A 57,671-nucleotide genomic window follows, 5' to 3' on the forward strand; every position below is an offset into this window, starting at 1 on the left:
TCAACAAAGCGACTGCTGTTGCAGCCAAACCGATTCCGACACGTATCGGGTACTACCTCGGCCGGACACTCAACCCCTTCAAGTAGCGAGTCTCGATCCATACAGTCTTTGCTGAACAGAGGAACAATGGCATGATCACCGACGACCACACCGGTTTCACCCGTACCGAGACGTCATTCCACTCGAACGGAGTTCGTTGCGCCACTACGGTTTTCCGGCCACGCAGCCCGGCCTCCGACCGTCTGCCGGTGATTGTCATGGCCCACGGGTTCGGTAGTCCCCGAGCCATGCGCCTGTACGCCTACGCGGAGCGTTTCGTCGCGGCCGGTTACGTGGTGTGCGTCTTCGACTACCGGTTCTTCGGGGACAGCGAGGGCGAACCGCGCCAGTTGTTGGACGTGAACGAACAGCTCACCGACTGGCGAAACGCAGTCGACTTCGCTCGCGCATTAGACGGAGTCGACGACAATCGGGTCGTCGGCTGGGGGACGTCGTTCGCCGGTGGCCACGTACTGACGTTGGCGGGCAACGGGGTTCGATTCGCAGCCGTCATCGCCCAGGTACCTCACATCGACGGCATTGCTGCCGTTCGCGCAACCGGATTGCGACAGGCTGTGCGGCTGGCACCGGCCGCCATGTCCGACGCTGTGCGCGCTGCCCTCGGCCGATCGCCGCGCTACGTCGACAGCGTCGGACTACCCGGCCAACGAGCCGTGATGGTCTCGCCCGACGCGATGAAGGGGCGTGACCGTCTCGTCCTCGAGTCCGGACTGTCCGACGGCGACTACCCCGAAACCGTCGCTGCACGAATCCTTCTGAAAATCTGGCGCTACTCCCCCGGGAGAACGATGTCACGTATCGACTGCCCCACTTTGGTGCAGATTGCGTCCGAAGACACAGTGACCCCGGCGTCCGTCGCACAACGCGCCGCGGCGAAAGTTCGCGGTGCGACGGTTCGAACCTACGTAGGCGGTCATTTCGACCCGTACGTGGAGCCGCTGTTCTCCTCGGTGATCGGAGATCAGCTGGCCTTCCTCGTCGATACTGTGCCCGTGCAGCTCCGGGCTGTCCCCTCCGCCTGACCGCACGTTCGGTGCACCCCACAGTTCTCGGATTGGATCACCATGCCCGACGGCGCGAGCAGCTCCGAACTCTGGCTGTTGCGAACATATTTCGGTGAGGACGACGACGCAATCTGGACGTCCTTGACGGAGTCGGCGCGCAGCACACGATCTGCCGTCCCGGGTGCCGAGCTGGTCGTGTCGTCGGACCGAACACAGTGCCAGCAGCGTATTCGACGGGTCGTCGCACGACTGGCGACGCGCGCCGAGGCGAACGACGGACTGTATGTTGCGCTTGCCGACAAGCAAACGTTCGCGCGCCCGGATCGATCGCTGCTCACCATCGACTGTTCGGCGGTTCCGCGCAACGCCGAACGCATACCCTCGACTCGAATGACTCCGGACAGTGCCTTCCGGTTGGGCATCGACGGGCATGTACCGAAGCTCGAAGCGGCCCGGTTGTCGAAACCGAAACAGGCGACTACGTTTCACCACTCCGAGCCACTCGCCGCCGACCTCGCCGACCGTGTCGGGGAGGCAGTCCGAGCCAGTCTGCGCTGGCGATCGGACATGACACGAGACGGTTTCGGTGGGTAGACATCGGGACTCACCGGCAAGACGTGCGCCCACCGAGCGACCGGCCGGCATGCGGGCGAACGACGAGACACCCGACCCGCTGCTGCGGACGGGGGTTGTCGTTCAGACTCTGCTGTTCGGGCTGCTCGGCATCGGCACCACGTTCACGCAGGACGGCCCCACCGAAGGACTCGGCACCGTACTGACCTACGCCGTGTGCATCAGCACGATTCCCGTCGCCCGGATCATGAGCAAAGCCGAATTCGGGATGGACTGGTGGTCTCGCCGCGCACCCGTCAACAACTGGTTCGTCGTGTATTGCGAACTCGGTGTCACCGTGGTGACGGCAACCTACGCTGATCCTCTAGCAGCGCTTCAGGGTGCGATGCTTCTCGCACTGGTCGGTGCGTACGCCGCGCACTTCGCTCGACCGAAAGTGATCTGGTTCCACGTCGGGTGGAGCACGGTGTACATGCTCGTACTCGGATCTTCAGCGCTGGCGAAGACCCCTACCGACGCCGTATCGGTCGTCCTCCGAGTCGTCGTGGCCATCACGGTGATCAACGGCGCTGTCACGCTGCTGTCGGCGTTCTCACGAGCAGTACTCCACTCCTCTCGGGTTCATCTGTCCGACGCGATGACCGACCCACTGACCGGAGTGCTGAACCGGCGAGGCCTGGAAGCCAGAGCAGTCGGTGCCGGCAACGACCCCGTTCGTCCGGCCTTGTTGCTGATCGATATCGACCACTTCAAAGCCGTCAACGACCACCACGGCCACTCCGCGGGCGATGTCGCGTTGAGGCTGACGGCAATGCGATTGACCATGAGCGCCGGCCGACACGCGACGGTCTCACGACTGGGCGGCGACGAATTCGTCGTCCTCGTCCCGGATCCGACGCCGACGCTCGGCGAATTCGCCGAGCGCCTTCGACAGGCCGTCCATAACGTCGCAGACGACATCCCGATCACCGTCAGCGTCGGTGCCGCACTGCCACAGGTGGATCCACGCTCCACCCGCACCGTGTTCGACCGAACACTCGCCGCCGCCGACGAGGCTTTGTATCGCGCGAAACGCAACGGCCGCAATTGCGTCGCTCTTGCGCGTCCGCCCGGCGACATCGTTCACTGACGACGGCGCACTGCCTCTTGGTTTTGCCGGGTTTCGCGACGACGAAGGCGGGAACTCGGTTGTATGCCGCCCAACTCACTCTGGCTCGACCGACCCGACCGCACGCCCTACCGCGCGATCGATTTCAGACAGAAGTACGACACCGTGGTCATCGGGGCCGGACTCACAGGTTTGGTCACCGCCCTGCTGTTCGCACGAGCCGGAGAACGCGTCGCGGTGCTCGAAGCCCGCACGATCGGTGCCGTCGCGACGGGAAACACGACAGCCAAGATCAGTGTTCTGCAGGGCACGAAGCTGTCGTCGATAGCGTCGAAACATTCGCACCAGCAGGTGCGGCGTTACGTGCAGGGCAACACTGCTGGGCAGCAATGGCTGCTCGAATACTGCGCGGAGCGGGGTATAGCGGTCCAACGCGAGACGGCGTACACGTACGCCACGACCAGCTCCGGTCTCACCGCCGTTCGCGATGAATTGCGCGTCGCTCTCGGTGCCGGACTGAACGCCTCCTACGGCACCGACACCGAACTTCCCTTCGATGTCGCCGGTGCCGTGTCTGTTCCGGACCAAGCTCAATTCGATCCGATGGACGCCCTCATTGCCCTGGCCGAGGACGCCTCGAGCGCGGGTGCGGACATCACCGAAGGCACCCGAGCACTCGGTGTGAGACGAAGGCTTCGTCACGTCGACGTCAAGACTGATCAGGGTCCACTCCGCGGGTCGCGGGTCGTCTTGGCCACTGGCACACCCATTCTCGATCGCGGTGCATTCTTCGCTCGAATGGAACCGATGCGGTCGTATGCCGCCGCGTACGAGATCGACGGCGACGTTCCACGCGGAATGTACCTCTCGGCCGACTCCCCCAGCCGATCGATCCGGTACGCGCCCACCCCGGCCGGCGATCTACTCCTCATCGGTGGAAACGATCACGTCGTCGGGCGCGAGTCTTCTCCGCAGGCACAGGTGAACGACCTCGACGAATGGACCGCAGAGAACTTCCCCGGAGCCCGACGACGATACAGATGGTCCGCGCAGGACTACGGGTCGATCGACGCGCTGCCGTACGCCGGACCACTGCTGCCCGGCGACGATCGCATCTGGGTCGCCACCGGGTACGACAAATGGGGAATGACGAACGCCGCGGCGTCCGCGCTCGTTCTTGCACAGCGGGCGTTCGGCGGTCGAACCGACTGGGCCGGCGCGTACGACAGCTGGAATCTGCGCCAACTCACCGGCATCGTCGACGCGATCCGTATCAATGCCAACGTGGGACTGAACATGACGAAAGGATGGGCGAAGCCGATCACCGGGGGCTCGAAAACCCCACTGGTCGAGGGTCAGGGCCACGTCGAGCCCGGCATCGCACCGAAGGCTGTCTGCACCGTCGACGGCGTCACCCACCGCGTGTCTGCGGTGTGCCCGCACCTCGGCGGCATCGTGGCGTGGAACGATGCCGAAAAGTCTTGGGACTGCCCGCTGCACGGTTCGCGTTTCGCTGCCGACGGCTCCGTGTTGGAGGGTCCCGTCACGTCGGGTCTGAATCCGTTGTCCTGACCCTTTCATATGTCGACAGGCGGCGTCTCGCTACCGCACTATCGGCATGACCTGACGCACCTTCGGATCCCGTAGGTACAGCGCACCCCATGCAAGAATCCCGACGTAGACCGCGAACAGGACCGTGCTGAAGAGCGGCTTGTCGACCCGCCAGTTGGTGAGAACGGCACCACCGAGATAGCCGGTCAGGAGAACGGCACCCAGAAATGCGGTGCGCGGCACCACGTACAGCACCAAGCACACCAGTAGCACGACGCCGATGACGGGCGTCATCTCGTCGCGCAGCCCCAATTCCACCGTCGCGTCTTTCACCTGCTGCACATTCAGCAATTTGCCGACGATATCGAAGATCAGAAACAGCGCCAGCAGGCCGGTGAGGACCCAGCCGACGCGCGCAGCGGTACGTGACGTGGTTGCAGGAGTGGTCGTCGTGGTCATGATGTTCTCCGATGTTCGAGATGCACGATGTCGCCGGTATCGACTGCCGTCGGTACGGAAACTCACCGCGGCCCCGGATTCGGTGTCGATCGAACCACCGTCACGAGTCCACTCGAACCCGGTGACAGTAAAGTCGAAGAATGTCAGTGCGAGCAGGTGTTGTGGTCACGGGAACCGAGGTTCTTTCGGGTCGGGTGTCCGACAGGAACGGCCCATGGGTCGCCCAACGTCTCTTGGAACTGGGCGTCGACGTCGCCCACATCACCGTGTGCGGGGACAGGCCCGATGATCTCACCGCACAACTTCGCTTCCTCGCCGATCAGCGTATGGACCTCATCGTCACCACTGGCGGGTTGGGGCCGACCGCCGACGATCTCACGGTCGCGACCGTTGCCGCGCTGTACGGTCGAGAACTTCGGCTCGACGTCGAACTCGAGGAGCGCATCAACACAATCGTTCAGCGTTGGCGGAGTCGCCTGAGTTCCTCGCCCGATTCGGAGCCCCTTCTCGCGGGCATCCGCAAACAAGCCATGGTTCCGGAAGGCGCGCAGTCCATTTCGCCGACCGGCACTGCTCCCGGCGTCGCGATACCAGCGAGTGACTCCGGGATGCTGCCTGCGGTTCTGATTCTGCCGGGCCCACCGCGCGAACTACAGGCCATGTGGCCCGAAGCTGTCCAGACAGCGCCGGTCTCGCGAGTGTTGGCCAGGAGTACCGCGGTTCGCCAGGACACCATCCGCGCGTACGGTCTGTCGGAGGCCGACCTCGCGGCGACCTTACGAACAGCGGAGCGCGAGGTAGCGGGATTCGGCGACCTCGAGATCACCACCTGCCTGCGTCTCGGTGAACTCGAAATGGTGACGCGCTATCCAGAATCAGCGGCGGCCGCATACTCCGACGTCGCAGCACTTGTCGAGAAACACTATCGCTCACAGGTCTTTTCGACCGACGGATCCACTATCGACGACATCGTGGCGCGTCGCTTGACGGGCCGTCGCATCGCAACGGCAGAATCGTGCACGGGCGGCATGATCGCCGCGCGTCTCACCGACCGTGCCGGGTCGTCGGCATATGTGATCGGCGCGGTGGTGTCGTACGCAAACGAAGCGAAGACCGAGCTTCTCGGTGTTCCAGCCGAGGTCATCGAGCAGCACGGAGCCGTGAGCGAACCGGTGGCTGCACTGATGGCGGAGGGCGCGTTGAACCGGGTGAGCGTCGACATCGCTGTCTCGACCAGTGGCATCGCGGGCCCCGGCGGTGGCACCGAACTCAAGCCCGTCGGCACCGTATGCTTCGCGATTGCCGTCCGCGATCAGCCGACCGTCACCCGGACACTTCGACTGCCCGGTGACAGGGCAAGTGTGCGTTCGCTTTCCACCACCGCAGCGATGCACATGCTCGCCGACGCCCTGGAGCCGACGGCCTGATTCTTGTGGTCAACGACCGACGATGGACTCCTCGATCGTCTTCGCCACCAGTGCCGCATCGTCGATCATCGGCACATGGCCGACGTTTGCCAGCGGGACGAAATGCGCCCCGGGTAGCCTCTGACGGGCCGCAGGGACGAAATGTTCGGGCGGGAAGATGCGGTCTCCACTCGACCACGCCACGGTGACGGGGCATGGCATTTCGGTGAACGGTGCCACGCTCTCGCGGGTGTTCAACAGGTCGTGAGCCGCATCGCATCCGACGAGGTCTTCGAATGATGCGGCAGCCTGCTGGTGCGTCATCTGCTTGCCGCGCAACGCAATATCACGCATGGCGAGCTGGCGAACGAACCCGAACCTCATCAGCGGCGGCATCAGTGAGCTGGTGGCGTCGGCCAGCTTCTTGGTTCGGATCAACGTCGCCCGACTTTTACCCGGATCGGCGTCGGGCTCCCAGAAACCGGCGGGCGAGAGCGCGCACACCGAACGGGCCCGGCCTCTGCGAGCGAGCTCGATACCCATCCACCCTCCCATCGAATTGCCCGCGATGTGCACGGTGTCGAGACCACGATCATCGAGCAGCTGCTCTGTCACATCGGTCAGAGCACCGATGCTCGCGTGATCGAGACGACGTCCACCGCGATGACCCGCTGCGGTCGGGACGAGGAGGTCGTAGTTCCTCGCGAGCAGTGGTGCGACGGTGTCCCACGCTCGAGCCGACATCGTCACTCCGTGCAGCAACAGAAGTGGAGGTTTGGTGCTCATCGTTCTTCTCATTTCCTGAGGTGGCACGTCTGTCGGCGCAGTCGTCCGAACACCGGTGAACTGCCTGAGCCCGACAGGCTACGTCACCCGGGTACCGGATTCCGTGCACTCGAAGCGATCGCGGCACGGGAGAACCGCCCAGACGGTGCAATCACCGATAACCGGCTCACCAGCTGACGGTTCCGTGGCGGTCGATGAACCGCCCGGATCCGTGGCCGGGCCCTTCGGTGGCGAGCTGCACGATGGCGTCGGTCCCCTCGGTGACGGTCTGCGGCCCGCTGTTTCCGTTGAATTCGGTTGCGGTGTAGCCCGGATCGGCGGCATTGATGCGAATGTCGCTCAGGCCCTTGGCATACTGCGTCGTCAACATCGTGACAGCCGACTTCGAAGCGGTGTAGGCCGGAGCAATCACGCTGGATTCGACGCGAGACGAATCGTGTGTCGCCGCGAACGAACCCATTCCACTGCTGACGTTGACGATGACGGGATCGGTGGAGCGGCGCAGTAGTGGAAGGAATGCTGTTGTGGTGCGGACGATTCCGAGGACGTTGACATCGAGTACCGACTGCACATCCTCGGCGGTCAGTTCTTCGACGGCGCTGTGCGGTCCGGGAATGCCCGCGTTGTTGATCAGTACGTCGACAACCCCCTCCTGCCGTTCCACGTCCGCCGCTGCCGATGCGACGGATTCGGCATCGGTGACGTCGATCCGAACGAACCGAGCACCCAACGCTGCTGCGGCATTCCTACCCCGCTCGGCGTCACGTGCTCCGAGGATCACGGTGTGGCCCTGATCGATCAGTCGGCGCGCGGTTTCGTAACCGAGGCCCTTGTTTGCTCCGGTGATGAATGTGATGGTCATGCCCCCAGTGTTCAGGTCGACCGGCGCGTGTTCCAGGCACGCCTGGACGGTAGGACAATCGGTACCACCCTCACACCCGCTCGAAGAGTGACAATGGAGTCGTGACCTCGACAACGGACGGACTCGGCGCGACGATCAGATCGTGGCGTGATCGACTCTCACCCGATGCTGTCGGACTGACGACCGGACGATCTCGACGGGCCACGGGGCTCCGACGCGAAGACCTCGCCGATCTCGCGGGCATTTCCGTGGACTACGTCGTGCGGCTCGAACAGGGACGAGCGACGACACCGTCGGTGCAGGTGGTGTCGTCCTTGGCGCGGGCTCTTCAGCTGACTCTTCCCGAGCGAGACCATCTCTACCGCTTGGCCGGCCACATTCCGCCGGTCGACGGGACTATCTCCGACCACATCCCGCCTGGGGTCAGGCGGGTTGTCGGCCGACTCTACGAGGGTGCGGTTGCCGTCTTCGCCGCCGATTGGCAACTGCTCTGGTGGAACCGGAGTTGGGCTGCGCTGGTCGGTGATCCGTCGACCGTCTCGTACTCCAAGAGAAACTTCGCTCGTGACTGTTTCCCCGTCGGCACGGATGCACCCGGAATGTCCGCATGGCCGGTGACGCCGTCCGGCGGCGACGGGTCGGTCCGCGCGGCAGTCGTTTCAGACCTTCGGCGGGCCACCGGGCGGTTTCCCCGAGACTCGAGACTGAGAGGTCTGATCGAAGAATTACGCACCGGCAGTACAGAATTCGAGTCTCTGTGGTCGGTCGGTGCTGTCGGTTCACATCGCGAGGATCACAAAGTGGTCCACCATCCGACCGTCGGACCGATCACCGTCGACTGCGACGTACTCACCGACGGAGACGCGGAGCTGAAAATCGTCATCATGACAGCCGCCCCCGGATCGGAAGACGAAACGAAACTCCGGTTGGCCGCCGTTTCCGGGTCCGTCGACCAGCTGCGGTTGCCAGTGCAGTAGCGGCCAGTCGAGTGCGTCAGCGACTGCTCTGCTATCCGACGATGCCGCGGAGGAACTCGATCCTGAGCCGGTTGTACTCCTCGGTCCACTGCGAGCCCGTGGTCATGAACGCATGCGGGAGGGCCGCCTCGTTCTTGCTGTACAGATTCAAGCGATTGGCAACGCCCATTCTGTCCAGCTTCGCGCTCAGTTCGGCCGCCTGATCGGGGAACGTGCCGGTGTTTCCGTCGGCGATGAAGCTCGGCGGGAAGTCGGAGGTGGCGTTCTTCGTGACGTTTGCGCGCGCCAGCCAATCGGCATCGGTGGTGTCGAGGTAGCTGCGCGCACCTATGTCATACAGAAAGCCGTTCGACGGACTCGGAGATTGCGGCGAGCCGGCCCGCCCCACATCGAGGACTGCACTGTCGAACACCAAGGCCTTCAGAGCGCTTCGATCCATCGTGGGTTCGATGCCCAGCGCACGTGCGTAGTCGGGGTTGGTCCGAACATTGGCGTAGCTACCCACGATCTGACCACCCGCGCTGCTTCCGGCGAGCACGACGCGGCTCATGTCCAAGCCGTATCGGTCGGCGTTCGTTTCCAAGAACTGTAGAGCCTCACCCAGCTGGATCGTCTGTGTGGGAAAACGGTATTCCGGTGCGAAGGCATAATTCACCGACACCAGGTTGAAACCGGCAACGAGTACGGGGCCCGCCCCCGACGCGAAGTACGGGTTGTCCGTCCCGAGTTCGGAATCACCGTCTGCCTTGTCCCCCGCTATCCATCCCCCGCCGTGCACCATGACGTACGTGGGACGGCTGACCGACGGATCGTTGTCGGCGATGTAGATGTCGAGAAACGAATTGGGAAGCGTCGAGCCGTATTCGATGTCACTGGTGCGACCTGCCCCGTTCGCTACCGACGTCGCTGTCGGCCCGGCAGGAGCGAAAGAATTGCTGTCCCCCAGGGCCTGCAGCGCTCGAACCAGCGGTGCCGGACTGGCGGCCGTAATGATCGTCACTGCGGAAACCACCAACGCAATCGAGGCCGCGAGGCCGGCCGGTACGGCGAGAATCACCCGGCGAGTGCTACCCGAGGAGCCCGCCCACGCCGATCCGAGCAGAAAGAACCCGAGCGCAGTCCCCGCAGTTGCGCTCACGACCCACAGCGCGTGAAAGGGCGTCACCAACCAGGCGACCTGAGCGACCACGGTCACTGCACCGAGCGAAGTTCCTACGGCTACATGCTTTCTGGCATCGGACGCGACGAGACAGGTGGCCACGACGGCCACGACGACGACCCAGAATCCCACCGCGAACTGCTGACGGATCAGAAGACACTGGAGCCACGCGAGTGCAACACCGATACCACCGGTCATCACGAGTGCCGTTGTCGACGTTCTCGTTCGGCGGCCTTCGCCGATTTCGCTCACCTTCGCTACGCCGTGGACGTGTGACGTTGCCTGTGCAACTCACGGACAGCGTCGCTGAACTCGGCGACCGGCCCGTCGACCACTGCTCCCGGCACGACCTGTGTGATGGTGAGCGGCGTGATCGCGAGCGGCGCAGCACCGAATTCTTCCAGCCACGTGAGCAATTGGGCTGTCGAGGTGGCGTAGACGATACGTCCGAGCCCAACGATTCCGTGGCTCGCCGCGCACATCGCACAGTGCTCACCGGAGGTGTATACCGTCGACGATCGTCGCTCACTGGGGTTCAGATTGGTCGCAGCCCACCGTGACAGAGCGATCTCGGGGTGCTGGGTGGGATCGTGTCGATCGCCGACGCGATTGCGGTCCTCCGCAAGCGCTTCACCGCTACCCGACACCAGCACCGAACCGAACGGATCGTTGCCCGTACGCACTGCGGCCGCCGCCAGATCCACAGCACGCGCCAGAAATGCACGGTCGTCGGCGGAAATACTCATGCCGCACCACATGGTGCGTCGACGATAGAAGTGTCCACACCTCGACCGTACCGGTACGAAGCACAGCGAACTCCACATCGATCCCGCGCGCTCCCGCCGAAACGCAGGTAGCCGACACCGTCACCCGACTTGTCAGACTCCCGACAACGAGCGCACAATTCTTCACCATGGCACTGATCTCGAAGGGCTTCGTGGGCCGACGGCGCGGCGACGACGGGCGCACTCCCCCCGGTCAGTATCTGACCAAGGACTTTCCCGTCCTCGCGATCGGGCCTGCGCCCGTGGTCGCGACCGACGCCTGGTCGTTCTCGGTCACCACCGAACGGGGCGACACCCGCAGTTGGACCTGGGACGAATTCGCGGCACTTCCACACGAGACTCCGACCGTCGACATTCACTGCGTCACCAAGTGGTCGAAGCTCGACACCACATGGAAGGGCGTGAGCCTGGACGTTCTGCTGGACGGTCTCGACACCGATGCCGGGTACGTCGTGGTGCACGGCTTCGACGGTTACACCACCAATCTCCCCCTCGAAGACCTCCGGGACGGGAAGGCCTGGCTGGTCACCGAGTTCGACGGCGCTCCCCTGACTCGCGAACACGGCGGTCCCGCAAGGCTTCTCGTTCCGCATCTGTATTTCTGGAAATCGGCGAAGTGGATCTCGCGCATCGAGCTCACCCTGGAGAACGAACAAGGTTTCTGGGAGCGCGGTGGGTACCACGACTACGGCGACCCGTGGCGCGAGCAGCGCTACCAGGGCGACTGACGTGGCTGTGACGGCCGGAGCGAAACCCTGGCTCGTCGCCACGGTGGCGGCCGTGCGGCGTGAGACACCCACTGCGTCCACCCTTGTTCTCGACGTCGACGGTTGGCCCGGCCATCTCGCCGGGCAGCACGTGGACGTCAAGCTCACTGCCGAGGACGGCTACAGCGCACAGCGCAGCTACTCCTTGGCCTCGGCACCCGACGGCACGTCGCGCGTCGAGATATCGGTCCAGAACGTCGCGGACGGCGAGGTGTCGCCCTACTTGGTCGAGTCGGTCGAGGTCGGCGATCGCATCGAAATTCGAGGGCCGGTGGGCCGATGGTTCGTCTGGCGGCCGTCCCAACCGTCGGAGACCCCGTCTCCCCCGGTTCTGTTGGTGGGTGGCGGTTCCGGCATCGTCCCGCTCCGCGCCATGGTTCGCGCACAGGCGTCCGCGACGGGCGGACGGGTGCCCTTCCGGGTGCTGTACTCCGTGCGCGAACCCGCGGAGGTCTATTTCGCGGACGAGTGGGCTCACCCTCCGGCGGGAGTGGACGTCACGATGATCCACACGCGGCGTGCTCCTGCCGGCAGCACACGGCCACTCGGTCGAATCACGTTGGAAGACATCGACGCTCACGGGTGGCCGGCGGAATTCGAGCCGAGATGTTACATCTGCGGGCCCACGAATTTCGTCGACACGGTCGCGGACATGTTGGTGGCGCGGGGACATTCGCCGGCGAACATCCGTACGGAGCGTTTCGGACCGAGCTGAGATTGGCCCTCGACTCAGCGCCGCTCCCGCGGTAAAGATGAACCATCCACATTTCGACGTTCTCAATGGGGTTCTTATCCATCCCCACTGGAGCCGGCTTCCCATACTGTCGGCACCATGACCATCGATCGAGTACCTGTACCCGGCGGAGATCTCGTCGTCGAAATACACACCGGCACCAGTGAGCCCGTCCTCGTGGTGCACGGCGTGTCCAGCCAACGCATGCTGTGGGGCTGGTTGCGGGCGGAGTCGCCGCACCTGACACTGGTCGCACCGGATCTGCGCGGCAGGGGTGACAGCGTCGAGGTCACGGGGCCGTCGTCGCTCGCTCGGCACGCAGACGACCTGGACGCCGTCATGGATGCCCTTGGACTCGACGCTGCGCACGTGTGCGGAATGTCCATGGGTGGATTCGTGGCAGTCGAGTTCGCGGCCCGGTATCCATCTCGAGTGAAGAGTCTCGTTCTCGTCGACGGAGGCGTTCCGGTGGCACCGCCCGACGGTCTCACCCGCGAGACCGTCGGAGCTGTGTTCGCGGACAGAATTGCTCGAACTCAGAAGCATTTCGACGCCGTCGACGAATACGTCGACTTCTTGGTGTCGACGTCGCTGCCGCTTCTCGACCCGGCGGATCCACTCCTGCGGACGTACGCCGAACACGATCTGGTCGACGGGTCGGTGCGGCTGTCGACCGAGGCAGTCGTCTCCGACGCCGAGGATGTGTTCTTCGGCGACTCACGGTTCCGAGAACTGACGATGCCGATTCGATTCCTGCACGCGCAGTGGAGCGTTGGGGAGAACTCGGCACCGATGTACTCGCCCGAAGACATCGATGCGCTCGACCTGACCTCGATCACCCCGATGATGGAACTGGACCATGCCGGCACGATCATGACCTCGGCCGGTGCCGCCGCCGTGGGAGCACGAATCGACGAGGCGCTGCGAAACGGGTGATGAAGCAGCACAAGGACCGGAATGGAGCGGTCGGGGGACTTCGGCTGTTCATTTCGTCAGCTGTGTCGTGCGTCTCGTTCAGCCAGACTTAGCCGACAGTGAGCGTCGCCTCACCCTCGTCGAGCATGGTCAGGAGAAACAAATGAGCAGTGCCGGTGCAGTCCGGGAGGACAGCGGTGTGCGGCTGCGGTTCATCGACACTGCGGACCAACAGATGCCCGTTGCCATCCTGGAGTGGCAGCGTCGCGCTCCACTTCTCGCCGATCTGGTCGCATTGTTCGCCGATCTCGGGCTGCGTGTGGCGAACCACGAGTTGTTGCCCTCGGGCGACGACAGCGACGCCTTCGTTCACAGATTCGGTTTCAGTACCGATGAAATCGATTGGTCCGCAGCAACTCCGAACCTGCTGCGGGCTGCATTCGAGGCCGCCGCATCGGGCGATCTCGAGGTCGATGGCTTCACTCGCCTCATCGCATCGGCGTCCATCCCGTTCACCGACGCCGTTCTCGTTCGCGCCGCAGCCCGCTATCTCAGCCAGGTAGGGCTGGAGCTGTCCGAACCCACTGTGGTCTCGATACTGCTGCGGCACAGCGACTTCGTCCGAGGATTCTGCGCACTCTTCCATGCACGATTCGATCCCGACGTGACCGACCGCGACAGGCTGTCGGCTGCCGCCGAGGGCATTCTCGACACCGCTGTCGAGCGCACCTCGGCACTCGACGAGGATCGCTTGTTACGAGGACTGCGTTCTTTCCTCTCGGCAGTGTTGCGCACCAATTGGTTTCAGCACGACCGCACGGTAGGCGCCCCACCCGCAGCGTTCAAGATCGACCCGGCACGATTGTCCCTCTCTGCGGCCGTCACCCCGTACCGCGAAATCTTCGTGCACTCGCCGATCGTCGAGGGGAGTCACGTTCGGAGCGGTGCGATATCTCGCGGGGGCCTGCGTCATTCGGACCGGCACGACGATTTCCGCACCGAAGTACTCGATCTGATGAAGACGCAACACGTCAAGAATTCACCGATCGTGCCGATGGGTGCCAAAGGCGCTTTCGTGGTTCGAACGGAGACGACTCCCGAAGGTGTCCGCAACGCCTACACCGATTTCATCGAGGCACTGCTCGATGTCACCGACAACGTCGTCGACGGCGGGGTGGTGGTGCATCCGACGCGCACGGTGATCCGCGACGGCGACGACCCGTATCTCGTCGTCGCCGCCGACAAGGGGACTGCGCGATTCTCCGATCTCGCCAACAGCATTGCAGTCCGCCGAGGCTTCTGGCTCGGGGATGCGTTAGCCTCGGGAGGCTCGGCGGGCTACGACCACAAGACCATGGGAATCACCGCACGCGGCGGGTGGCTGTCGGTACGACGCCACTTCGCCGAGAAGGGTATCGACGTCGATACCGATGCGTTCACGGTGGTCGGTATCGGAGACATGTCGGGTGATGTGTTCGGCAATGGCATGCTCCTGAGCCACGCCATCCGACTCGTCGGCGCGTTCGATCACCGGCACATCTTGCTCGATCCGAACCCGGACCCCGAGGTCTCGTACCGCGAACGGGAACGGCTGGCAGCGATCGCTGGAAGCAGCTGGGCAGATTACGACACCAGGGCACTGTCGCCGGGCGGTGCGGTGTGGCCCCGTTCGGTCAAGTCCATCGAACTGTCACCGCAGATGCAGGCACGACTCGGAATCGATGTCGGCTCCCTCTCCCCCAACGCACTCGTCGAGGCGCTGCTCACTGCCCCGGTGGATCTACTGTGGAACGGAGGGATCGGCACCTACGTCAAGGCCTCGACCGAGGGGCACTCCGACTCCGCCGATCCGGCCAACGATTCCGTTCGCGTCGACGCGTCCGAACTGCAGGCCCGGGTGGTGGGCGAGGGTGGCAATCTCGGCCTCACGCAGCGTGCTCGAATCGAATTCGCCCTTGCCGGGGGTTGCGTCAACGCCGACTTCATCGACAACGCCACGGGCGTCGCAACCTCCGATCGAGAGGTGAATCTGAAAATCGCGGTGGATGCGGCCGTCGCGGACGGCGAGCTGTCCGTCACCGAGCGCAACAGAGCGCTGTCCCAGGTTCAGGACGAGGTTGCCGAGTCGGTGCTTGCAGAGGCTGCATCGCAGACCCTGGCGATCAGCCTCGCCGAGGCCCACGCGCCGTTCCTGCTGGGCCGGCACGAACGGTTGATCGACAACCTCGAACGCGACGCGGGAATCAGTCGAGTCGCTGCGGTTCTTCCCTCGCCTGCCGAGTTGCGGGCTCGACATCGCTTGGGGCAGGGACTGGTTCGGCCCGAGATCGCGGTGCTGTTGGCGCAGTCGAAGAACCTGGTGGCTACCGAATTGCTCGCCTCTCCCCTACTGGACGACCCGGTGTTCGACGGGGTACTCGCCGGCTATTTTCCAGAATCGATCCGTGTCCTGGTTCCCCACCACATTCGCAGGCATCCACTGGCCCGGGAGATCGTGGCGGTCGTCGTGACCGGACACATGATCGACCGCGTCGGGCCCGGCATGATTCACCGGCTGGAGGAAAGGCTGGGCGTGAGCACTGCCGATATCGCGGTCGCGTATGCCGTCGTGCGCCAGGTTTTCGACATCGACCACCTGTGGGACGTCGTTGCCGATCTACCTGGAATCCCGCAGAGCACCAGGCTGGTTTTGCAGTTCGGTGTTCAGGATCTGATCGAGCGGACCACGTCGTGGTTGTTGCGGAACCGCGACGAACAAGCGACGCCTCTGGAGACGATCGAACACTTCACGCGGCCGGTACGTGAACTCCGAGCATCGTTGCCGGAGTTGACCGGCGATCTCGTCGTCGATCAGAACACACTTCTACTCCTCTCCGAGGCATTCGCATTGGAGACGACAACCCGGTCGCTCAACCGATCGATAGCGCACGTGGCGCAGACGTATCTCGAATTCGGCCGCGTCGTGGGTCTCGACCGGTTGGTGGAACGCTCCTCTGTCGCCTCCGGCGGAGCCGACTACTGGGACGCCATGGCAAGCGCGATTCTGGTCGATGCGATTCGTGAGCACTGGCACAACATGACCGAACAGGTCCTGTCCGAGGCGGTACACACCGAATCTGCTACCGACGCCGTTGCAGCGTGGCAGTCTGTGCACACCAATTCCGTCGAACGATTGGCCCAGATGGTCGGTGAACTCCACAGCGTGGAAGGGCTGAGCAATTCGCAAGTGTGCGTGGTGAGCGCAGAGCTGTCGCTCGCCCTGTCTCGGTGCCGATGATTCGCAGGAGCGAAGCCTGCGGAGTGACTATTTCATGCAGGAGCGAAGCCTGCGGAGTGACCATTTCAGCACTACCTCTACCTGTTCGATCGAAACGAAGGAGCCGTCCCCATGCGCTTGATAGTCGGTTATCTCGCCACCCCCAGCGGTAAGGACGGTCTTACCCTCGGGGTGCAGCTCGCCCGCAGCCTGGGTGCTCAACTCGACATCTGCATGGTTCTACCGCCGGACCGCACCGTTGCGTCCAGAGTCCCCGCCGAAACCGGTTACGAGGACGTCCTGGTCACACGAGCGCAAGGCTGGCTCGACGAGGCGAAATCGTTGGTGCCGTCCGACATCGAGGTCGCCGTGCACGCGAGTTTCAACGACTCGTTCGCCCAGGGACTGCTGGACGAGGTGGCTCGGCTGGGGGCCTCGGCCATCGTCGTGGGTGCGTCCGGAGACGGCCTGCTCGGACGGCATTCCGTCGGCTCGGTCTCGACCGAACTGCTGCATTCGGCACACGTGCCGCTTGCACTCGCGCCGCGCGGCACCCGGCACTCGTCCGCTCGGGAGATTCGTCAGGTGACCTGCGCACTCGGAACCAGGACGGGAGCGGATGTATTGCTGCGGACGGCGGTACGCACCTGCGAGAGAATGCACACTCCACTGCGGCTCGTGTCCCTGGTTGCGCTCGACCCCCGCAACGATCTTCGCGATGCCCGGGACAGCTACGACAGCGCGCGTGACCGTGCCGTCGCGCACGCACGTGCCCTCGTGGACGAAGCGAAATCCACGTTGCCGGACGACTTTCCGATATCGGTGACCATCGCGGACGGATCGTCCGTCGAGTCTGCGGTGCGGACGCTCGACTGGCAGGACGGCGACCTCGTCATGGTCGGCTCCAGCCGCCTTGCCCAACCGCGCCGACTCTTTCTCGGTTCGACGGCCGCGAAGATGCTTCGCGTCCTGCCCGTTCCCATGGTGGTCGTCCCCAAGCAGGAGTTCGAATCATGAATCCGTCGACGGAAGGCTCGAATATGGGCAAGAACGCAAGCGGGCCCTCGCCCACTGCCGGTGAAGTCAGCGCCAAGGGGCTGGCGACAGGCACAGTCGGCACCTTCTCGGGTGCGATACTCGGAATCTCCTCTGTCGCACCGGGTTACACTCTGACGGCAAGTATCGGTCTGATCGTCGCTGCCGTAGGCCTGAAGATGCCGGCAATCCTGATCGCGGGCTTCGTTCCGATGTTTCTCACCGCTTATGCCTACCGCGAGCTGAACTCCGAGTCTCCCGATTGCGGCGCGTCGTTCACGTGGTCGACCAAAGCATTCGGACCTTACGTCGGATGGATGTGCGGTTGGGGCATGGTGATTGCGACGATCATCGTGTTGTCCAACCTTGCGGCCATCGCGGTGCAGTTCTTCTATCTGTTCATAGCGAAGTTGTTCGACACACCGTCGATCGCCGATCTACCGGGCAACAAGTTCGTCAATGTCGGTACGACGCTGGTGTTCATCGCAGCGGCCACCTGGATCGCCAGCAGAGGCATCACCACGAGCGAAAAGCTGCAGATCGTCACGGTCGGCTTTCAGATGGTGCTTCTCGTCGTCTTCGCCGTCGTTGCGCTGATTCATGTCGGAGCAGGAGACGCCCCGGGCGAGGTCACTTTCGACTTGGACTGGTTCAACCCGTTCACCGGCGTGGCCGTCGGTGCGTTCGTCATCGGACTCACGGGATCCATCTTCGCTTTCTGGGGTTGGGATACGTGCCTGACGCTCGGCGAGGAATCCAAGAACCCCAAGACGACGCCCGGCCGCGCCGGGTTGCTCTGCGTGGCAACCATTCTGCTCACCTACCTACTCGTCGCGGTGGCCGCCATGATGTACGCAGGGGTAGGCGAGGACGGCCTGGGCCTGGGTAACCCGGACAACGCCGAGAACGTCTTCGGCTCTCTGGCCGACCCGGTGCTCGGCAAATGGGGCGGGCTGCTGCTGTTCCTGGCCGTGCTGGTGTCCTCACTGGCGAGTTTGCAGACCACGTTCCTTCCGGCTGCGCGAACGATGCTGGCGATGGGTTCCTACGGTGCCTTCCCCAAGAAGTTCGCCGAAGTGTCACCTCGCTTCCTGGTGCCTTCCTACGCAACCGTCGTCGCAGGGGCCATCACCGCAGGGTTCTACACAGTGGTCACATTCCTGTCCGAGCGCACTCTGATCGACACCATCGCGGCCCTGGGCATCATGATCTGCTGGTATTACGGCATCACGGCTTTTGCCTGCATCTGGTATTTCCGCGGCAGGCTGTTCGACAGCGTCCGTAACACCGTCTTCCGCTTCCTGTTTCCACTTCTCGGTGGCCTCATGCTGCTCGCCGTTTTCGTCATATCACTCGGCGAGAGCATGAATCCCGACAACGCCAGCGGAGCCTCGATTGGCGGCATCGGACTCGTGTTCTTCCTCGGCTTCGGCATCCTCGTCCTCGGTGCTGTGCTGATGGTCGTCATGAGGTTTCGCCATCCCGCATTCTTCGAGGGCAAAACCCTCGACCGCAACACCTCCGCGTTGCGAGACGAAAGCGATCTGGCGGGCAGATAACCGAGGCCCGAGAAGCTCGTGACTGCTTCGTGACGTACCGCAGCCTGCCGTGAGTGTTCGCACGACGACGTCGACGCCGAGGACGGCGGGATTGCTCGGCAGCTGCGGTTCCGCGTCCCGCCGGCACAGCGGTGGCGCTGCTCGATGACGAATGCGGCACGAAGTTCCCGACGGGACAACTTATCTGACCGACCATCCGATTGGCCCCTACCGCCGAGCTGGATGGCCGAGGACTTCGACCTCTTCGGTATCGAATCGTTCGGTAGTGGCCGAAGCTCTGTAGCGACGAAACTGGCTCCGGCACAGCGGCGGACATGACCACTTGCCCCCACCGACTCACCTGACCGCGGCCACATCAGGACGTAGACTCCCCTTCATGACGCGTCCTGAACCATTCGTTTCGACGACTATTGCTGCGGCGCTGGATGACCTGAGAACACGACTTCGCGCAACACGGTGGTCGGACAGTCCTGCCGATGCTGGGTGGTCACTCGGTGTCGACGTCGGTTACCTTCGTGAACTCGTCGAATACTGGTCCGACGAATTCGACTGGGGAGCGCAGGAGTCTGCCCTGTCGAAGCATCCTCGATTCCGGGTCGACGTCGGCGATCTGGGCATCCACTTCGTGCACGCGCGGGCAGTGGCACCTGTGGGCCCGGTTCTTCCCGTGGTTCTCAGCCATGGATGGCCGGACTCGTTCTGGCGCTACTCGAAAGTGGTGTCGCTGCTGACCGATCCGGGCGCACACGGTGCCGACCCCGCCGATGCATTCGACGTCATCGTGCCCGACATGCCGGGCTACGGCTATTCGGATACACCGGCAGGCACCCCTTTGAATTCGATTGCGGTCGCTGCTCTTTGGGCCGAGCTGATGCACATTCTGGGGTACACCCGTTATGGGGCTGCCGGAGGCGACATCGGCAGCGCCGTGAGCCGGTACCTCGCACTCGATCACCCCGACTCTGTCGTGGCCGTCCATCGTATGGATGCGGGACTGCCCGTGTTCATCGGCGACCGCGCCGAACTGTCACCGCAGGAGCAGGACTTTCTCGACAGGTCCGCCGCGTGGGGCAGTACAGAGGGTGCATACGCTGCGATGCAACGCACGAAACCGCAGACCGCTGCCGTCGGGTTGACCGACTCCCCGGCCGGGTTGGCCGCATGGATCGTCGAGAAGCTGCGAGGGTGGACCGACGGCAACGGTGACATCGAGCGTAATTTCACCAAGGACGAGATCCTCACGAACGTCACCCTCTACTGGCTCACCGAGACCATCGGCTCGTCGATGCGTATGTACAACGCCAACGCGTCCATTCCCTCGGAGCAGCACGCCCGCCGCGTCGAGGTGCCGTCAGGGTTCTCGTTCTTTTCGGGTGACCTCTTCACGAATCCGCCCCGCGCGTGGCTCGACCGCGTCGCGAATGTCGTTCGTGTAAAAGAACTTCCGCGCGGTGGGCACTTCGCGCCGTTCGTGGAGCCCGAGCTGTACGCGCAAGAATTGCGCGACTTCTTCCGACCGTATCGTGCAGCCCCTGCCTAAAGCGCCCCTGCAAGATGAAGCGCCAGTTCAGGATTGGAGTCGGCGGGCCAGATATGATCCCGTTCTGCTGTTCGGGGACACCGCCACTTCGGCGGGAGTGCCGGTGGCGACCACGGTGCCCCCGTTGTCGCCGCCGCCGGGACCGAGGTCGATGACCCAGTCTGCGGAGGCTACGGCATCCAGGTCGTGTTCGACCATCACCACGGTGTTGCCCGCGTCGACGAGCAGGTGCAATTGACGCATGAGCAGGGCGACATCGGAGGGGTGCAGCCCTGCTGTCGGTTCGTCCAGTAGGTAGAGGGCAGTGCCGCGGCGAGTGCGCTGCAATTCGGTGGCAATTTTGATGCGCTGCGCTTCTCCGCCGCTCAACTCGGTCGCGGGTTGACCGAGCCGAAGGTAGCCCAGCCCGATATCGCGCAAGGTCTCCAGACTGCGGGATGCTCCCGTGACATCGGCGAAGAACATCGCAGCCTCGTCCACCGACATGCCCAATACCTGGGCAATTGTATTGTCGCGCCAGGTGATTTCGAGAGTTTCCGGGGTGAACCGGGCACCGTGGCAGGTGGGGCACGGGCCATAGGTGCCGGGAAGGAACAACAGCTCCACCTCGACGAAACCGTCGCCCTGGCACGTGGGGCATCGTCCGTCGGCGACGTTGAAGGAGAACCGTCCGGGTGCCCATCCTCGAGCCTTGGCCTCATCGGTGGCGGCAAACAGTTTGCGGACGATGTCGAACATTCCGACGTAGGTGGCCAGTGTCGATCGTGGAGTGCGGCCGATGGGACGCTGATCCACCCGGACCAGTCGGGTGAACGTCTCGATTCCGGAGACCTCGGCCACGTCGACTTCGATCTGCGCGTCATCGTCCTCGTCTGCCGCGGTCTCGAGGCGGTGGCGCGCCACCTCGAACAAGACCTGGCTGACGAGCGTCGACTTCCCCGAACCCGACACACCCGTCACCGCCGTCAGCACCCCGTGTGGGAACTTCGCCGTCAACTCGCGCAGATTGTGCCGGGTTACTCCGGTCAGAGTCAGCCATCCGTCGGTGGGCCGCGGCTCACGCTGCAGAGATTCCCCTCGCCCGAAGAGATGCTTGCTGGTTACCGACTCCTCGATCTCTTTCAAGCCGTCGACGGGGCCGCTGTACAGAACCCGGCCGCCGCCCTCGCCCGCCGCGGGCCCGATATCGACCACCCAGTCGGCACGGCGGACCACATCCATGTCATGTTCGACGACGAAAAGAGAGTTGCCCGACGCCTTCAGCTGGTCCAGAACGTCGAGCAGTGGCTCGGCATCCGCGGGATGCAGCCCCGCGGAGGGTTCGTCCAACACGTACACCACCCCGAAGAGACCGGAACGGAGCTGAGTGGCGATCCGCAACCGCTGCGTCTCGCCAGGCGACAGAGTCGTCGAGTTTCGCCCGAGCGCCAGATAGCCCAAACCCAACTCGAGCAACACGTCGATTCTGGCCAGCAGGTCGGCGGTGATGCGCACCGCCACTTCAGCGGCCTCCCCCGACTGTTCGGATACCGGGCGCAGTACTGCGGCAAGTTCTGTCAGCGATAGCGCATTGATCTCGGCGATCGAGTGGCCGGCGATGGTGACGTCCAGCGCATCTTCGCGCAGTCCACTGCCGGAGCACTTCGGGCAGCGGACGGTTTCGGTGAACTGCAGCGCGCGGTCCCGCATGCGCTCGCTGTTCGAGTCCGCCAGAACGTGCATCACGTGACTCCGGGCGCTCCAGAACTTGCCCTCGTAACTGTGGTCGACGCGGCCTTCTTCGGGCTCGATGAACACCTTGGGGTGCTCCTCGGTGAACAGAAGCCAGTCTCGGTCCTTCTTCTTCAGCGTGCGCCACGGCGCGTCGATGTCGATACCCATGCCGCTGACGATGCTGCGCAGATTCGCGCCCTGCCAGGCGCCCGGCCACGCCGCGATCGCTCCCTCCCGAATGCTCAAAGAGGGGTCGGGAACGAGCAGTTCCGTTGTCACATCGTGGAAGTCGCCCAACCCACCGCATCGTGGGCAGGCACCGGCGACGGTATTCGGTGAGAACGCTTCGGCCGCGAGCAGCGGAACACCGTCAGGATAGGTACCGGCCCGCGAATACAGCATGCGCAGCAGGTTGGACATCGTGGTGATGGTGCCGACGCTCGAGCGTGAACTGGGCGAACCCCGGCGTTGCTGCAACGCAACGGCCGGTGGAAGGCCGGTGATGGAGGCGACATGGGGTGCGCCCACCTGCTGAAGCAGTCGCCGCGCGTAGGGGGCAACAGACTCGAAGTAGCGTCGCTGCGCTTCGGCGTACAACGTGCTGAAAGCCAGTGACGACTTCCCGGACCCCGAGACCCCTGTGAACGCGACGAAGGCATTGCGGGGTATGTCGACATCGACCGCTGCCAGGTTGTGCTCGGTAGCACCGCGCACTCGGACATACCCGTCCCACGTTGAGTCCGTCACCGACCGAGCCTAACTGGTCCCTATCGGATCAGAACGATATTCTTGACGTTAGTTCCGCAGTGCAATTGTTTTGCAAATCAATGGCAAGGGACTGTGTTTTCATTTCACTTGTGACCGCACACAGTGCCTGTATAGAACTGCTCGGCACACCGACAGTTCGCGGCACACGCGTTGTCGACCCGCGAGCCATCGGCGGGACGCGCTGCGTCGAAGCCCTCGCCTACTTGACGGTGCGCGAGGCACCACGTAATGCCCACGGCAGCAGCCGAAGTCCAGCACATTCTGGCCAAGCTCCGACCTGAGCAGGGACTGTGCCCCGGATCGAACTCGACCCGACACTCCGGAGACTCATGTCGTGCCGGATCCGTCGAGTTCCAGGGCCAGTTCCATGCATCGCAGTCGTGCAGGGGAAAAGTCGTAGGGCATCATCCGGACGGTCTCGGCAAGGCTTGTCGACCCGCACGCCGAACCGGCGTCGGCGGGCGGGGGGTGCAACTCGTCCCACGCGTCGAATCGGCCGTCGTCTGCTTGCGCCAGGCCGGAGCTGTCGATGACCGTGCGAAGTGCGGTCTCGAAGGCGTGCCGTTCCGCAGCCACCTCTGCCACGCGAGGGTCGTCGACGGCTACCGTGTCGTCGAGCGCCTCTTCGGCGGCGTCGACTCGGTCAGAAGCCTCCCGCAGGTCCGGGCGGGCGGCCAGGGCGATGAACCGCGACGCCTGGACGGACGCGCCGAGGTCGCCGAAGATCCGCTCGGTCACGAGCAGGGTGTCCAGGTCGTCCTGGCGCAGGGCCCCCTCGCGCAGGCCTGCGAGGCGGTCGCCCACGACATCGGAGAGCAGGCCCAACCTGCTCCCCCGAGCTCGCATGCGCTGCACAGCTTTCCGTTGCTGCTCGAGTTCGGCCTGCCTGGCAACGAGGGACCCTTCGAGCCGATCAAGGATGCGCGCGACGTCGCTGTCGGCGGTACCGGGCGCATCCGCCAAGGCGTCGCGGATATCGTCGAGAGCAATGCCGGCCTCGGCCATCCGGCGGATCCACAACAGCCGGATCATCTCGTCGTAGCCATAGCGGCGGCGGTCGTCGCTCCCCCGCTCGGGCTCCGGGATCAGGCCGATCTGGTGGTAGTGACGGATCGCTCGCGGCGTGGTGCCGACGAAGGCGGCGGCTGCCCCGATCGTGACTTGGCGCGGCGGGATGAAGGACGAGAACATGTGCGAGCCTTCCTCATTGGGCGGAATACGCTCACTGCACCACATGACCCTACGGAAGGTGCAACTCCCTACCTGATTTCGCGCGTCGGGCAACACCGCACCGAAGTCTGAAATCGCCCTCCACCGTTGCCAGAACAGCAAACTTTCTTGCGTATCTGTCCATCGTCGTCGATCCTGTGAAGGACACCGAACGAGATGGAGATGCCTGACAATGACTTCGACCACAAACAACGACTCGGATCACACAGGCGATGTTGTCGTCACGGAGGGCAGACATGAGCCCTTCTCGGCCGCTATGGAAGCTCTTGTGGCCGAGCGCGTTCTCGGAGATCGCCGCCACGGCGTTTCCATCTGACGACAGAAGGCAGCTCTGCTCGCCGGCGCGACTACCGGCCGACGCTTGCGCCGAGCAACCACTCGTCCGGGGCGAACAATTCGCAATGGACACGCGACTTGTCGACCCCACAGTCGACGAGTTGCGATGTGACGGCCCGCACGAAACCGCCACCGCCGCAGACGAAGAACGTCGCACCCTGAGGAATTTCGACAAGAGTGAGATCCAACCGCCCATGGTGTGCATCGGCCACATCGCCGGGCTCCTCGTACCAGAGTTCGAGGACGGCGTTCGGCAAGGCGTCGACCAGTTGTCGCTGACGGGCCCGAAGCGGATGGTCGGCGGGGCTACGGTCTGCGTGGACAACCAACACCTCGGATTGCGTACCCGACAGAGCGAGATGTTCGAGAATCCCGTTCATCGGCGTGATGCCGATGCCGGCCGAGATCAATACGGCGGACCCCGCAGAGATGTCGGCTGTCGGCAGATCACCGAACGGGATGCTGATGTCGATGAGGTCTCCCGGGCGTAGCGTGCTCGAGATCCAGTTCGACACTTCGCCTGCCGGGCAGCCACCGCTGGCGACGACAGGCTTGACGGCGAACGTCAATTCGCCTGTGTCACTGCCGGAGATGAGGCTGTACTGGCGGATCTGTCGCGCGCCGTCGGGCAGAGTCACTCCGACCGAGACGTACCCACCCGGGTGCTCCTTGCGAAGCTCGGGCCAGTCGCCGGTCACACCGATCACCACTACCCCGGACGGATCTTCGGTGCGCGTAGTGACGATTCCGCGGTGAAAGACCTGTCCCGCAACCACTCCCGCGCTCTCGTAAAGGCGGTTCTCGAGATCGACGAGAGTGTCGGCCATCATCCAATACACCCGGTCCCAGGCTTCGGCGACTTCGGTCGACACTGTCTCGGCACCGAGTACGTCGACGATCGCAGCGAAGAGGTGCTCGTACACGATCGAGTACTGGTCGGCGGTAATTCCGAGAGATGCGTGCTTGTGTCCGATCCGGGACAGCATTTCGTCCGGGTGTGGCAGCGTCGGGTCCACCAGATGAGTGGCGTACGTTGCGATCGACGCGGCCAGAGCTCGTTGCTGCGCTCCCTGTGCCTGATTCCCGCGGTTGAACAGATTTCGCAGCAGCTCCGGTCGTGCGGCGAACATGCGCGCATAGAAGTTTGTTGTGATGGCGTCGATATTGGCACCCACCAACGGCAACGTCGCTCTGACGACGTCGACGTGATCGGGTTGGAGCTCGTGATCGACAGTGAGGGGACCGAACGTGGACATAGATATTCCTTCCAATGGACCGCCGACGTCGAAATGGCAGGTCAGGGTGAGGGAAAAGCGACCATTGCGAGTGGAATGGTCGGGGACGCGGCTAGATCGTCGATCGTGTAGCGGTCGAGTTCGCCATAGAACGCTTCTTTGGCGACGGCCAGGGCATGCCGCAATCGGCAGGCGGCAAGAAGTGGGCAGGGCCGGTCCCCTACGCACTCGACAACTTCGCGATCGCCTTCGAGCTGACGGATCAGGTGGCCCACCGATATCGATCGGCCCGTGTCGGTGAGGAAGAGCCCGCCGGTGCGGCCGCGCTGCGCACGGACGCAGCCCAATCCGACCAAGCGTGTAATCGCTTTCGCTACATGGTGTTCGGACGCGTTGACTCGAACTGCAATGGCTCCAGTGGTCATCCGAGGACCGTCCGGGCCGGCGGCTGCCAGCAACATCATCGCCCGTAGGGCCAGATCGCTGAAGCGAGTCAGTTGCATGTCTACGACGGTACTCAATCCCGCACGCCCGCTGCGGGTTTTGGAGCGTGGGTTCAAACACCACGATCCGTGCGGTTTTTACACCTGGACATTCCTCACAACTCCGAGGCCAATTCTTCGATAATTCGCGCTGCCGGGTCAGCGGAAGCGCTGCGGTGCCCGGCACCGGCCCACAGGTTGATGCCGTGAGGCTCGGCACTCGGCCTTCGCACTGCCCGCCGTCATCGGGGCAGGCGTGACCGTACTGGCACCAGCAAGTCGATCGGTCGGACGTGGCTCAGCTACAGCGGCGGCGCTTATTGGAGCGGATCCGCTCGCCGGCCGAAGAAGAAGTATGCGATCGGACCGAAGAAGTTGACGCATATGACCGCGGCCCACAGCCGCTTGCTGCCACTAACCTGCCCGCTACTACGTCGCGCAAGATCGAGCCAAGCGGCCAAAGCCATTGCCACCTGAACAGTGCCGAGAACGACGATGCCGCGGCGGCGGCGTTCGCTTATGCCTTCCTCGGCTTCGGCTTCGACTTTCTCACATCGTGCATCGTTCTCCTGCGCACCTGCAGACAGCCACGATGGATCGCGTGGTGCGTTCACAGCCGCACTCGGACAGGTTCGTGGACAACCTGTTCCAGGTCTTGCGCACTGCATTCGAGCAGCTGATGAGCGAGATCCGACAGTGCTCGTGCGACGGCAAGCTCGTCGCCTATCTCGGGGACCATCGGGTCCTCGGGGCTCTTTCGCGCCAGCCATACACCGGTGAGCTTCGTGTCGTCGCGAGTATGCAACCGCGCCAGGGCACGTGTCTTGTCGTCGTGTTCGTCGATGGTGATTTCGACCGACCAAGTGTGTTCTTCCATGACATGGGCCTTTCTCGACGGGGCTTCATAGGTGCTCTGTTTCGTCACGGGCCCGGTCATCGTCCGTCGCGGCAGATCATGACGGGACAGTGCGCGTGGTGAACAAGATTGGCACCGGTAGACCCCAGCACCAGCGAGGCGATCGATCCGCGTCCGTGGCTGCCCACGATGGCGAGCTGCGACTGCGCGGAGAGATCCACGAGTGTGTGCGAAGCATTCCCCTGGCGCAGTTCGCGATTGATCTGCACATCCGGGTATTTCTCGGCCCATCCGGCCAAGCTCTCGGACAGGAGTGCTGCCTCCTCCCGTTCATAGGCCGGCCAGTCGACGAAATACGGAAGTGCGACTCCGCCGGCTTTGGAAGCAGGGCTCCAGGAGTGAACGGCAACGAGCGCAACACCCAACGCCGACGCCACCTCGAATGCGTGTCCGACGGCGGACTCACTCGCAGCGCTACCGTCGACTCCGACGACGACAGGCGCGTCGAACGTCGAGCGGCCCTCCCGCCATACGACGACCGGGCAGTCCGCATTGTGAGCGACTGCTTTTGCCGTACTTCCCAGCAAGAACGAACTGACGGCACCGGAGCCCGAATTTCCCACCACCACCAGTCGCGCCGTATGTGAGCACTCTCTCAGCAATGCGGCGGCAGACATGACGACGACTTCGGTACTCACAGCAAGGTCGGGATGGATACCGACCAAAGACTCGGACAGGTCGTCGACGATCTTCCGGGCGTTCTCCTTCTGCTGATTCCACACCTCGACGGGCACGGCAATGGCCTCCTCGGCCATGTAGAACGTGGGCTCTCGGACCGCGCTCACGATGTGCAGCGGGGAATGCAATCGGGCCGCCATCTCCGCCGCCCACCGTGCTGCAGCGTCACTGCTCTCCGAACCGTCCACTCCGACGACGACTCGCTGACGATTGGCCAGAACCATGGTGTCCACTCCGATCTGCGATGGGCGAATGTCCGACAGGATTTTCGGCCACTCCGTGCGGACTCATCGGTACGCAGTCCCATTGCATCCCAGGTGGATCGGGCAACCCAGGGTATTACGTCCCCGATTGTCAGGACCTTCGATCGACCCGGCGAGCGGTGCGGACCGTCGTGCCGAATTCGAGGACTTCGGCACCGTGCGACAGGTCCGAAGCCTCTGGTCCGGTTCGACCCGACCCCAGAGGATCGATGCATGACCACTGCGATCGACCATCGAAAGAATCTCACGGTTGTCGGCGTCGACGGCTCCGTGTCGGCTCGGAACGCTGTCCGTTGGGTTGCCACCGACGTAGTCGGCCGAGACACCACACTGTTGCTTGTCTATGCCGGTGTCGATCTGGACATCACGCGCACCGGAGCACCGGACGCGAACAGTGGCACCGCGTCGGGTGCGCGTGCTCGTGCGCGGTCCGCGCTGGCCGCCGCCCGCGTCATCGCGTTGTCGATACTGGGCGACGACGCCGATGTGGAGACCGTGCTGGATCCCGGCCCACCCAACGAGGTATTGAACGGGTACTCGGACACAGCTCGGATGCTCGTGCTGGGTTCTCGTCGAAAGGGATCCGTAGCGCGTGCAGTACTGGGCTCGGTCAGTACCGATGTCGCCACTCACGCACGATGTCCCATTGCTGTTGTCCCGCAGAGTTTCACAGGAACAGCAGCAGAGTCCGCCACCGGCCCCACGGTGGTGGGCGTCGACTGTTCGTCCAACGACGATGCAGTACTCGACGTTGCCTTCGATCAGGCATCACGACTCGGCGTCCCCTTGCTTGCCGTGCATGCGTACGAGTCCTTGCAACCGCGAACCGGGTTCGCCCGCTCCATCGACCTGGGGCCCCGCATGCGTGGCGATTCTGCTCCACAGCGGTGGATCGATCACCTCGTTGCCTCGTGGTCCGAGAAGTATCCCGACGTCGAAGTCACGGCTCACGCTGCACACGACCGACCGTCACATGCGCTCCTCGAGTACGCATCCCAATCCCACGCGCAACTCATCGTGCTCGGGGCCAGGAGCCGTGGTGCGATCTCACCGCTGTTCGGCGGATCGACCAGCCGTGCGGTACTCCATCGAGCCGATATACCGGTCGTCATCGTCCCTGCATGCAAAGGCAAACTGCAGTAACGGCCCTGTGGCAGCACGCCGAAATACCGGCTCTGCCCGAGGAGCAACGCGCGGACGTGTTGACCTTCACCGAGAACGCGACTACGACACAAAGGCTTTCGCCATCTACGACCGAGGAAGTTCATGGATCGGTGCCAAACACGGCGATCGAGGACCTCGGCCCCTCCGAGTGGGGACGTTCGACGACAGCACCGGGTACCGCGTGATCGATAGGGTCGCTTACCGAACCGGAACGAAACGGAGAAGGCATGAAAACATCGAAGGTCCAGGCAATCGTCGACCGCACCCTGCCCGACTGCTCTCCGTATCCTCAGACCACCAACAACACGGCGTGCGCCGCCATCGAACAGTTCGACGAGGGGTCGCCGAACTTGGTGGTCCGTGTGGAGGAGGTGGGAGCACGACACTGGTGGATGGCCTTGCTGGCAACGCTGGCAAGTCAATCGGGAAACGCCTACATGCGCTTTGTCGGTGTCGTCGACGAGAAATCCGTGTATTTCAGCGACACGTTCCCAGTGCCCCGAATCTGGGGATCCATTCCGCCACAGGAACAGTGGCACCGGGCATGACTCGGTGCCTTCACAAACTCTGCCGAGAGATCGAGGACGCGGCTTGCGGCTGCACGAGAACACGATCGATCCCTGGTCGCTTTCGTACGAGCGCACCTCACCTCCGCCCGCGCGCGGGCTCAGTCGAGCTACGTGCTGAGCTACGAAACGTCGAGCATCGACGCCTCTGCGCTCGAAACCGACGAGCGGAAAGGTCCGCTGCAGTTCACCCCATCGTCACCACGAACGTCATGACGACGGCGAAGACGACGGTCGGCAAAGCCATGGCCGCAAGAAACCCGAGACCGAAGCGATGCCCACCTGAAGTGAAGGCCAGCACGCTCTTGACCAGCAGATTCGATCCGAGCGCAGCGGCGATTGCCTGCAGCGCGCTGTCGACCGTGATGGTGCCTTTCGCAGCCAGGCTCGCCGCCCCGAGAGCACCGGCGTGAGCATCGGCGAGACCCGCCGCAGCTGCGGCGAGCACCGCTCCCCGCGAACCCAGAACGTCAGCACCCCATCGGCCGACGAAGAGGGCGAAGACGAGAACAGCAGCCAACACGAGTGCCGGCCGCAACGAAAACGGCCGCGCCGCGGTATTCGGCTCGACGCCTACGCTTATCACCTCAGCGTCTCGTGGAGCCACTGAGGCACCGCGGTAGACGATGGCAGCGACTACAACGAGCACCATGGCACCCGCAACCACCGGGGGCCACAGTCGTCGAAGAACGTCTGGCTCGACGAAACCGATGACGACGAGCAACTGTATGAAGGTGGCAAGGCTGGCAACGAGCGCCCCGGCGAGCGGTGCCCGCATCTCATCGGCCGTCCGGCTCAGCCGGCCCATCGACGGAGTTGTCGCACTTGCGGATACGAATCCGCCGGCCAGACCCGTGACGAGCAGACCGCGCTGTGGCCCAAGCGTCCGGACGCCGATGTATCCGATCCACCCGATACCGGTGAGCAGAACGACGAGGAGCCATACCTTGGCCGGGTTGAGCACGCCGTAGGGTCCGATTTCGCGATCAGGTAACAACGGCAGGATGACAAATGCCGCCACGAGGGATTTGATGGCGTCTTCGAGTTCGATCTCGCTGACCATCTGACGGGCGAAGCGATGAATGCGAGACTTCGACATCAGCAGTCCGGCCACGATCACGGCAAGGGCGACGGCTACCGACGGGTCGGTATAGGCGAGTGCGCCGAGCAGATAGGCCACCAACGCGGCTATCTCGGTAGTGGTCCCCGCGTCCTGCTCGCTGGTGCGGAGATAGGCAAGCGCCATGAGCAGCCCAACGACGACGATGCCGGCTGAGACTGCCCAGATGTCGAAGCCGGCGGCGACGGCTCCGGTAAGAGACAACAGCGCGAACGAACGCGACCCCGCCGGGAGCGTGCGGATATGGCTGCGTTCACGCTCGAACCCGAGCAGCAGTCCGATGGCGAGCGCCACCAGGAAGGGCTCAACGTCCATCCAGCTCACGACAGTTTCACCGATCGTGCACTACTGGAACGGATTTGCCGCACCGCCCACCTTCTACCCTCGAGTCGTCGACGGATCCCGCGGTCGGATCGAATTCGCATCCACGGCCGGTCACGACGTCAGCTCTCAGCGCCGCAGTAGGCCACGATCCCATTGTCCGCAACTACACGGTGGAAGACAGGGCGGAAGGTCCCTCACGCGTATGACTCACGTCATCGCCCTAGGTGCGGTCCGGCAATGTTCCGACATCACCGAACGATTGGTAGAGAGCACCATCTGTACCGTTTTCTGTCCGCTCCACTCGGACTTCGAACGGGATCCGAATCCGAGATAGCCCGCACCGATCCGGCCGTGCTCAGCGGTGAGAACCTGCCGACCGGAATAGCCATTCCGAGCTCCCCGTTCGCCGTCGGCGTCATCTCACTGCTACTGGGCTACATCTCGTAGTCGCCGGTGGGGGCACTCGATCACGCGGAGCTGAGTCCAAAGCGATGCCATCGCGCCCACTCGATTGGAAGCGTGATGTCTCGGGCAATTGCACGGTGCTCGCGATCCGCTTCGCGACGGCCGGCGGAAGCTCCGGGGCAACAGCCACCGACCGGCCGTCCGCGGGGATGCTCGCGGCAACCGTTGCAGCAAATGCTCGGGCTGGCCGGAAGTCTGTAACGGGCAACTCGGAGCAGGTCGCCGACGTGGCTGCAACATGAGGCTGTGCTGGGCTGGCGTTTCGGACGAGACGATGCGCAACATGCAATCTACGTTGGCGACTTCCGAGAATGCTTCGCCAGGGCAATGCTCTCGAGCGCTTGGGCCGACATGCATGTGAAACCTGTTTCGGCACAACCGGCTCTATGACTGAACCGAAATATCGCGAGAGTCGACGAGGTCAGTCAGCTCAGCATGATCAGGTTGTGACAGCCTCGTGACAGCGAGCCACCCACCGAGACGACTTCGCAACCCGAATCCCGGCCCTGAGCTGGACGAATACGAAGATGCGACGGCGAAGAACGTACATACCGCGCGGATCTGAAATCCACTGTCTCGGTTGTCCACTCAAATCCGCGATAGGCCGCTGAAGTCCACGTTGCCAGCCGAAAAGCATTGTTGCGGAACAGCAATCTGCATCCGTACGGACTCCGGTGCCCCCAGTCGGACTCGAACCGACACTGTGCGGATTTTAAGTCCGCTGCCTCTGCCAATTGGGCTATAGGGGCCACCGCCGGAGACTCGCTCCAGCGGTGACGATCATATCGGGCTGCTATGGCGCCGGGATGACCGGCGGCACGAAGTCGAAGGTCATGCCGAGGAGCCACACGAGCAGCAGGACCACCGGGAAGTGGAAGATGAACTGCAGGAACGTGAATCCGATCAGATCTCGCGCTCGCAGGCCCAGAACGGCCAGCAACGGGAGCATGAAGAACGGGTTGATCAGGTTCGGCAACGCCTCTGCGACGTTGTAAATCTGGACGGTCCAGCCGAGGTTCATCTGCACGTCTGTGGCCGACTGCATTACGTACGGCGCTTCGACGAGCCACTTGCCGCCGCCTGACGGAACAAAGAGCCCGAGCACCACGGTATAGACCGCGATGACCACGGCGAATCCACCGCCGCTACCGATGTCGGTGAAGAAGTTGGCGAGGTGCTCGGAAATCGTGACGCCTCCCCTACCCTCCGCTTTGGTCAACATGGCCGCCATTGCGGCGTACAGCGGGAACTGCACCAGAATTCCTGCAGTCGCGGGGACCGCTTTGCTGACGGAATCGAGGAAGCGGCGCGGGGTGCCGTGCAGCACGAGACCGAGCATCAGGAACACCAGAAGGTACCCGTTCAGACTGCTGACCACCGACAGCACCGGCAGCGTCAATAGCTGCGAGACAAGCCATCCCAGCGTCATCGTGCCGGTGAAGAGCGGAAGGATGCGGCTGTACTCGAGCCACTCCCCTGGCCTGGTACGCGGTGCCGGTTCGGCGACGGTGTCGTCGAGATCGACGTCCATGTCGGCGGCAGTCTTGATCGCGGCACCCTTCGGAGCAGACACGTGTGCGATGACGACCGTCAACACGATGATGATGACGCACATCAGCAACGACTGCCACGTGAAGATGGTCGTACCGAAGTCCAGCACACCGGTCACCGAAAGCAGAGTCGCCGGAAGCGAACTGGCCGTCGCCTGCAGCTGAGCAGCAGAGGACGACATACCCAGCGCCCAGACCGCGCCGAGTCCCATGAATGCAGCGGCCCCGAGAGCCCGATAGTCCGTCCGCAGATCGTCACGCCGCGCAATGGCTCGGGCCAAGAGACCGGCGAACACCAGGCTCAGGCCCCAGTTGAGGAAGGACACCGAGCAGGACAGCAGCGCAACGAAACTGACAGCGCTACTGGAACTCTTGGGCACCTGCGCCAATCGGGTGATCAACCTGGCGACCGGTGGAGAGGTTGCCACGACGTACCCGGTGAGCACGACCATCGCCATCTGCAGCGTGAAGGCCGTCAGGTCCCAGAAACCGTTTCCGAATGCGTCGACCACATTCTGCGGAGACGACCCGTTGGCGAAGGCAGCAACAGCAACGACCACCACGCCGACGAGGGCGAAGATGTACGCGTCGGGAAACCATTTCTCGGTTCCCCTGGCGAGCGCTTGCGCTACGCGCGCCAGACCTTTTTCGGCCGGGGCCTGCTGGGCGGGTGTCGTCATCGGTGGTCCTAGCCTCGTCGGGAGCAGTGACGTGAGCCACAGCGCCTATCAGGCTTCACCGAAACACGAAGCGATGCAACCTACATCGCCGCAGACCGGGTCTGCAGAATTGCAGATCAGATCTTGATCGACATCGCGATGCCGTCGAGGATGTCGTGCTCACTGACCGTCAACGAGCTGACAGCCCCGCGTCGCTCGAACTCTTCGGCCAGCACGCTGCACACAATCGCTCCGCCGCCGATGACGTCGACCCGTCCGGGGTGCATGGGCCCCAACGCACTTCGCTGCGTGTGAGTCATGCCGATCAGGTCCTCGCATACCTCGAACAACTCCGAGAAGGGCACTCGCGACAAGTGCACTGCGTCTGCGTCGTACTCGGGTAGTTCCTTGGCGATGGCCGCGATGGTCGTCATCGTGCCGGCCACACCCACCCAGCTCGACGCGTCGCCGATCGAGACTTCCTCGAATGCCTCCGCCAACTTCTCGCGGGCGTACTCACGCGCACCGTTGATCTCGTCTGCGGTGGGAGGGTCCGAATGCAGGAATCGTTCGGTCAGACGCACACAGCCGATGTTCGCCGAGAACGCCGCTTTCACACCTTTGGCGTCGCCCAGTACGAGCTCGGTGGAACCGCCACCCAGATCGACGACCAGGAAAGGCCCTGCCGCAGAATCGAGTTCACCGACCGCACCGGCAAAGGACAGCCGCGCTTCTTCGTCTCCGGTGATCACCTCGGCCTCGGCACCGGGAATGACCTTGCCGAGTACCTCACGCACCATCGAGAAGAAGTCCTCCCGATTCGACGCATCACGGGTGGCGGAGGTGGCGACCATGCGCACCGCGGTGGCCCCGGTCTTGCGGATGATCTCCGCGTACTCCACCAATGCAACACGGGTGCGCTCGATGGCCTCGGGCACGAAGGCTCCGGTCGCGTCGACGCCTTGCCCCAAGCGCACGATCCGCATCTCACGAGCGACGTCGGCGAGGGTCTTACCGTTGTTGTCTGCGACGAGCAGGCGGATGGAGTTGGTGCCGCAATCGATCGCTGCAACCCTGGTCATGATTTCTCCGCACGTAGTTCTTCGATGGTCGGCCAATCGGCCGGAATAGCTTTGCCGCGCAACGAGTTCTCGGCTGCCAATGCCACCGACTCGTCGCCGAGCGGATTGACTCCTGGCCCCTTGGCCAACGAATGCGCGATCAACACGTGCAGGCACTTGACGCGGTCGGGCATACCGCCGCCGGTGAAATCCGTTCCGAGAGATTCGATCTCGTTACGCTCAGCCAGGTACGACTCGTGTGCACGCAAATAGGCGGCAGCCAATTCCGGGTCGGTCCCCAAGCGTTCGGTCATCTCACGCATGACTCCGGCCGATTCCTGCCGACTTGCTTCCGCCGTCAATCGCGGGTCGGTCAAGTAGTACAGGGTGGGAAACGGAGTGCCGTCGGGAAGCTTCGGGGCAGTTTTCACCACACCCGGCCTGCCGTCCGGAGATCGATACGCGATTTCGAGTACGCCACGCGGTTCACGTCCGAGCTGCGATGCGACCGCATCGAGATCTTCCTGCGAGACTGCCGAGGAATTCACCCGACGGGTCCCCCTTCTGGTTCTGGCACCGGCGGGGCCGGAGCGGGTTCTGGCTGTACGACGGGCATGGGCGCGGACGTGGGCTCCGACGGCTCGTCCGATCCCTGCGGCTGCACCGCGGTGTTCCACAGGTCGGTGTACCACGGCCCGGTCGGGGTGTTGTCCACCTCGAGATCCTTGGAGCTCGGCGAGTAGTCGCCGGGGAGCTGCACCTGATACGGCGTCTCCCCCGGCATGACGAACCGCAGCCGCTCGCGAGCATCGGCGGCGATGCGGGACGGTTCGTTGAGCTGAGATTTCTGGGTCTGGAGCGCGTCCACCTCGTCCTGCAGGGTCTGACGCTCGGCCAGCACGGACTCGAGCTCACCGCGCTGCGAGAAGTAGGTCCTGAGCGGCACGGCCAGCGTCAGCGCCAACGCGCACACCACGACTCCGAGAATGACCGCGCGTCCGGTGGACAGCCCGAAGAACGTTCGCTCGGGCATCTTGGGTCTACGAACACCGACGCGCCTCGGAGCAGCTTTGCCACCCACCACGGCGTCACGCGCCTGATCCGACGGCTCCGGTGGAGTGGCCGGCCGGCCGGAGGCGGTCTCGTCGCGAGACGCACCCCCGGTCGGCTTCGAGCGATTCGGAGAGGAAGGACGGCCGCGGGGTCGGGGATCCCGTCCACCTGGACTGGTCCCGGACCTTCCGCGTCGTGCCATCATTCACTCTCCACTTCGTGCATACGTATCGGTTGACTCAGCCCTCGTAATTGAACCGGGGGAAAGCCAGCTCGCCCGCGTAACGCGCCGCGTCACCCAGAGCTTCTTCGATTCGCAGCAACTGGTTGTACTTGGCGACGCGCTCGCTTCGGGCGGGGGCACCGGTCTTGATCTGCCCGCTGCCGACGGCAACTGCCAGGTCAGCGATGGTGGTGTCCTCGGTTTCGCCGGAACGGTGGCTCATCATCGTCTTGTAGCCGTTGCGATGGGCCAGATCCACTGCATCGAGGGTCTCGGTCAGCGTGCCGATCTGGTTGACCTTGACCAGCAGTGCGTTGGCCGCACCCTTGACGATGCCGTCTTCGAGACGCTCGGGGTTGGTGACGAACAGGTCGTCGCCGACGAGCTGAACCTTGTCACCGATCGATTCGGTGAGTGCGACCCAGCCGTCCCAGTCGTTCTCGTCGAGCGGATCCTCGATGGAGACCAGCGGGTAAGCGTCGACGAGCTCGCCGTAGAAGGCCGACATCTGCTCGGCGGACTTGGTCTCACGCTCGAAGGCGTAGCCGGTGCCCGCGGTGTAGAACTCGGTGGCCGCCACGTCGAGGGCGAGCGCGACATCCTGGCCGGGCTTGAGACCGGTCTTGCCGATGGCCTCGAGGATCAGGTCGAGAGCTGCCTTGGTTCCGGCGAGATCGGGAGCGAAGCCGCCCTCGTCGCCGAGGCCGGTGGACAGGCCCTTGGCCTTGAGCACTGCCTTGAGTGCGTGGTAGACCTCGGCACCCCAGCGCAGCGACTCCTTGAACGTGGCCGCACCGATCGGCGCGATCATGAATTCCTGGACGTCGACGCCACTGTCTGCGTGCGCGCCACCGTTGATGATGTTCATCATCGGCACCGGCAAGATGTGGGCGTTCGGGCCACCGAGGTAGCGGAAGAGCTCGAGTCCGGTGGACTCCGCAGCAGCCTTGGCGACAGCGAGCGAGACACCCAGCAGGGAGTTCGCGCCGAGGCGGGACTTGTCGGGAGTGCCGTCGAGGTCCAGGAGGGCCTGGTCGACGGTGCGCTGCTCGATGGCGTCGAGGCCGATGACGGCGGGTGCAATCTCGTCGAGCACCGCGTTGACGGCCTTCTCGACGCCCTTGCCGCCGTAGCGGTCTCCGCCGTCACGAAGCTCGACGGCCTCGTGCTCACCGGTGGATGCGCCGGAGGGAACGGCTGCACGGGTCAACGTCCCGTCGTCCAATGCGACCTCGACCTCAACCGTGGGGTTGCCACGGGAATCGAGGATCTCGCGAGCTCCGACCTGCTCAATGATGGCCACGAATGCTTCTCCTAGTAACGGGGACCGGCGGACTGTGCCGGGTGCAAGACTAGCCGCTGTTGCATGGTGCCCGCGATGCACGGAGTTTCTACGGCCTGGTGCCTACCGAGTACGCGGCCGCTCGATCTCGCACGTCGCGCAGGTACTGGCCCGACAGGTTGTACGCCATCAACGCGCTCTCCCACCCTTGCGCCGTCCGCAGATCACCGCCGCGCGCGCAGAGATAACGCGCCGCCGTCAGAGCGGCGTCGTCGATGTTGTCCGGATCTGCGATGCCGTCGCCGTTGGCGTCGACTCCCCATTTCTTCCACGTCTCGGGGATGAACTGCATGGGTCCCATCGCACGATCGAACTCGGCATCGCCGTCCATCGATCCGCCGTCGGTGTCCGGGATCTCGGCGACGCCCGGTCCGCCGTCGAGTGGGATTCCGCGAATGGGCGGTGCGACGAGTCCGTCGGGTTGCACGGAAGACCCCTGGTAGGTGCCGTGCCGACTCTCGATGTACCCGATCCCGGCCAGTGTCGTCCAGGCGATGCCGCAGTCCGCGTCGGTCTCGGCCATGATCGCGGCAGCGTGCCCGTACGACGCGAGTGCGGTCACCGAGATACCGAGCGCATCGGTCTGCGGCTCTGCCCAGGCAATGAGCAGATCGGCCGTTCGGCCGGGGGCATTGAAGTCGATGATCGGCACCTCCGTGCCCGGGCCGGGCGGAATGCCCTCGGGAATCTCACGCTTCGGCTCGCTGCTGCCACATGCGGTGAGCGCAAGGAGTACCGATGCGGTGGCGAGCACGCAGATTCGTGAGATCACCTCACCATCCTGCACACGGAAGGTAATAGAAAGCTAAAGGCCGATAAAACCCCAGTACAACGTGCATAAGGACCAGGTTGCAGGGTGTATGTTTCTGTCAACCTTCACGCATGAGGGTCGCCTACCCTTCGCGAGGCAAGGCGTACCAATGTTCGACGCACAACAGGAGCACCATCCGTGTCCGTACTGGCTGCCGCAGGATCTGCGCCGTCGATCGCTACCCAGATGTTCGGCAGCGGCCTGATCGGTCTCCGCGAGGGTCTCGAGACCGGAATCGTCGTCATGATTCTCGTGGCGTTTCTCGTCAAGGCGAACCGGCGCGACGCACTCAAATGGGTGTGGCTGGGCGTCGGACTGGCCGTTGCCATGGTCGCCGTCATCTTCTTCGTCATCCACTACGGCACGTCGACGGTCACCGGACTGACGGCCGAGATCATCGCGGGAGCGGCCTCGCTGGTCGCCGTCGTCATCGTCACGGCCATGGTCCTGTGGATGCGTACCGCCGCCAAGAACATCTCCGGCGAGCTGCGGGCGAACATGGAGAAAGCTCTCACCGTCGGGCCTGCTGCAGTGCTGACGCTCTCGTTCTTCGCCGTCGGCCGTGAGGGCGTCGAGACGGCACTGCTCATGGTCGGGTACGCCGAGAACACCAACGGCAGCCTGTGGCCGCTGCTCGGACTTCTACTGGGCATCGTCGTCGCCGCAGTACTGACGGTGTTCCTGTACTTCGGCGCGGTGCGCATCAACTTTGCCGTGTTCTTCAAGTACACCGGCATCTTCCTCATCGTGGTCGCCGCCGGAATCCTGGCCTACGGCATCCGCGCCCTGCAGATCGGCGGAGTTCTGCCCGGTGGCAGTGCTGTCGCCTTCGACATCACCGCACACTTCGATGCCTCGAGCTGGTACGGCACCGTGCTCGCCGGCATCTTCAACTTCCGCCCCGAACCCACTGTCTTCCAAGCGATCGCGTGGGTGCTGTACATCGTCGTCGTGTTGTTCCTCTTCCTCCGCCCGGTCCGCGTTCCCGCGGCTCCCGAGCCTGTACTTCAGAACTCCTGAAAGGCACCACCACCATGCGTCGTACCACTTACGCTCTGGCCGCGGTCGCGGTTCTACCGATGGCCCTGGCCGGATGCACCGAGAAGTCCTCGACCGAGGCCGCGTCGGGCGATATCGCCGTCACGGCCACCGACTCGTCCTGCGACGTCGGTGCAACCGAGGGCACCACCGGAAACTCCACGTTCCAGATCACCAACAACGGCAGCAAGGTCACCGAGTTCTACGTCTACGGCGAGGGCGACCGAGTCATGGGCGAGGTCGAGAACATCGGACCGGGTCTCACGCGTCAGCTCATCGTCGCTCTGCCCGACCCCGGCACGTACCAAACCGCCTGCAAGGCAGGCATGGTGGGCGACGGCGTCCGCGCCGATTTCGTCGTGACCGGCGATTCGGTTCGCCAGACGGACGAGGACGGCTTGCTCACCGAGGCGGCTGCGGGCTACAAGCGCTACGTCGTCAGTCAGATCGACGCGTTGCAAGAGACCACGACGTCGTTCGTCACCGCGGTCAAGAGCGGCGACGTGGCCGCCGCCAAGGCCCAGTTCCCCATCGCGCGTAGCTATTACGAGCGCATCGAGCCGGTTGCCGAGAGCTTCCCGGACGATCTCGATCCGCGCATCGACCTGCGTGAGCCCGACGTCGAGCCCGGCGCGGAGTGGACCGGCTTCCACCGCATCGAGAAGGACCTGTGGACGCAGGGACTGCAGCCCGACACCAACGCGATGGCCGATCAGCTCGAGGCCGACATCACCGAACTCGCAGACAAGATCAAGGCCGACGACTTCACCATCGACCCCGTCCAGGTCGCCGGTGGCGCACAGGGATTGCTCGACGAGGTCGCCAAGACCAAGATCAGCGGTGAAGAGGACTTCTTCTCGCACACCGATCTGTGGGACTTCCAGGCCAACGTCGACGGCTCGCAGGCAGCCATCGCGGCCGTGCGTCCGATCCTCGACGAGCGCAACGCCGAACTGGGCACCGCGATCGACGCCCGCTTCGCAGAACTCGACGCCGAACTCGCCAAGTACCGCAGCGGCGACGGCTTCGTCTTCTACGACACCGTGACCGAACCGCAGCGACAGGAACTGTCGAACAAGATCGACGCACTGTCCGCCGAAGTGAGCCAGGTGCAGGGTGTCGTTGCCGGACAGTAAGACTGGACAGTTCTCCCGGCGGCGTCTGTTCGGTGCCGTCGGGACCGGGGCTGCACTCGTCGGAGTCGGGGCCATCGCGGGACACGCGACGGCCTCGGGAGCCGAGGTGCCGACGTCGGACGTCGTCGAGTTCCGCGGCGACCATCAGGCCGGCATCGTCACCCCGGCACAGGACCGCATGCACTTCGTCGCGTTCGACGTCACCACCGACTCGCGCGACGAGTTCGTTGCGCTGCTGAAGAAGTGGACCCTGATGGCCGAGCGGTTGGTGCATGGCGAGGAGACGTTCGACGGCGGAGCTGTCGACGGCGGCCAGTACAACCCGCCCGCCGACACCGGTGAGGCGCTGGGCCTGACCGCATCGTCTTTGACGTTGACGATCGGGTTCGGTCCGGCACTGTTCGATCGGTTCGATCTGGCGTCGAAAAGACCTGCCTCCCTTGCCGATCTGCAGCACTTTCCGGCCGACAACCTCGACCCGCGCCGCTCGGGTGGCGACCTCTGCATCCAGGCCTGTGCAAACGACCCGCAGGTTGCCGTGCACGCCATTCGCAACCTCGCCCGCGTCGGGTTCGGCACGGTTTCGGTCAAGTGGTCTCAGCTGGGCTTCGGACGCACCTCGTCCACCTCGACCACCCAGGACACCCCACGAAACCTGTTCGGCTTCAAGGACGGGACCGCCAACCTCAAGGCCGAGGACCCGTCTTTGCTGGACGACAACGTCTGGGTTGCCCCTGACGACGATCAGGAATGGATGGCAGGTGGCTCCTACCTCGTGGCCCGCCGCATCCGCATGCTCATCGAATCGTGGGACCGCACCACGCTCAAGGAACAAGAGCGAGTGATCGGACGCAGCAAGGGAACTGGCGCACCGCTCGGCCAGAAGGACGAATTCGACGCACTCGATTTCGAGTCACAGGGACCGGAAGGCACCTTCATCGACAAGACCGCACACGTGCGTCTGGCGTCGAAGGAAAACCTCGGCGGCGTCCAGATCCTGCGTCGGGGATACAACTTCACCGACGGATCGGACGGCTTCGGACACCTCGACGCCGGACTGTTCTTCATCGCCTACTGCCGCGACCCGCTGACCCAATTCGTCCCGATGCAGTTGGCCCTGTCTCGCAAGGACGCACTGAACGAATACATCCAACACGTCGGGTCTGCGGTATTCGCATGCCCTCCCGGCGTCGGAGAATCCGAATACTGGGGTTCGACGCTGTTCGAGTGATTCTTCGCCGGCCCCACCCCGTCCGGGCGGTGAGTTCGTGCACGCGGTTCGGTCTACACCGTCGTATGTTTTCGTCATCGACATCGGGAGCACAAATGGGTCAGCTGGTTCGGGTACAGAATTTCACCGTCTCGAGCGACGGGATTGCTGCTGGCGAGGACCAGAGCCTCGAGAGCCCGTTCGGTCTCGACCATCTGGCACTGATGAGGTGGTACTTCGCCACCGCCAGTTTTCCTGGAAACGCCGGTTCGAGCGGTAGCCGCGGACTCGACGACTATTTCGCCCGCGACTTCGCCCGCAACATCGGTGCCGAGATCATGGGCCGACACAAGTTCGGGCCACAACGCGGACCGTGGGCCGATCACGAGTGGCAGGGCTGGTGGGGCGACGAGCCGCCGTTCCACACGCCCGTCTTCGTGCTCACCCACCACGAACGGCCGTCGATCACACTCTCCGACACCACGTTTCACTTCGTCGACGGCGAGCCCGCCGACGTACTGGAACAGGCGAAGGAGGCGGCCGACGGGAAGGACGTGCGACTCGGCGGTGGCGTCACGAGTATCCGCGAGTTCCTCGACGCCGATCTGGTCGACACCATGCACATCGCCGTCGCACCCATCGAATTCGGCTCGGGCCTGAAGCTGTGGGATTCACCCGACGAATTGAACGACAGATTCGAGCACGAAGTTGTCCCGAGTAGCAGCGGTATGACTCATCACCTGTTCTGGCGTAGGTAGCCGGGCCGGATCAATGCGCCTTTGTTGCACTCTGACCGACTGAAACCCACATTGATCCCAACCCGAGGGACGAGGAATACCCCCCCAGCGCGAGAATTGGGGCGAGTGAGAACAACTCAGGCGGAGTCGGCGTCGGAGGGGAAATCCGATGCCGACATTCCGAGGTGCTCGATGTGATAGACGGCCTCGTCGAGCAGCATCGCGACGTGGTTGTCGTACAGGCGATAGATGACGCTTCGGCCCGAGCGCGTACCGGTGACCAGTCCCATGGCGCGTAACAACCGGAGCTGATGAGATACCGCCGACTGTTCCATTTCCACTGCGTCGGCCAAATCGTTGACCCCACTCGGCCCCTGCCGTAGCTGCGTCAGAATGCGCAGTCGGCTCGGTGTGGCCAGAGCCTGGAGGGTCGCGGCCACCGTGGCGGCAGATTCGGCATCGAGCTGCGCAGGTGGCGTGCTGCGTCCCTCGACTCCATGTCCCATGCGACAACTATAGTTTATGTACACATGTAAAGGTCTTCATGTAATCCTGTACGGTGATGTTCGCACTGTCCGACGGAACGAAGGCCCGCATGACTTCCACCAGCACCGCCCCGGCACCGGCCGACGTGCGACATCCAGCCGGCGCAAGCCGCACCCGTCTCGTCGACATTGCCGAAGTGAGATGGGCGCTGGCCGCGACAGCACTGTTCGCCCTCGGACTTCTCGCGCAGTTGATCGACGCGCCGGCATGGACGTACTGGGCGCTGTACCTCGCCTGCTACGCCACCGGCGGGTGGGAGCCTGCGCTCGAAGGACTCCGGGCGCTGCGGGACCGAACTCTCGACGTCGACCTGCTGATGATCGTCGCCGCACTCGGTGCCGCCGCGATCGGGCAGATCTTCGACGGCGCACTGCTGATCGTCATCTTCGCCACGTCCGGTGCCCTCGAAGCGGTGCTCACCAGACGCACCGCCGACTCGATTCGGAGTTTGCTGGATCTGGCACCCGAGACCGCGACCGTGCTCGACACCTCCGGCCACGAACGAACGGTCGACGCATCCGACCTTCGTCCAGGCGACATCGTGACAGTGCGCCCCGGCGAACGCATTTCGGGTGAAGGCATCATCGTCGACGGCGCATCCGACATCGATCAAGCCTCGATCACTGGGGAATCGGTACCCGTCTCGAAATCCGTGGGCGACGAGGTGTTCGCCGGAACCATCAACGGCACCGGCGCACTACGGATCAGAATCGACGTCGACCCGTCCGACACGATCATCGCGCGCATCGTCACCCTGGTCGAGCATGCGTCCGAGACCAAGGCCGAGAAGCAACTGTTCATCGAAAAAGTCGAGCAGTACTACTCGAAGACCGTCGTGCTCTGTACCGCAGCGATATTCGCGGTACCGATGCTGCTCGGGAACGACCTCGAATCGTCGTTGCTGCGGGCGATGACGTTCATGATCGTCGCGTCACCGTGCGCGGTGGTCCTGGCGACCATGCCGCCCCTACTCGCAGCGATGGCCACAGCGGGCAGGAACGGCGTGCTGGTCAAGTCTGCCGTGTCGATGGAACAGCTGCGCTCCATCGACACGGTCGCCTTCGACAAGACGGGGACCCTCACCGGGGGAACACCCCGGGTGGAGTGCATCGATAGTCTCGGAACCCTGGGCGAGCTCGAGGTGCTCCGCCTGGCAGCGGCGGCCGAGAACGGAAGCGAGCACCCGATCGGGCTCGCTGTCGTCGATTACGCCACGAGCCGGGGCGTCGCGATCATCACGGCAACGCACTTCGATTCGACACCCGGCATGGGAGTCACGGCAACGGTCGACAGCCGCATCGTCACGGTCACGAAACCCGAAGCCGAAGCCGAAGCCGCACAGCACAACACGAACGCCCCGGCCGAGCGCACAGCCGCCCTTCGAGAAGCCGAGGGCATGACGGCGGTGATCGTGCACCTCGACGGAGAAGCGATCGCCGTGATCGGACTCGTCGACATCGTTCGCGCCGAGGCCGACACCACGGTCGCAGGTCTCGAAGAACTGGTCGGCACTCGACCGGTGCTCCTCACCGGCGACAACGACCGCGTCGCTCGAGCAGTGGCAGCGCGCGCCGGAATTGTCGACGTACGCGCGGGGCTGCTGCCCCAGGACAAGGCCGAGGCCGTCACACAACTGCAGAACGAACGTACCGACGGCGAGACCCCGCGGCGAGTGCTGTTGGTCGGCGACGGCGTCAACGACGCGCCGGCGATGGCTACGGCCGACATCGGTGTCGCCATGGGACGTCGAGGATCCGATCTCGCGCTCGACACCGCCGATGCCGTCCTGATCCGCGACGACCTCGGGGCCCTGGCGGCCGTCATCGCGCTTTCGCGGCGGGCTCACCGCATCGTGGTCGCGAACCTGGCGATTGCGGCGACGTTCATCGTGGTGTTGGTCGCCTGGGATCTGATCGGTACCCTTCCGCTACCGATCGGCGTGGCCGGTCACGAAAGCTCCACGGTCATCGTCGCTTTGAACGGGATGCGATTGCTGTCCTCGCGTGCCTGGAAGCAGAAAGCGTCCCGGTCAGCCCCGTAGACCCCAGTGTTCGATCCAATCCAACGCACTCATCTCTCCCGGCGTGACGCCCGCATTGCGGGCCGATGCCTCGGCATTACGGATCAACGCGGCGAAATCGAGTACTCGACGCCGTAATGTGTCCTCGGCACTGTCCCCGCCGTTCGAATGGTCGACGCCGATGTGGACGACCCGCAGACCGTCCGGAACGAGCTCGTCGGGCAGTCCCGCCTTGCTGGCGCGTCCGACCACCTTCTGCGCCAATGCAAGTGACGGCTGAGACATTGCGATGCCGTCCAGGCAGGAGCCCCTGGCTTTTTCCGACGCCTTCTTCTCTTCCCACATTCGCTCCTGCTCGACGATGTCGATCGGTCCGGTGTCGGTTCGGCTCAGATGCGGGCTGCGGTGTGTCAGCTTTCGCACCAGACCTGCGGCAACGTCATCGACGTCGAAGGGGTCCTCGGCGGCGTCCTGAGCTATCCGGGAGTGAAAGAGCACCTGTAACAACAGGTCTCCCAGCTCTTCACGGAGGTCGACCAAGTTGCCGGCGGCGATGGCGTCGAGCAGCTCGTAGGTTTCTTCCAGAAGGTAGCCGCGCAGCGACTCGTGCGTCTGCTGAGCTTCCCAGCCGCCGACGCTACGCAAACGGTCCATCAGCTGGACCGCCGCGATGACGTCGTCGCCCGGAAGCTTCTCGGCCGCGACGACGCGTTCGCCGCGGGCGATCCGGTTCTGTACATCGGGATTGGTCCGGTCGGTGCTCACCAACACGGCATCGACGTCGTCGGGCGCGGCGGTGCCGGAGAACAACCAGCGCACCTTCACCGGAACCTCTTCGGTGAACTGCACTGCGCCACCAAGAAATTCGACGGCGTCCACCGGTACCTGAGTAGGACGAACAGGGTCGAGCAGAACGATCGTCACCGCTACACCCCCACAGTTTGCTCCAACAGGACGGACCGAGATGGCTTCCCGTCCAAGGATAGGATGAGATCGGCGATGAACTGCACCAATTCGACATCGCGGACGCGCGCCGCTCCGACACCGCCGCCTTCGACGCGGGGCAACGGCAGCTGCACCACTCCGGTGGTCGCACGATACGTCGCGCTCGGGTAGAGGCGCTTGAGCCTGATCTGCTTCGAATCGGGCAGGTCCATCGGAGCCAATTTCACCTGTGTCCCGGCCACATTGACGTCGGTCAGGCCGTATTCCTTGGCGATCAGGCGCAGCTTCGCGATGGAGACCAGGCGGCCGACCTCCTGGGGTAGCGGGCCGTAGCGATCGACGAGTTCGTCGATGACGGCGTCGATGCCTTCGGAGTCGGCCGCGGCGGCGAGTTTACGGTAACCCTCGAGCCGGAGCCGATCGCTGGTGACGTAATCCGGCGGGATGTTCGCGTCGACGGGGAGGTCGATACGCACTTCCTTGGGTGCCTCGTCCGTCGTGATCGGCTTACCGTCGGCGGCAGCGCGGTAGGCCTCGACCGCTTCACCGACGAGCCGCACGTACAGATCGAATCCGACGCCGGCGACGTGGCCCGACTGCTCGGCTCCCAGAACGTTTCCGGCACCACGAATTTCGAGGTCCTTCATCGCCACGGCCATACCGGCTCCGAGGTCGGAGTTCTGCGAGATGGTCGCCAAACGGTCGTAGGCGGTTTCGGTGAGCGGCTTCTCCGGCGGGTACAGGAAGTACGCGTACCCGCGTTCGCGGCTACGACCCACTCGACCGCGCAGCTGATGCAGCTGGGACAGGCCGAGCGAATCGGAGCGTTCGACGATCAGCGTGTTGGCGTTGGAGATATCGAGACCGGTTTCGATGATGGTGGTGCACACCAGCACATCGGTCTCGCGTTGCCAGAAACCCTGCACGGTGCGTTCGAGCGTTTCCTCGTTCATCTGACCGTGTGCGGTCGCCACTCGCGCCTCGGGGACGAGATCCCGAATCTTCTTGGCGGCCTTGTCGATCGAGCTCACTCGGTTGTGTACGAAGAACACCTGGCCGTCGCGCAGCAATTCGCGCCGAATGGCGGCCGCAACCTGCTTGTCGTTGTACGCGCCGACGTAGGTCAGCACCGGATGCCGCTCCTCGGGCGGGGTGAGGATGGTCGACATCTCGCGAATGCCCGCCAGGCTCATCTCCAGCGTTCGCGGAATCGGGGTGGCCGACATCGTCAGCACGTCGACGTGAGTACGGAGCGACTTGATGTGCTCCTTGTGCTCGACGCCGAAACGCTGCTCCTCGTCGACGATGACCAGGCCGAGGTCTTTCCAGGCGACACCGGTCTGCAGCAACCTGTGCGTACCGACGACGATGTCGACGGTGCCGTCGGCCAATCCGGCCATCACTTCTTTGGAATCGGCACCGTGGGTGAAGCGAGAGAGCCCTTTGACCGTCACCGGGAACGACGCCATCCGCGCGGTGAACGTCTGCAGATGCTGTTGCGCGAGAAGCGTTGTCGGGACCAGGACGGCCACCTGCTTGCCGTCCTGAACTGCCTTGAACGCGGCACGCACGGCGATCTCGGTCTTGCCGTAACCCACGTCGCCCAGGATGACGCGGTCCATCGGGACGGCCTTCTCCATGTCGGCCTTGACCTCGGTGATGGCCGTCATCTGATCGACCGTCTCGGTGAACCCGAACGCATCTTCCATCTCGCGCTGCCACGGAGTATCGGCCCCGAAGGCGTGTCCCGGAGCCGCCTGACGAGCGGCATACAGCTGCACGAGTTCGCCGGCAATCTCGCGAACCGCCTTGCGCGCCTTGCGTTTGGTGTTCGCCCAGTCGGACCCGCCGAGCTTGCTCAGTGTCGGCAGTTCGCCGCCGACGTAGCGCGAGAGTTGATCGAGTGAATCCATCGGCACGAACAGTCGGTCGCCGGGATGACCGCGCTTGCTCGGCGCGTATTCGACGACGAGGTATTCGCGCCGGGCACCGCCTATGGTGCGCTCGACCATCTCGACGAACCGGCCGATGCCGTGCTGGTCGTGCACGACGCTGTCGCCGGCGACGAGAGCCAGCGGATCGACCTGATTGCGACGCTTCGCCGGTAGCTTGCGCCCCTCCCCCGCCGCCGCGACACGGTTACCGGTGAGATCGCTCTCGGTGACGACCACGAGCTTTGCGTCGGGAAACACCAGGCCGTCGTGCAGCGAACCGCACAGGACGTTGACGACGTCCGGAACCGGGACCGCACCGGAATCGAGATGTGCAGCAGGCACTTCTGCCTCGGCGAGGCGCTCGATGATGCGCTTGGCGGTACCGGCTCCGGCCACGGAGATGACGGCCCGTCCCCCGGTGGCGATGTGAGCTCGCAGGGTGGCGTACAGCGCCGTCAACGCTTCCTCGGAACCTCGCACCTCGGGCACGGGATCGACGGCGAGCTCCACTTCTTCACCGTTGCCCGATGCCAAGGGGCTGATGGTCCACCACGGCCGGCCGTGCACCTGGGCCGATTCGCGTACCTGCCGCAGCGAGCGGTATGCGGAGGCACCGAGATCGAGCGAGGCCCCCTCGAGGCTGGACGTATCGAGGGTGGACGTGTCCAGTGGCGCGGCTCCACCGATGGATGCCGCAGTCCAGGACGCTTCGAGGAATTCCTGTCCTGTGCGGACCAAATCGGTTGCGCGAGTTCGGATTCGCTCGGGATCGCAGAGCAGGACGTGGGTCCCGGCGGGCAATGTGTCGGCGAGCAGTTGCAACTCGCCGGGTTGCAACAGCGGCAGCAGCGCCTCCATGCCCTCCACCGGGACTCCGGCCGACAGCTTGTCCAGCATCTCGACCAACGCGGTGTCACCGGCATTGTCGGCGGCGAGCACGGCCGCGCGATCGCGAACCTCCTGCGTGAGAAGCAATTCTCGACACGGCGGCGCGATGACGAGATCGACCTCGTGATCGGGGAGCGATCGCTGATCGGAGACGGCGAATGCGCGGAGCTCGGTGATCTCGTCGCCCCAGAATTCGACGCGGACCGGATGATCGGCCGTCGGCGAGAACAGGTCGAGAATGCCGCCGCGGACGGCGAATTCGCCGCGCTTGCCCACCATGTCGACGCGCAGGTAGCCGAATTCGACGAGGCGATGGATCAAGCCGTCGAAGTCCAGATCGAGACCCACTTTGAGCGTGACGGGTTCGATCTCGCCGAGACCCGGGGCCATCGGCTGCACCAGCGATCGAACGGTGGTGACGATGACACGCAGCGGATCGCCGTAGTCGCTGTCACCGGGGCGGGCGAGACGACGGAGCACATCGAGCCGCTTGCCCACGGTATCGGCGCTCGGGGAGAGCCGTTCGTGCGGCAGCGTCTCCCACGACGGGAACATGGCGACGCCGTCACCGAGCATCTGGGTGAGTTCACCCGTCAGGTCGTCGGCTTCGCGTCCCGTCGCGGTGACGATCAGAAGTTGGGTGCGCTGCGCGATTGCGGCGGCCACGAACGGGCGCACCGAGTGCGGCCCGATCAACGTGTGCTCGGCCGTCCCGATCGCGTCGGCGACCGCGACCATCGACGCATCCGTCAAGGCGACACTGGCGAGCCCCGAAAGGTGAAGCGCCGCGTCGGGAACGATCGGGGCCGGCCCGGACGTGGTCATGGCAGGCAGGGAATCGGAAGACAACAGCAATGCTCCTGAACGAGTCGAGGCGATGGCTGCGCACGCACAGTCCCATCGAGTCTATGGGAGCGCACCGACACCGTGACACGCGGGAGATGCCGTCGAACCAGGACCGAGCCCGAGAATCAGGGCCTCGAAATCGGAGCCTGGAACTGGGGGCCCGAACTACGGACCGAAGCGAATGACGCGACGGGCCGCGAATTCGCGGAAGTAGTCCAACTTGTTCGTCGGCACCAGCGCGGGGAGCAGGTAGTACCAGAGTCGCTCCATGCGCGAGGGCAGTTCCTCGGTGGTGGAGGTGGCGACGGCGACCATGTGAACGCCGGTGAGGATTTCGAGCACGAGCGAACCGATGGTGCTCGGATCCGAACTGGGGTCGATGTCACCCTGTGCGATGGCCTTGGCGGCGAGCTTGTCGAACGCGACGCTCCAGCCGGCCATGACGTTGCCCTCGGTGCCGCGGTAATCACCGATCTGATGGCTCAGACGCAGCATCGCCGACACCATCGGGTCGGTGACGGAGAGGTCGACGACGATGTAAGAGATCCCGATCGCAGCTTCCAGGGCCGGGATGCGCCCGTCGTTGAACTGCATGCAAGCCGTGCTCAGACGCGCATTGCCCTCGTCGATGACCGCACGTGCGAGTTCTTCCTTCGAGCCGAAATGGAAGTACAACGCGCCCTTGGTGACCTGGGACTGAGAGATGATTTCACTGAGGCTTGCGTTCGCGTACCCGAGGCGCAGGAAGACATTCGCTGCGCCTGCAAGCACGGTGTCGCGAGTGATCTCAGCGCGAGCCTGCCTGACCATAGGATCCGCCTCTGCGATTGAACTTCCACTGCGCAAATTACGCCCGAACGGTACCACTGAGCAGCTTTACGTTTGACGCCAACATGCATCGGTCCGGATGACAATCGCCCCTGATGTGATGCGGCCCTCCCGCCCGACAAAGGGGACGATACCCCCTTTTTTCCTCGGTGAGAGCCGAAACAGAGTTGTCATTCCTCGGTCAGTCGAGGGTCCGCCTCCAGATTTGTCAGCCCGTTCCAGCACAGGTTCACCACGTGGGCCGCAACCACTTCCTTGGGCGGCGTTCGCACGTCGAGCCACCACTGGGCCGTCATCGACACCATGCCGACCAACGCCTGCGCATACATCGGCGCGAATTCCGGATCCAGACCGCGTCGCGAGAAATCCCCCGCGAGCATGTGCCCGACGCGTCCCACGGCCTCGTTGAGGAGAGACGAGTACTTGCCGTCCTCGGCCGATGCCGGCGAATCACGGACCAGAATGCGGAATCCGTCGGTGCGCTCCTCGATGTACGTCAGCAGGGCGAGCGCGACTCGTTCGACCCGAATACGCGACCGGTTGAGTTCGAGAGAACTGGTGATCATGCCCAGCAGCGTCGACATCTCGCGATCCACGATGACGGCATAGAGGCCTTCCTTGCCCCCGAAGTGTTCGTAGACCACCGGTTTGGACACGTTCGCGCGTCCGGCGACCTCCTCCACCGACGCCGCCTCGTACCCACGCTCGGCGAACAGCGTGCGCCCCACCTCGATCAACTGCTCGCGTCTCTGTGTCCCCGTCATGCGGACACGAGGTGTGCGTTCCTGCTCGGAGGCTGCGCCTGTCATCGAAAACCGCTTCCGTCACCGACCGTGGGCAATGCGGACGTCGAATCGACGCCTACTACAGACTAACGATGCCCGATCCATCCGTTTTTCCTGTCGCAGGGGCCGCGCCGGAACGACGCGAGTGGTCTGTTATGCGTCGCGGTTCGACTCACCGCCACCTCTCATGCGAGGATCGGTGCGCTCAGTGGGAGCGCAGCGGCTAACGAAGGCGTCGTTCTCTTCGTCGGCCACTGCTGCCACCGCTGGTCGATTATCCGCCGTGGTGTAATGGCAGCACCTCTGATTTTGGTTCAGATAGTTCAGGTTCGAGTCCTGGCGGCGGAGCGAGCAAGACCATTCGTGCATGCCCGTTTCGCGTCATCGCCCCGAGGAGCTCAATGCCTGTGCAGACCGCCGTGGTCGTTCTCGCTGCGGGTGCAGGTACCCGAATGCGGTCCAAGACTCCGAAAGTTCTGCATCCCCTGGCCGGCCGCACCATGCTCGCCCATGCGCTGCACGCCGCCGCCGATCTGGGCCCGGACCACCTGGTCACCGTTGTCGGCCACGATCGCGAACGGGTGAGCGCCGCAGTTCACGATCTGGCCGCCACGTTCGGCCGCACCATCCACACCGCAGTGCAGGATCGACAGCTCGGCACCGGGCACGCCGTCCAGTGCGGCCTCGCGGCGCTGCCGGACGACTTCGAGGGCACCGTCCTCGTCACTGCCGCCGACGTCCCGCTGCTCGACGGCCATACCCTCAAAGCTCTGCTCGACGAGCACCTGAGCGCTCCCCGCCCAGCGGCGGCGACGGTACTGACCTTCCTCCCCGAGGACGCCAACGGCTACGGCCGCATCGTGCGTACGAACGACGGCGAGGTGGCCGAGATCGTCGAACATGCCGACGCCACCCCCGCTCAGGTCCTCATCGGTGAGGTCAACTCCGGCGTCTACGCATTCGACGCGGTCGCTCTGCGCACGGCATTGGGCAAGCTCAGCACCGCCAACGCGCAGCACGAGCTGTACCTGACCGACGTCGTCAAGATCAGCAAGGCCGACGGCAAGGCCGTCTACGGCACCCAGCTCGCCGATCCGGACCTGGTGGTGGGCGTCAACGATCGCGTTCAGCTGGCGCACGTCACGTCCGTGCTCAACCGCCACATCATCGAACGGCACATGCGCGCAGGCGTGACCGTCGTCGATCCCGCGACCACCTGGATCGACATCGACGTCACCCTCGGCGCGGACGTACGCATCGAACCCGGCGTCCAACTGCACGGCAAGACGCACATCGCCGACGACGCGGTCGTCGGTCCCGACTCGACACTGCGGGACGTCGAGATCGGCGAGCGCGCGTCGGTAGTCCGTACCCACGCCGAGCAGGCCGTCATCGGACCGGATGCGACAGTCGGGCCGTTCACCTACCTGCGTCCTGGAACTGTCCTCGGCACGGGCGGCAAACTCGGTGCCTACGTGGAGACGAAGAACGCGACGATCGGCAACCACACCAAGGTCCCGCACCTCACCTACGTCGGCGACGCCACGATCGGGGAGCACAGCAACATCGGCTGCTCCAACGTCTTCGCCAACTACGACGGCGTCAACAAGAGCCGCACGGAAATCGGATCCCACGTACGCACAGGATCCGACTCGACGTTCGTCGCCCCTGTGCACGTGGGCGACGGCGCTTACACCGGTGCAGGAACAGTGGTTCGGGACGATGTTCCTCCCGGCGCACTGGCCGTGTCCGGTGGCAAGCAACGCAATATCGAAGGCTGGGTCGTTCACAACAGGCCCGGAACCGAAGCTGCACAGGCAGCGGCGCGCGCAGATCGTGCTCGGCAAGAACTAAAGGACGGCGAAAAGCAGTGACCACCCCTAATTGGATCGACAACCAGAAGAACCTCATGTTGTTCTCTGGCCGAGCACATCCGGAGTTGGCCGAGCAGGTCGCCAAGGAACTCGGAATCGACGTCACCCCGCAGACGGCACGTGACTTCGCCAACGGCGAGATCTTCGTGCGCTTCGAGGAGTCGGTCCGCGGATCGGACGCATTCGTTCTGCAGTCGCACCCGTTCCCGCTGAACACCTGGCTGATGGAACAGCTCATCATGATCGACGCACTCAAGCGTGGATCCGCCAAGCGCATCACCGCGATCCTTCCGTTCTACCCGTACGCACGCCAGGACAAGAAGCACCGCGGCCGCGAGCCGATCTCCGCTCGCCTCGTCGCCGATCTGCTCAAGACCGCCGGTGCCGACCGCATCATCACCGTCGATCTGCACACCGACCAGATCCAGGGCTTCTTCGACGGCCCCGTCGACCACATGCATGCCCACAGCCAGCTCGCCGATCACATCCGCGGCAAGTACAGCCTCGAACACATCACCGTCGTATCCCCCGACTCCGGCCGCGTGCGCGTCGCCGAGAAGTGGGCCGACTCGTTCGGCGGCGCACCGCTCGCCTTCATCCACAAGACGCGTGATCCCCTGGTGCCCAACCAGGTCAAGTCCAACCGCGTCGTCGGCGAGGTCGAAGGCCGCACCTGCATCCTCATCGACGACATGATCGACACCGGCGGCACCATCGCAGGCGCAGTCAAGGTACTCAAAGAAGCCGGAGCGGGTGACGTCGTCATCGCCGCCACCCACGGCGTGCTGTCCAACCCGGCTGCCGAGCGCCTCGCCAACTGCGGTGCCAAGGAAGTCGTCGTCACCAACACCCTGCCGATCAGCGACGAGAAGCGCTTCGACACGCTGACCGAACTCTCGATCGCACCGCTGCTCGCCCGCACCATCCGCGAGGTCTTCGAAAACGGTTCGGTCACCAGCCTTTTCAACGGCAGCGCGTAGTACCCCTGGGTCATTCCGCAGGCTGCACTCCCGACCCCCAGGTCTGTTTCGCTCGATCCGAAACCCGCTCCGCCCGCTCCCCACCTGCACTGCATGAACTACGTCACGCCCGTGGCCGGAATATGCAGCTCGCGAGACGGGGGCGTGCGGGGCGGGTTTTGTTGTCACCTAAGATTACTCGTCGTGATCGACGCACATTCTCTCAACGCCCCGGCCGGAACTACTACCGTCAGAATCGCTCGATGGACGCCGGGCGGGTGCGTCTGGTGCGGCAGCACCGACAGCGTCGAAACCTTCCGTAACGAGCCGCGGTGCGGCCTGTGCCGAGAGAAGGAAGCCGTCATCGACGAGGCGAAGCACTTCATCGGTATGTACGGCCTGCGGCCTCTCGGTGGCACGCTCGCGTCCGACGACGAGGAGGAGCGCGAGTACCGCGTCACCGCCCGCGATGCGCGTGAGGTGCTCAACCGCATTCGACTCGAGAAGCTCCCCGACCCGGCCGCGGTCCGCAAAGCGTTGCGGCCCAGAGCCGCTGCTGCAGTGAACGCAGCGGCGTCTTCGTCGGCGACGACGTCGGGGTCTGCTCCGGCGAAGGCACCCACCAAGAAATCGCAGGCCGGTGTCACCGGGATCGACGCGATCGAACTGCAGTCGCGGGTGGAGAAGTTGCTGACTCAACTCACCTCGGTGGACGAACAGATCAGCGCACTCGACGGCGCGCAGGGCCTACCGGCACGCGCACGTATGAAGGATCTCGAGAAGCAGCGGACGACCGTTCTGACGACGCTGGCCGCCCTCGAGAAGGCGCGTCGCCGCACCAACTGATGCACGTAGTCTGATCGAGTGCTGCGCAAGCTATCGATCTCACGGCAGGTACTCGACGCCGCGTACGCGGTCGTGTTCGTCCTGCTGCTGCTGGCGTCCACCGTGAACGGAGTCGCCGGTACCGCAGGTGTGGGCGTTCTGGTCGGGTTCGGCGTTGCACTGGCCATCCGACGCCGATCACCACGATGGTCCTTGGCGCTCGCCTGGATGCTGGCCGTCGTGCAGATGGTCACCGGAGTGCTGCCGCTGTCTGCGGACACTGCGATCTTCGCAATTCTGTATTGCACGGCCGCGTACGGCGACAACGTGGTTCGACGCCTCGGGCTGGCATCGGCAGTCGGCGGCGGAGTCATCGCAGCGCTGTATCTGGCGTATGTGGACGGCAATCCGTTCGGCCCGCCGACGGAAGAGGGCTACCAGGAACCCCGAATCGCGCAGTTCGCTCTGCTCCTCGCCGGCCTCTGGGCCATGTTGGGGTTGTCCTGGGCACTGGGCCGCCTCGCCTACGCCAGGCGCACCGCCATCGAATCCGCACACGCGCGCGAGCTCGCGGAGGTTCATCAGGCCCGCGCCGAGCACGAGGTGGCAATCGAGCAGGAGCGCAACCGAATTGCCCGCGACATGCACGACATCGTCGCGCATTCGCTGGCCGTGGTGATCGCACAGGCCGACGGCGCGCGGTACGTACGCGCTGTCGATCCCGCCGCGGTGGACACCGCACTGACCACCATCTCCGATACCGCCCGCGCCGCGCTGTCCGATGTACGGGTGTTACTCGGCCAGCTGCGGCACAGCCAAGGCGACCTGCCGAACCCGACATCGGAGGATCTGGATCGACTGCTCGCCTCGATGCGGGCCACCGGTCTGCAGATCGACGCCACCATCGACACCACCGGCTCGTCGTTGGGGGCCGGAGCGCACCTGGCGCTGTACCGCATCGCACAGGAATCGATGACCAATGCGCTGCGCCACGGCGACCCGGACGAGCCGGTGTCCGTCACCATCGAATCCGATTCTGCCGGCGTCGAACTGACGGTCCGCAACAGTGTCCGTCCCGGCCGTTCGGTCACCGAATCCTCCGGCCACGGGGTCGCCGGCATGAAGGAGCGTGCCGGCCTCTCGGGCGGTACGTGCATCGCGTCCGGTGACGACTCGTCGTGGACCGTCACTGCGTGGCTGCCTGCCACGTCCGAAGCCAGCAAGGGAAAAGTGTCATGAGCGAACGCATCAGAGTGGCCCTGGTGGACGACCAGCAACTGTTCCGGGCGGGCATTCGTATGCTCATCTCCTCCCAGTCCGACCTCGAGTTCGTCGGGGAAGCGGGGAACGGCGTCGAGGCCGTTGCACTCGCTGCGTCCGCAACGCCGGACGTGATGCTCATGGACGTGCGGATGCCGGTGCTCGACGGTATCGCCGCCACCGAGCAGATCCTGGCCGCATCCGAGCACCCGCCCCGGATTCTGGTCTTGACGACGTTCGATCTCGACGAGAGCGCTGCACGTGCAATCCGTTCCGGTGCAAGCGGATTCGTCCTCAAAGACGCCGACCCGGAGTTCCTCCTCGCGGCGATCCGCACGGTGCACGCGGGCAACTCGGTCATTGCTGCGTCGGCGACGACCGGCCTGCTCGCGCACTTCACCCCGACTCCCGCTGTACCGAAGGCACCGGCCGAATTCGCCACTCTCACGGCGCGGGAAAAGGAGCTGTTCAGGCTCACCGCACGCGGGTTGAGCAACTCCGAGATCGCCGAGCTGGAGTACCTCAGCGAAGCCACCGTGAAGACACACATCAGCCGCATCTTCGCCAAACTCCACCTGCGTGATCGGGTGCAGTTGGTGGTCTACGCCTTCGAGCACGGACTGACTGGAGACTGACACCGAAGTCATCCTGCAGATGTACGACGCGAAGACTCGCGCCTGATTACTTCGGTCCTGCGAATTCATAGCGTTGTTGCCATGACGATCACAGCAGGCCCTGTTGCACGGGCAATCCAAGTCAGCAAGCATTTCGGCGACTCGTCCAACCCGGTGAGCGCGCTCGACAACGTCTCTCTCGACATTCACGGCGGCAGGTTCACCGCCATCATGGGGCCATCGGGTTCCGGCAAGTCCACCCTCATGCATGTCATGGCAGGGTTGGACACCCCCAGTTCCGGGCAGCTCATGCTGGCCGGAGCCGACATCACGTCGGCGGGCGACGACGCTCTGACGACGTTGCGCCGCAAGCAGGTCGGCTTCATCTTCCAGTCGTTCAATCTCGTTCCGACGCTCGACGTCAGGGACAACATTCTGCTGCCGTTCGAGCTGGACGGCCGCGCGCCCACCGCCGAGGAGTCGGCCTGGATCGAGCAACTCATCGATACCCTGGGGTTGCAGAGCCGCGTCGGGCACCGGCCCCATCAGCTCTCGGGCGGCCAGCAGCAACGCGTCGCGATCGCTCGAGCTCTGGGTACTCGGCCGCAGCTGATCTTCGCCGACGAGCCCACCGGAAACCTCGATTCCCGCACCGGGCGTGAGGTTCTCGGCCTCCTCGCTGCGGCAGTACATCAGTACGGTCAATCCATCGTGATGGTCACCCACGATCCA

53 protein-coding genes and 2 tRNA genes (2 of these 55 running past the window's edge) are annotated in these 57,671 nt (G+C 64.1%); 30 read left to right on the plus strand and 25 right to left on the minus strand.

Annotated features, from left to right (window positions below; genetic code table 11):
• From AB0P23_RS13195 to AB0P23_RS13215, 5 genes are all read left to right on the plus strand, one after another.
• Window positions 1–86, plus strand: the end of a protein-coding gene (locus AB0P23_RS13195; RefSeq protein ID WP_032364794.1) for an SDR family oxidoreductase. Its footprint begins 709 nt before the window's first position; only the last 86 of its 795 coding nucleotides appear in the window; its start codon lies beyond the left edge, outside the window; its stop codon occupies window positions 84–86.
• A gap of 45 nt (window positions 87–131) precedes the next feature.
• Window positions 132–1,082: an alpha/beta hydrolase gene (locus AB0P23_RS13200; protein WP_045842023.1), complete on the plus strand. Its 951-nt coding sequence runs from the start codon at window positions 132–134 to the stop codon at window positions 1,080–1,082.
• A gap of 42 nt (window positions 1,083–1,124) precedes the next feature.
• Window positions 1,125–1,658, plus strand: coding sequence for a hypothetical protein (locus tag AB0P23_RS13205; protein ID WP_032372994.1), 534 nt, complete (start codon window positions 1,125–1,127; stop codon window positions 1,656–1,658).
• A gap of 49 nt (window positions 1,659–1,707) precedes the next feature.
• Window positions 1,708–2,766, plus strand: coding sequence for a GGDEF domain-containing protein (locus tag AB0P23_RS13210; protein ID WP_032372995.1), 1,059 nt, complete (start codon window positions 1,708–1,710; stop codon window positions 2,764–2,766).
• 63 nt (window positions 2,767–2,829) lie between these two features.
• Window positions 2,830–4,317: an FAD-dependent oxidoreductase gene (locus tag AB0P23_RS13215; RefSeq protein WP_032372996.1), complete on the plus strand. Its 1,488-nt coding sequence runs from the start codon at window positions 2,830–2,832 to the stop codon at window positions 4,315–4,317.
• Between the two features lie 30 nt (window positions 4,318–4,347).
• On the opposite strand, the gene AB0P23_RS13220 is transcribed toward AB0P23_RS13215, so the two are convergent.
• The gene (locus AB0P23_RS13220; protein ID WP_032364793.1) at window positions 4,348–4,755 is read right to left on the minus strand and encodes a DoxX family protein; all 408 of its coding nucleotides are present in this window, start codon (window positions 4,753–4,755) and stop codon (window positions 4,348–4,350) included.
• A gap of 140 nt (window positions 4,756–4,895) precedes the next feature.
• On the opposite strand from AB0P23_RS13220, the gene AB0P23_RS13225 reads away from it, so the two are divergent.
• Window positions 4,896–6,182 (plus strand): competence/damage-inducible protein A, encoded by a 1,287-nt coding sequence (locus AB0P23_RS13225; protein ID WP_363797815.1) that lies wholly within the window; start codon window positions 4,896–4,898, stop codon window positions 6,180–6,182.
• Window positions 6,183–6,191: 9 nt separating this feature from the next.
• On the opposite strand, the gene AB0P23_RS13230 is transcribed toward AB0P23_RS13225, so the two are convergent.
• Complete coding sequence (locus tag AB0P23_RS13230; protein ID WP_032372998.1) at window positions 6,192–6,947, minus strand: alpha/beta hydrolase; 756 nt, start codon at window positions 6,945–6,947, stop codon at window positions 6,192–6,194.
• Between the two features lie 166 nt (window positions 6,948–7,113).
• Window positions 7,114–7,809: an SDR family NAD(P)-dependent oxidoreductase gene (locus AB0P23_RS13235; RefSeq protein ID WP_045842025.1), complete on the minus strand. Its 696-nt coding sequence runs from the start codon at window positions 7,807–7,809 to the stop codon at window positions 7,114–7,116.
• 101 nt (window positions 7,810–7,910) lie between these two features.
• On the opposite strand from AB0P23_RS13235, the gene AB0P23_RS13240 reads away from it, so the two are divergent.
• Window positions 7,911–8,786: a helix-turn-helix transcriptional regulator gene (locus tag AB0P23_RS13240; RefSeq protein WP_032373000.1), complete on the plus strand. Its 876-nt coding sequence runs from the start codon at window positions 7,911–7,913 to the stop codon at window positions 8,784–8,786.
• A gap of 31 nt (window positions 8,787–8,817) precedes the next feature.
• On the opposite strand, the gene AB0P23_RS13245 is transcribed toward AB0P23_RS13240, so the two are convergent.
• Together AB0P23_RS13245 and AB0P23_RS13250 are read right to left on the minus strand one after the other, a co-directional pair.
• A complete protein-coding gene (locus tag AB0P23_RS13245; protein WP_155289471.1) occupies window positions 8,818–10,197 on the minus strand; it encodes an alpha/beta hydrolase in 1,380 nt (459 codons plus the stop codon).
• Between the two features lie 5 nt (window positions 10,198–10,202).
• Complete coding sequence (locus AB0P23_RS13250; RefSeq protein ID WP_032373001.1) at window positions 10,203–10,691, minus strand: nucleoside deaminase; 489 nt, start codon at window positions 10,689–10,691, stop codon at window positions 10,203–10,205.
• A gap of 167 nt (window positions 10,692–10,858) precedes the next feature.
• Between AB0P23_RS13250 and AB0P23_RS13255 the strand changes: the two genes are divergently transcribed.
• The 7 genes from AB0P23_RS13255 to AB0P23_RS13285 all read left to right on the plus strand — a co-directional run bounded on the left by AB0P23_RS13255 (window position 10,859) and on the right by AB0P23_RS13285 (window position 20,535).
• Window positions 10,859–11,458 carry a sulfite oxidase-like oxidoreductase gene (locus AB0P23_RS13255; RefSeq protein WP_032368838.1) on the plus strand — a complete coding sequence of 200 codons (600 nt, stop codon included), beginning with the start codon at window positions 10,859–10,861 and terminating at the stop codon, window positions 11,456–11,458.
• Between the two features lies 1 nt (window position 11,459).
• Window positions 11,460–12,212, plus strand: coding sequence for a ferredoxin reductase (locus AB0P23_RS13260; protein WP_032368837.1), 753 nt, complete (start codon window positions 11,460–11,462; stop codon window positions 12,210–12,212).
• Window positions 12,213–12,329: 117 nt separating this feature from the next.
• Window positions 12,330–13,166, plus strand: a complete 837-nt coding sequence (locus AB0P23_RS13265; protein ID WP_032368836.1) for an alpha/beta hydrolase — start codon at window positions 12,330–12,332, stop codon at window positions 13,164–13,166.
• A 142-nt stretch (window positions 13,167–13,308) separates the two neighbouring features.
• Window positions 13,309–16,422 (plus strand): NAD-glutamate dehydrogenase domain-containing protein, encoded by a 3,114-nt coding sequence (locus tag AB0P23_RS13270; RefSeq protein WP_052061682.1) that lies wholly within the window; start codon window positions 13,309–13,311, stop codon window positions 16,420–16,422.
• Window positions 16,423–16,533: 111 nt separating this feature from the next.
• Entirely contained in the window at window positions 16,534–17,418 is an 885-nt protein-coding gene (locus AB0P23_RS13275) for a universal stress protein (RefSeq protein ID WP_032383907.1), read from the plus strand.
• A gap of 23 nt (window positions 17,419–17,441) precedes the next feature.
• Window positions 17,442–18,995 (plus strand): APC family permease, encoded by a 1,554-nt coding sequence (locus tag AB0P23_RS13280; RefSeq protein WP_032373107.1) that lies wholly within the window; start codon window positions 17,442–17,444, stop codon window positions 18,993–18,995.
• A gap of 376 nt (window positions 18,996–19,371) precedes the next feature.
• Window positions 19,372–20,535 carry an epoxide hydrolase family protein gene (locus AB0P23_RS13285; RefSeq protein ID WP_032373003.1) on the plus strand — a complete coding sequence of 388 codons (1,164 nt, stop codon included), beginning with the start codon at window positions 19,372–19,374 and terminating at the stop codon, window positions 20,533–20,535.
• Between the two features lie 27 nt (window positions 20,536–20,562).
• Here AB0P23_RS13285 and AB0P23_RS13290 read toward each other — a convergent pair whose 3' ends face one another.
• Together AB0P23_RS13290 and AB0P23_RS13295 are read right to left on the minus strand one after the other, a co-directional pair.
• Window positions 20,563–22,995 (minus strand): excinuclease ABC subunit UvrA, encoded by a 2,433-nt coding sequence (locus AB0P23_RS13290; RefSeq protein ID WP_363797819.1) that lies wholly within the window; start codon window positions 22,993–22,995, stop codon window positions 20,563–20,565.
• 348 nt (window positions 22,996–23,343) lie between these two features.
• Entirely contained in the window at window positions 23,344–24,207 is an 864-nt protein-coding gene (locus tag AB0P23_RS13295) for a MerR family transcriptional regulator (RefSeq protein ID WP_363797821.1), read from the minus strand.
• Window positions 24,208–24,418: 211 nt separating this feature from the next.
• On the opposite strand from AB0P23_RS13295, the gene AB0P23_RS13300 reads away from it, so the two are divergent.
• Window positions 24,419–24,562: a hypothetical protein gene (locus AB0P23_RS13300; protein WP_155289472.1), complete on the plus strand. Its 144-nt coding sequence runs from the start codon at window positions 24,419–24,421 to the stop codon at window positions 24,560–24,562.
• A gap of 31 nt (window positions 24,563–24,593) precedes the next feature.
• Here AB0P23_RS13300 and AB0P23_RS13305 read toward each other — a convergent pair whose 3' ends face one another.
• The 5 genes from AB0P23_RS13305 to AB0P23_RS13325 all read right to left on the minus strand — a co-directional run bounded on the left by AB0P23_RS13305 (window position 24,594) and on the right by AB0P23_RS13325 (window position 28,117).
• Window positions 24,594–25,838, minus strand: coding sequence for a globin domain-containing protein (locus tag AB0P23_RS13305; RefSeq protein WP_032373005.1), 1,245 nt, complete (start codon window positions 25,836–25,838; stop codon window positions 24,594–24,596).
• Between the two features lie 41 nt (window positions 25,839–25,879).
• Window positions 25,880–26,320 (minus strand): Rrf2 family transcriptional regulator, encoded by a 441-nt coding sequence (locus AB0P23_RS13310; RefSeq protein ID WP_027496129.1) that lies wholly within the window; start codon window positions 26,318–26,320, stop codon window positions 25,880–25,882.
• Window positions 26,321–26,616: 296 nt separating this feature from the next.
• Window positions 26,617–26,913 carry a PLD nuclease N-terminal domain-containing protein gene (locus AB0P23_RS13315; protein ID WP_308051278.1) on the minus strand — a complete coding sequence of 99 codons (297 nt, stop codon included), beginning with the start codon at window positions 26,911–26,913 and terminating at the stop codon, window positions 26,617–26,619.
• A complete protein-coding gene (locus AB0P23_RS13320; protein WP_206498299.1) occupies window positions 26,910–27,176 on the minus strand; it encodes a DUF1876 domain-containing protein in 267 nt (88 codons plus the stop codon). The genes AB0P23_RS13315 and AB0P23_RS13320 overlap by 4 nt, the downstream gene beginning before the upstream one ends.
• A gap of 56 nt (window positions 27,177–27,232) precedes the next feature.
• Complete coding sequence (locus tag AB0P23_RS13325; RefSeq protein ID WP_206498300.1) at window positions 27,233–28,117, minus strand: universal stress protein; 885 nt, start codon at window positions 28,115–28,117, stop codon at window positions 27,233–27,235.
• A 252-nt stretch (window positions 28,118–28,369) separates the two neighbouring features.
• Between AB0P23_RS13325 and AB0P23_RS13330 the strand changes: the two genes are divergently transcribed.
• A complete protein-coding gene (locus tag AB0P23_RS13330) occupies window positions 28,370–29,299 on the plus strand; it encodes a universal stress protein (RefSeq protein WP_287453655.1) in 930 nt (309 codons plus the stop codon).
• A 248-nt stretch (window positions 29,300–29,547) separates the two neighbouring features.
• On the plus strand, window positions 29,548–29,868 hold the full coding sequence (locus AB0P23_RS13335) for a hypothetical protein (protein ID WP_230593555.1): 321 nt from the start codon (window positions 29,548–29,550) through the stop codon (window positions 29,866–29,868).
• A gap of 205 nt (window positions 29,869–30,073) precedes the next feature.
• On the opposite strand, the gene AB0P23_RS13340 is transcribed toward AB0P23_RS13335, so the two are convergent.
• On the minus strand, window positions 30,074–31,321 hold the full coding sequence (locus AB0P23_RS13340) for a DUF4010 domain-containing protein (RefSeq protein ID WP_032373007.1): 1,248 nt from the start codon (window positions 31,319–31,321) through the stop codon (window positions 30,074–30,076).
• A 246-nt stretch (window positions 31,322–31,567) separates the two neighbouring features.
• On the opposite strand from AB0P23_RS13340, the gene AB0P23_RS13345 reads away from it, so the two are divergent.
• Window positions 31,568–31,777, plus strand: coding sequence for a hypothetical protein (locus tag AB0P23_RS13345; protein WP_032373008.1), 210 nt, complete (start codon window positions 31,568–31,570; stop codon window positions 31,775–31,777).
• A 693-nt stretch (window positions 31,778–32,470) separates the two neighbouring features.
• Here AB0P23_RS13345 and AB0P23_RS13350 read toward each other — a convergent pair.
• The 7 genes from AB0P23_RS13350 to AB0P23_RS13380 form a co-directional block, all read right to left on the minus strand.
• Window positions 32,471–32,544, minus strand: a tRNA-Leu gene (locus AB0P23_RS13350).
• Between the two features lie 44 nt (window positions 32,545–32,588).
• The gene (locus tag AB0P23_RS13355) at window positions 32,589–34,025 is read right to left on the minus strand and encodes a TIGR00366 family protein (protein ID WP_283542406.1); all 1,437 of its coding nucleotides are present in this window, start codon (window positions 34,023–34,025) and stop codon (window positions 32,589–32,591) included.
• Between the two features lie 116 nt (window positions 34,026–34,141).
• Window positions 34,142–35,086, minus strand: a complete 945-nt coding sequence (locus AB0P23_RS13360) for a Ppx/GppA phosphatase family protein (RefSeq protein ID WP_032401198.1) — start codon at window positions 35,084–35,086, stop codon at window positions 34,142–34,144.
• Window positions 35,083–35,613 carry a DUF501 domain-containing protein gene (locus AB0P23_RS13365; RefSeq protein WP_032371198.1) on the minus strand — a complete coding sequence of 177 codons (531 nt, stop codon included), beginning with the start codon at window positions 35,611–35,613 and terminating at the stop codon, window positions 35,083–35,085. The genes AB0P23_RS13360 and AB0P23_RS13365 overlap by 4 nt, the downstream gene beginning before the upstream one ends.
• Window positions 35,610–36,098 carry a septum formation initiator family protein gene (locus AB0P23_RS13370; protein WP_230593554.1) on the minus strand — a complete coding sequence of 163 codons (489 nt, stop codon included), beginning with the start codon at window positions 36,096–36,098 and terminating at the stop codon, window positions 35,610–35,612. The genes AB0P23_RS13365 and AB0P23_RS13370 overlap by 4 nt, the downstream gene beginning before the upstream one ends.
• Window positions 36,099–36,357: 259 nt before the next feature.
• Entirely contained in the window at window positions 36,358–37,644 is a 1,287-nt protein-coding gene (eno, locus tag AB0P23_RS13375; protein WP_027496113.1) for a phosphopyruvate hydratase, read from the minus strand.
• A gap of 88 nt (window positions 37,645–37,732) precedes the next feature.
• Window positions 37,733–38,455, minus strand: a complete 723-nt coding sequence (locus AB0P23_RS13380; RefSeq protein WP_094622351.1) for a lytic murein transglycosylase — start codon at window positions 38,453–38,455, stop codon at window positions 37,733–37,735.
• Between the two features lie 177 nt (window positions 38,456–38,632).
• Between AB0P23_RS13380 and efeU the strand changes: the two genes are divergently transcribed.
• The 4 genes from efeU to AB0P23_RS13400 all read left to right on the plus strand — a co-directional run bounded on the left by efeU (window position 38,633) and on the right by AB0P23_RS13400 (window position 42,636).
• Window positions 38,633–39,514, plus strand: coding sequence for an iron uptake transporter permease EfeU (gene efeU, locus AB0P23_RS13385; RefSeq protein ID WP_032385654.1), 882 nt, complete (start codon window positions 38,633–38,635; stop codon window positions 39,512–39,514).
• A 14-nt stretch (window positions 39,515–39,528) separates the two neighbouring features.
• Window positions 39,529–40,668 (plus strand): iron uptake system protein EfeO, encoded by a 1,140-nt coding sequence (efeO, locus tag AB0P23_RS13390; protein WP_283550510.1) that lies wholly within the window; start codon window positions 39,529–39,531, stop codon window positions 40,666–40,668.
• Window positions 40,649–41,899: an iron uptake transporter deferrochelatase/peroxidase subunit gene (efeB, locus tag AB0P23_RS13395; protein ID WP_363797828.1), complete on the plus strand. Its 1,251-nt coding sequence runs from the start codon at window positions 40,649–40,651 to the stop codon at window positions 41,897–41,899. The genes efeO and efeB overlap by 20 nt, the downstream gene beginning before the upstream one ends.
• A 95-nt stretch (window positions 41,900–41,994) precedes the next feature.
• Window positions 41,995–42,636, plus strand: coding sequence for a dihydrofolate reductase family protein (locus tag AB0P23_RS13400; protein ID WP_283550512.1), 642 nt, complete (start codon window positions 41,995–41,997; stop codon window positions 42,634–42,636).
• Window positions 42,637–42,752: 116 nt separating this feature from the next.
• Here the strand turns inward: AB0P23_RS13400 and AB0P23_RS13405 are convergent, their stop codons facing one another.
• On the minus strand, window positions 42,753–43,121 hold the full coding sequence (locus AB0P23_RS13405; protein ID WP_027496107.1) for a metalloregulator ArsR/SmtB family transcription factor: 369 nt from the start codon (window positions 43,119–43,121) through the stop codon (window positions 42,753–42,755).
• Between the two features lie 89 nt (window positions 43,122–43,210).
• Here AB0P23_RS13405 and AB0P23_RS13410 point away from each other — a divergent pair, with 89 nt between their 5' ends.
• Window positions 43,211–45,202, plus strand: a complete 1,992-nt coding sequence (locus AB0P23_RS13410) for a heavy metal translocating P-type ATPase (RefSeq protein ID WP_363797831.1) — start codon at window positions 43,211–43,213, stop codon at window positions 45,200–45,202.
• Here the strand turns inward: AB0P23_RS13410 and AB0P23_RS13415 are convergent.
• The 4 genes from AB0P23_RS13415 to AB0P23_RS13430 form a co-directional block, all read right to left on the minus strand.
• The gene (locus tag AB0P23_RS13415) at window positions 45,191–46,105 is read right to left on the minus strand and encodes a MazG family protein (protein WP_032401192.1); all 915 of its coding nucleotides are present in this window, start codon (window positions 46,103–46,105) and stop codon (window positions 45,191–45,193) included. The genes AB0P23_RS13410 and AB0P23_RS13415 overlap by 12 nt on opposite strands.
• A gap of 2 nt (window positions 46,106–46,107) precedes the next feature.
• Window positions 46,108–49,773: a transcription-repair coupling factor gene (gene mfd / locus AB0P23_RS13420; RefSeq protein WP_363797885.1), complete on the minus strand. Its 3,666-nt coding sequence runs from the start codon at window positions 49,771–49,773 to the stop codon at window positions 46,108–46,110.
• 186 nt (window positions 49,774–49,959) lie between these two features.
• The gene (locus AB0P23_RS13425) at window positions 49,960–50,604 is read right to left on the minus strand and encodes a ScbR family autoregulator-binding transcription factor (protein WP_027496103.1); all 645 of its coding nucleotides are present in this window, start codon (window positions 50,602–50,604) and stop codon (window positions 49,960–49,962) included.
• Window positions 50,605–50,792: 188 nt separating this feature from the next.
• Window positions 50,793–51,431, minus strand: a complete 639-nt coding sequence (locus tag AB0P23_RS13430) for a TetR/AcrR family transcriptional regulator (protein ID WP_032401190.1) — start codon at window positions 51,429–51,431, stop codon at window positions 50,793–50,795.
• 253 nt (window positions 51,432–51,684) lie between these two features.
• Here AB0P23_RS13430 and AB0P23_RS13435 point away from each other — a divergent pair.
• From AB0P23_RS13435 to AB0P23_RS13465, 7 genes are all read left to right on the plus strand, one after another.
• Window positions 51,685–51,755 (plus strand) — tRNA-Gln (locus tag AB0P23_RS13435).
• A gap of 53 nt (window positions 51,756–51,808) precedes the next feature.
• Entirely contained in the window at window positions 51,809–53,281 is a 1,473-nt protein-coding gene (gene glmU, locus AB0P23_RS13440; protein ID WP_027496101.1) for a bifunctional UDP-N-acetylglucosamine diphosphorylase/glucosamine-1-phosphate N-acetyltransferase GlmU, read from the plus strand.
• On the plus strand, window positions 53,278–54,261 hold the full coding sequence (locus AB0P23_RS13445) for a ribose-phosphate diphosphokinase (RefSeq protein ID WP_027496100.1): 984 nt from the start codon (window positions 53,278–53,280) through the stop codon (window positions 54,259–54,261). The genes glmU and AB0P23_RS13445 overlap by 4 nt, the downstream gene beginning before the upstream one ends.
• A gap of 183 nt (window positions 54,262–54,444) precedes the next feature.
• On the plus strand, window positions 54,445–55,086 hold the full coding sequence (locus tag AB0P23_RS13450; RefSeq protein ID WP_027496099.1) for a hypothetical protein: 642 nt from the start codon (window positions 54,445–54,447) through the stop codon (window positions 55,084–55,086).
• Between the two features lie 18 nt (window positions 55,087–55,104).
• Window positions 55,105–56,304 carry a sensor histidine kinase gene (locus AB0P23_RS13455; RefSeq protein ID WP_363797834.1) on the plus strand — a complete coding sequence of 400 codons (1,200 nt, stop codon included), beginning with the start codon at window positions 55,105–55,107 and terminating at the stop codon, window positions 56,302–56,304.
• Window positions 56,301–56,960, plus strand: a complete 660-nt coding sequence (locus AB0P23_RS13460) for a response regulator transcription factor (RefSeq protein WP_032364108.1) — start codon at window positions 56,301–56,303, stop codon at window positions 56,958–56,960. The genes AB0P23_RS13455 and AB0P23_RS13460 overlap by 4 nt, the downstream gene beginning before the upstream one ends.
• 81 nt (window positions 56,961–57,041) lie before the next feature.
• Window positions 57,042–57,671, plus strand: the 5' portion of a protein-coding gene (locus AB0P23_RS13465; protein WP_206498306.1) for an ABC transporter ATP-binding protein. The gene runs 126 nt beyond the window's last position; 630 of the gene's 756 nt are visible here — the first part of the coding sequence; its start codon is at window positions 57,042–57,044; its stop codon lies off the right edge, out of view.

Source organism: Rhodococcus sp. NPDC077669 (assembly GCF_040686915.1).
GTDB classification, from domain to species: Bacteria; Actinomycetota; Actinomycetes; order Mycobacteriales; family Mycobacteriaceae; genus Rhodococcoides; species Rhodococcoides fascians.

Excerpts from the sequence above, each read along its gene's own strand:
- AB0P23_RS13200 (WP_045842023.1), top strand. The coding sequence starts at position 132 with ATGATCACCGACGACCACACCGGTTTCACCCGTACCGAGACGTCATTC.
- AB0P23_RS13205 (WP_032372994.1), top strand. The coding sequence starts at position 1,125 with ATGCCCGACGGCGCGAGCAGCTCCGAACTCTGGCTGTTGCGAACATAT.
- AB0P23_RS13210 (WP_032372995.1), top strand. The coding sequence starts at position 1,708 with ATGCGGGCGAACGACGAGACACCCGACCCGCTGCTGCGGACGGGGGTT.
- AB0P23_RS13215 (WP_032372996.1), top strand. The coding sequence starts at position 2,830 with ATGCCGCCCAACTCACTCTGGCTCGACCGACCCGACCGCACGCCCTAC.
- AB0P23_RS13220 (WP_032364793.1), bottom strand. The coding sequence starts at position 4,755 with ATGACCACGACGACCACTCCTGCAACCACGTCACGTACCGCTGCGCGC.
- AB0P23_RS13225 (WP_363797815.1), top strand. The coding sequence starts at position 4,896 with ATGTCAGTGCGAGCAGGTGTTGTGGTCACGGGAACCGAGGTTCTTTCG.
- AB0P23_RS13230 (WP_032372998.1), bottom strand. The coding sequence starts at position 6,947 with ATGAGCACCAAACCTCCACTTCTGTTGCTGCACGGAGTGACGATGTCG.
- AB0P23_RS13235 (WP_045842025.1), bottom strand. The coding sequence starts at position 7,809 with ATGACCATCACATTCATCACCGGAGCAAACAAGGGCCTCGGTTACGAA.
- AB0P23_RS13250 (WP_032373001.1), bottom strand. The coding sequence starts at position 10,691 with ATGAGTATTTCCGCCGACGACCGTGCATTTCTGGCGCGTGCTGTGGAT.
- AB0P23_RS13255 (WP_032368838.1), top strand. The coding sequence starts at position 10,859 with ATGGCACTGATCTCGAAGGGCTTCGTGGGCCGACGGCGCGGCGACGAC.
- AB0P23_RS13265 (WP_032368836.1), top strand. The coding sequence starts at position 12,330 with ATGACCATCGATCGAGTACCTGTACCCGGCGGAGATCTCGTCGTCGAA.
- AB0P23_RS13270 (WP_052061682.1), top strand. The coding sequence starts at position 13,309 with ATGAGCAGTGCCGGTGCAGTCCGGGAGGACAGCGGTGTGCGGCTGCGG.
- AB0P23_RS13275 (WP_032383907.1), top strand. The coding sequence starts at position 16,534 with ATGCGCTTGATAGTCGGTTATCTCGCCACCCCCAGCGGTAAGGACGGT.
- AB0P23_RS13280 (WP_032373107.1), top strand. The coding sequence starts at position 17,442 with ATGGGCAAGAACGCAAGCGGGCCCTCGCCCACTGCCGGTGAAGTCAGC.
- AB0P23_RS13285 (WP_032373003.1), top strand. The coding sequence starts at position 19,372 with ATGACGCGTCCTGAACCATTCGTTTCGACGACTATTGCTGCGGCGCTG.
- AB0P23_RS13295 (WP_363797821.1), bottom strand. The coding sequence starts at position 24,207 with ATGTTCTCGTCCTTCATCCCGCCGCGCCAAGTCACGATCGGGGCAGCC.
- AB0P23_RS13300 (WP_155289472.1), top strand. The coding sequence starts at position 24,419 with ATGACTTCGACCACAAACAACGACTCGGATCACACAGGCGATGTTGTC.
- AB0P23_RS13305 (WP_032373005.1), bottom strand. The coding sequence starts at position 25,838 with ATGTCCACGTTCGGTCCCCTCACTGTCGATCACGAGCTCCAACCCGAT.
- AB0P23_RS13310 (WP_027496129.1), bottom strand. The coding sequence starts at position 26,320 with ATGCAACTGACTCGCTTCAGCGATCTGGCCCTACGGGCGATGATGTTG.
- AB0P23_RS13320 (WP_206498299.1), bottom strand. The coding sequence starts at position 27,176 with ATGGAAGAACACACTTGGTCGGTCGAAATCACCATCGACGAACACGAC.
- AB0P23_RS13325 (WP_206498300.1), bottom strand. The coding sequence starts at position 28,117 with ATGGTTCTGGCCAATCGTCAGCGAGTCGTCGTCGGAGTGGACGGTTCG.
- AB0P23_RS13330 (WP_287453655.1), top strand. The coding sequence starts at position 28,370 with ATGACCACTGCGATCGACCATCGAAAGAATCTCACGGTTGTCGGCGTC.
- AB0P23_RS13335 (WP_230593555.1), top strand. The coding sequence starts at position 29,548 with ATGAAAACATCGAAGGTCCAGGCAATCGTCGACCGCACCCTGCCCGAC.
- AB0P23_RS13340 (WP_032373007.1), bottom strand. The coding sequence starts at position 31,321 with ATGGACGTTGAGCCCTTCCTGGTGGCGCTCGCCATCGGACTGCTGCTC.
- AB0P23_RS13345 (WP_032373008.1), top strand. The coding sequence starts at position 31,568 with ATGTTCCGACATCACCGAACGATTGGTAGAGAGCACCATCTGTACCGT.
- AB0P23_RS13355 (WP_283542406.1), bottom strand. The coding sequence starts at position 34,025 with ATGACGACACCCGCCCAGCAGGCCCCGGCCGAAAAAGGTCTGGCGCGC.
- AB0P23_RS13360 (WP_032401198.1), bottom strand. The coding sequence starts at position 35,086 with ATGACCAGGGTTGCAGCGATCGATTGCGGCACCAACTCCATCCGCCTG.
- AB0P23_RS13370 (WP_230593554.1), bottom strand. The coding sequence starts at position 36,098 with ATGCCCGAGCGAACGTTCTTCGGGCTGTCCACCGGACGCGCGGTCATT.
- efeO (WP_283550510.1), top strand. The coding sequence starts at position 39,529 with ATGCGTCGTACCACTTACGCTCTGGCCGCGGTCGCGGTTCTACCGATG.
- AB0P23_RS13400 (WP_283550512.1), top strand. The coding sequence starts at position 41,995 with ATGGGTCAGCTGGTTCGGGTACAGAATTTCACCGTCTCGAGCGACGGG.
- AB0P23_RS13405 (WP_027496107.1), bottom strand. The coding sequence starts at position 43,121 with ATGGGACATGGAGTCGAGGGACGCAGCACGCCACCTGCGCAGCTCGAT.
- AB0P23_RS13410 (WP_363797831.1), top strand. The coding sequence starts at position 43,211 with ATGACTTCCACCAGCACCGCCCCGGCACCGGCCGACGTGCGACATCCA.
- mfd (WP_363797885.1), bottom strand. The coding sequence starts at position 49,773 with ATGACCACGTCCGGGCCGGCCCCGATCGTTCCCGACGCGGCGCTTCAC.
- AB0P23_RS13425 (WP_027496103.1), bottom strand. The coding sequence starts at position 50,604 with ATGGTCAGGCAGGCTCGCGCTGAGATCACTCGCGACACCGTGCTTGCA.
- AB0P23_RS13430 (WP_032401190.1), bottom strand. The coding sequence starts at position 51,431 with ATGACAGGCGCAGCCTCCGAGCAGGAACGCACACCTCGTGTCCGCATG.
- glmU (WP_027496101.1), top strand. The coding sequence starts at position 51,809 with ATGCCTGTGCAGACCGCCGTGGTCGTTCTCGCTGCGGGTGCAGGTACC.
- AB0P23_RS13460 (WP_032364108.1), top strand. The coding sequence starts at position 56,301 with ATGAGCGAACGCATCAGAGTGGCCCTGGTGGACGACCAGCAACTGTTC.